We start from the raw sequence: 57,671 nt of genomic DNA, 5'->3' as shown, positions 1-57,671 counted from the left end.
GGGCCGACGCCCTCGCCGCCGAGTTCGGTGCCGTCCTGGCCCGCCTCGCCGACGGCCTCGACGTCCGCCCCCCGCAGCTGCCCGGCACGCCCGCGGTCGGGGCGGACGGCACCGAACTGCACGGCCCCCGCCCCGAAGCCACCCCCGACGCCCCGCTGACCCACCTGCTGCGGGCCGCGCGGGAGCACCCCGACGCCGTCGCGGTCCGGTTCCGCGACCGCCGGGTGGGCACCGCGGAGTTCTGCCGGCTCGCCGGGGGTTTCCAGCGGGCGCTGGAGGACGCCGGCGCGGGACCGGAACGGGTCGTGGCGATCGCCGCACCGCGCGGGGTGGAGTTCGTCGCCGCGATCACCGGCTGCCTGGCGGCCGGGGCGGCGTACCTGCCGATCGACCCCGACGCCCCGGCCGAACGGGTGCGGACGCTGCTGGCCGACGCCGGCGCGTCCGTCGTCGTCGCCGGTCCCGGACCGCTCGCGCGGCCGGCCGCCGACACCGGGTGCCCCGTCCTGGACCCCGCGACGGTGGAACCCGGGGAAGCCCTGCGGCCGCGCCCGGTGCCGCCGTCGGCGGCGGCCTACGTCATCTACACCTCGGGTTCCACGGGCCGGCCCAAGGGGGTCGTCCTGACCCGCGGCGCGCTCGCCACCCACTTCGAGGGGCTGCGCACCGGGCGGCACGCCGAACTGGTGGACCGGTTGCGGCGCACCGAAGGCCGTGACCGCGTGGTGGCCGTGCACAGCGCCGCGTTCTCCTTCGACACCTCCCTGATCCAGCTGCACTGGCTGTTCGCCGGGCACGAGCTCGTCGTCCTCGACGAGGAGGAGCGCCGCGACCCGGCGCTGTTCACCCGCCGGGCGCGGGGGGCCGACGTTGTGGACGTCGCCCCGGTGCTGGCCGAGCAGCTCCTCGGCGAGGGGTTGTTCGACGGCGACCGGCCGCTGCCGGAGGTGTTCCTCGGCGGGGAGGCCGTCGCACCCGCGCTGTGGGACGCGCTGCGCGAGCGCGCGGAGCGGACCCGGACGCTGAACCTGTACGGCCCCACCGAGGCGACGGTCGACGCGCTCGGCGCGTTCGTCACCGACGCCGACCACCCGGTCGTGGGGGTCCCCGTCGCGGGCACCACCGCGACGGTGCTCGACCCGTGGCTGCGACCGGTGCCGCAGGGGGTCCCCGGGGAACTGCACCTGTCCGGTGGGCAGCTGGCCCGCGGGTACCTGGGCCGGCCCGGCCTGACCGCGGCGAGCTTCGTCGCCGGACCGGGCGGCACCCGCCGCTACCGCACCGGGGACCGGGTGCGGGTGGACGCGGCCGGCCGCGTCGAGTACCTGGGCCGCCTGGACGACCAGCTGAAGATCTCCGGGTACCGCATCGAACCCGGTGAGGTGGAGGCCGCGTTGCGCGCGGTCGCGGGCGTCGCGCAGGCCGCCGCGTTCGCCGACGTCGCCGGACCCGTCGCGAACCGGTTGTCCGCCGCGGTCACCGGCCCGGGGCTGGACGGGCGCGCGGTCCGCGAGGCCGTCGCCGCCGTCCTGCCGCAGCACCTCGTGCCGTCCCGGGTGCTCGTGCTGCCGGAACTGCCGGTCACCACCAGCGGGAAGGTGGACCGCCGCGCGCTGCGGGAACTGGCCGGCGCGCAGGAACCGGACGAGCGGGAACCCCGGGTCCCCGCCACCGAGGCCGAGGAGGCCCTCGTGCGGGCCGTCGCCACGGTGCTGGGCCGGGAACGGGTGTCGGCCGACGAGGACTTCTTCACCCTCGGCGGGCACTCCCTGTCGGCGCTGCGGGTGCTCGGCGCGCTGCGCGGGGAGGGCTGGTCGCTGGCCGTCCGGGACGTCTTCGCCGAACGCGTCCTGCACCGGGTCGCGGCACGGATGACGCGCTCGCCGGGTGGTCCGCTGGACGTCGCGCCGCGGCCGGCGGTGCCGCAGGACGGGCCGGTGCCCGTGTCGGCCGCGCAGCGGCGGCTGCTGTTCCTGGCCGAGCTCGAAGGGGCCGGCGCGGCGTACACCGTGCCGGTGTCGCTGGACCTGACCCCGGCGCCCGACGACGCCGGGGCCGCCGCCCTGGGACGGGCCTGGGAACGGGTGGTCGCCCACCACCCGGTGCTGCGCACCGTCTACCGGCGCGACACCGGCGAGGACACCGGCGGAGGGGCGGCCGGGTTCGGGGCGTGGGTGCTGGCCGCTCCGCCGTCCTCGTTCGCGGTGCTCGACGTCCCCGACGCGGCCGCGGTGGAATCCGCGGTGCGCGCGGAGGAGTCGCGGGCGTTCGACGTGTTCGCCGCCCCGCCGGTGCGCTGCACCCTGGTCCGCGGCCCGGGCCGGGCCGTGCTGGTCCTCGCCGCGCACCACGTCGCCGTCGACGAGACGTCGTTCGCGGTGCTGCTGGAGGACCTGACGGCGCTGCTCGCGGGCGGTGCCCCGGCCCCGGCGACCCCGTTCGCGGTGGCCGCCGCGCACGAGCCCGCCGGGAACCCCGCCGACCCCGGCGCGGTGGAGCGCTGGCGCGCCCGCCTCGCCGGGATCCCCGCCGAGCTGGACCTGTCGGCCGACCGGAACCGCCCGGCGACCCCGACGTACCGCGCGCACACCGTGACGCGGCCCGTGGCGCCGGACCTGGCGCGGCGGCTGGAACGGTTCGCCGCCGAGCGGGGCGCCACCCCGCTGATGGTCCTGCAGGGGCTCGTCGCGACGCTGTGGCAGGCCCTGGGCGCCGGGGACGACGTGGTGCTGGGGACCCCGGTCTCCACCCGCACCGACGACGACCTGGCCCGCACCGTCGGGTACCTCGTGAACACCCTGCCGGTGCGCGTCGACCTCGGCGGCCGGCCCGACCTGCCCGCCGTCGTGGACCGCGTGCGCCGCAGCGTCCTGGACGCCCTCGACGACGCCGCCGTGCCGTTCGAGACGATCGTCGAAGCCGTCGCCCCGCCGCGCTCGCTGTCCCGGCACCCGCTGTTCCAGACGATGGTCACCGTCGAGGAACCCGTGGCGGCGAACCTGCGGATCGCCGGCACCGAGGTCGCCGAACGAGCGGGCCTGATCGACTCCGCCCGGTTCGACCTCGCCGTGCGCTACCGCAGCGGGGAGTCGCTGACCCTCGTCGCGGCGGCCGACCTGTTCGACGCCGGCACCGCCGGTCTGCTCGCGCAGCGGCTGCTGGACTGGGCCGACCGGCTCCTGGACGCGCCGGGGCTCCCCGTCCGGGCCCACGACGCCCGCACGGCCGCCGAGCGGGACCGCCCCGCCGTCACCACGGGCGTCCTGGCCGCCGCCCGGCCCCTGACGGCCGGGTTCGCCGACCGGGTGGTCGCCGCTCCCGGCGACCTCGCCCTCGTCGCGGGGGACGTCCGCCTCGGCTACGCCGACCTGGCCGCCCGCGCGGCGGCGGTGGCGCACGCGCTGCGGGAGCGGGGGATCGGCGCCGAGGACCGGGTCGCCGTCGCCACCGGGCGCGGCGCCGCCCTGCCCGCCGCGCTGCTGGGCGTCCTGGCCGCCGGGGCCGCCTACGTCCCGCTGGACGTGGAGTACCCCGACGCGCGGCTGCGGATGATGCTCGACGACGCCGACCCGGCGCTCGTCCTGGTCGACGCCGGAACCCGCGGGGCCGGTCGCGGCCGCCCCGAGCTCGTCGTCGACGAGCTCCCCGCCGCCCCCGGCGACCCGGTGGAGGCGTTGCGGGGCAGTCACTCCGGGGACAGCGCGGCGTACGTCATCTACACCTCCGGGTCCACCGGGCGCCCCAAGGGCGTCGTCGTCCCGCGGGCCGCGCTCGACGCCTTCGTCGCCCACGAGCGCGCCGTCCTGGGTCTGGACCGCACCGACCGGCTGGTGTCCGTCACGACCGTGTCGTTCGACATCGCCGCCCTGGAGCTGTACGTCCCGCTCCTCAGCGGCGCCGCCGTCGTGCTCGCCGACCGCGACGAGGTGCGCGACCCCGACCGGCTGGCCGCGCTGGCCGCCCGCGAGGGCTGCACGGTCCTGCAGGCGACGCCGTCGCTGTGGCGGCCCCTGGTGGAGGCCCACCCGCGGGGCTGGGCGGGGGTGCGGGCCCTCGTGGGCGGGGAGGCGCTGCCGGGCGACCTGGCCGCGCAGCTGGTCGCGTCCTGCCGGGCCGTGCGCAACGTCTACGGCCCCACCGAGGTGACCGTGTGGGCCACCTCCACCGCCGTCACCGACGCCGAGGTGGCGCGGGCCGGGACCGGGGCGGTGCCCGTCGGGGTGCCGTTCACCGGCGTCGGCGCGCACGTCCTGGACGCCGGGCTGCGGGAGGTCCCCGACGGGGTCGCGGGGGAGCTGCACCTGTCCGGGGTGCAGGTCGCCCGCGGGTACCGGGGACGTCCGGACCTGACCGCGACCCGCTTCACCGCCGACCCGTTCGGCCCGCCGGGGTCGCGGCTGTACCGGACCGGCGACCTCGTGCGCCGCGACCCCGACGGGACCCTGCGGTTCCTGCGCCGCGCCGACGACCAGGTGAAGGTCGACGGGCACCGCGTCGAGCTCGGGGAGGTCGAGGCGGCGCTGCGCGCGGTCCCGGGGGTCCACCGGGCCGCCGCCGTCGTGCGGCCCGGCCCGGCCGGCCGCGACCGGCTGCTGGGGTACGTCAGCGCCCTCGACGAGGGCACCGACCAGGGCGCCGGTGAACGGGCCCTGGACGGCGCGGCGGTCCGGGAGGCGCTGGCGGCGGCGCTGCCCGCAGCCTACGTGCCGAAGGTCGTGACCGTCCTGCCGGTGATCCCGCTGACCCTCAACGGCAAGGTCGACCGGAACGCGCTGCCCGAACCCGCCGCGGCCGAGGCCGTCGCGGGCCGGGAACCGGCCACCGCCGCCGAGCGCGCCGTCGTCGAGGCCGTCGTGCAGGTCCTGGGCCTGCCCGGCGCGAGCGTCGACGACGCGTTCTTCGAACTCGGCGGGGACAGCATCTCCTCGATCCGGTTCGTCGCGCTCGTCCGCGCCCGGGGTCTCGTCCTGACCCCCGGGCAGGTGTTCACCCACGAACGGCTGGCCGACCTGGCCGCCGCCGCGGTGCCCGTCCCCGGGACCGATTCCGGGGCGCTTCCGGCCCGGCCCGCGCGCCGGACCCGCACCCGCATCAGCAGCCGTGACCTCGGCAGCATCGAACGACTGCTCACCAGCGCCCCGGAGGAGAACCGGTGACCACCACCACCCAGAACACCGTCGCGGACGTCTGGCCGCTGACCCCGCTGCAGCGGGGGCTGCTGTTCCACGCGACGTGGGAGCGCGAGACGGGCGCCGCACCCACCTACCTGCTGCAGTTCGCGGTGGAGGTGACGGGGGAGTTCACCGACGCGGCGGTCCGGGCGGCGGCCGCGCAGGTCCTCGCCGACCACGACAACCTGCGCGTCGGGTTCTTCGCCGAAGGGGACTCCGAACCCGTGCAGTTCGTGGTCGACGACCTCGCCCCCGACGTGGAGGTCGTGCGCACCACCCCCGATGCCGTGCGGGACGTGGCGCAGGCCGAGTGGGACCGGGGTTTCGACCCGCGGCGGCCGCCGCTGCTGCGGGTCCGCTGGCTGCGCACCGGGCCCGCGCGGCAGGTCCTGCTGGTCACCGTGCACCACCTCGTGCTCGACGGCTGGTCCGGTCCGCTGCTGCTGGGCGAACTCCTCGACCGGGCCGCGGGGGCCGACGTCGAGCCGTCGCCGGCGCACTACCTGGACTACCTCGACGCGGTGGTCCCCGAGGACGACCCCGACCACGGGCCGGCCGCGACCCGGGCCGTCGTCGCGACCCTGGACGGGCTCGCGGGCCCGACGCTGGTCCGGCCGGGGAACCCCGGTGAAACCCCCGGCCAAACCCCCGGCGAACCCCTCGTGGGAACTCCCGCGGGAACCCCCGGGGCCGCCGAGCGGTTCGTCCTGACCAGCGACCGCGGCGCGGAACTGCGCCGCCGGGCCCGCGACCTCGGCACCACCCCGGCGGCGTTCGTGTCCGCGGCGTGGGGGGTCGTGCTGGGCCGGCTGACCGACTCCACCGACGTCGTGTTCGGCCTCACCGTCTCGGGCCGCTCCCTGGACGTGCCCGGCGTCGAACGGCTCGTCGGCCTGCTCGGCACCACGCTGCCGTTCCGCGTCCGGGCCCGCCCGGGAACCCCCTTCGCCGACGTCGCGCGCGGCGCGCACCGCCACCACGCGGTCCTGGCCGACGCCGGGGCCGCCGACCTGGGCGCGGTCCAGCAGCAGCTCGGGCACGGCCCGCTGTTCGACACCCTGCTCGTCGTGGAGAACTACCCCGGGGACGTGTCGGGCTGGCGCCACGGCGACGCGCACGTCACCGGGACGTGGGCGCGCGACGCGGTCCACTACCCGCTGGCCCTGCTCACCGAACTCGGCGAGGACCGGGTGCGGTTCGAGATCACCGCCCGCGGCGTGGACGGCGCGGCGGTCGAGTCGTTGCTGCGCAACGTGTTCGACGCCGTGCTGGACGACCCGTCGGTGCTCGTCGCGCGCCTGGCGACCGCCCCGGCACCCGGCCCCGCCGCCCCCGCCGCCGTCCTGGACGGCGGCCCGGCGGCCCGGCTCGACCTGCTCGCCGCCCTCGACGCGGTCCGCGCGGACCGGGCGGGGCAGATCGCCGTCGTCGACGGCGGCACCCGCCTGACCACGGCTGCGCTGCACGACCTCGCCGACGGGCTGCGGGCCTGCCTGCGCGGGACGGGGACGGTGGGGGTGCTGGCCCCGCGCTCGGCCACGCTCGTCGCCGGGGTCCTGGCCGCCCTGCGCAGCGGCCGCCCGTTCCTGGCCCTCGACCCCGACGTGCCGCCCGCCCGGCTGGCCGGGCTGGTCGCCGACGGCGGCGTCGACGAGCTCGTGGTGCACCCCACCACGCGGGGCCTGGCGCACGCCCTGGGGTTCACCGGCGCCGCGGACGCCGGCGTGCTGGGCCGCGAGGCCGGTCCCGGAGCCGGTCCCGGCGGGGCGTACGTCGTGTTCACCTCCGGCACCACCGGCCGACCCAAGGGCTGCGTGAACACCCTGCGCGGTCTGGAGACCCGGCTGGCCTGGATGCGCGACCGGTACGGCGTCACGGCCGACGACGTCGTCCTGCACAAGACGCCGGTGGGTTTCGACGTGTCCGTGTGGGAACTCGTGCTGCCGCTGGTCACCGGCGCGCGGCTGGTGCTGGCCCCGCCGGGGGCGCACGGCGACCCCGAGACCCTCGACGCGCTCATCGCCGCCGAGCGGGTCACGACGCTGCACTTCGTGCCCTCGATGCTCGCCGCGTACCTGGACCTCGTCCCGGCCCCGCGCTGGGAGTCGGTGCGGCACGTCCTGTGCAGCGGGGAGCAGTTGCCGACCGCGCTGGCCCGCGCCGCGGCCCGGGCCGCGGGGGCGCCGGTGCACAACCTGTACGGCCCGGCCGAGGCCGCCGTCGACGTCACCGCCGGGGACGACGCCCACGAGGCCGCCGGGGTGTCCGCACCGATCGGGTCCGCGGTGCCGGGGACGGGCCTGCGGGTGCTCGACGCGGCGCTGCGGCCCGTCGGCGTGGGCGGGGTCGGGGAACTGCACCTGGCCGGTGAGCAGCTCGCACTGGGGTACGCCGGCCGGGCCGCGCTGACCGCCGAACGCTTCGTCGCCGACCCCTGGGGGGCGGGGACCCGGCTGTACCGCACCGGCGACCTCGTGGAGGTCACCGGGCGCGGGCTGATCCACCGGGGCCGGCGCGACGACCAGGTGAAGGTCCGCGGGGTGCGGGTGGAACCGGGGGAGACCCGCGCCGCGCTGGAGGGCCTGGACGGCGTGCAGCGGGCCGCGGTGCTCGTCGACCCCGACGGTCCCCGGCTCGTCGCCCTCGTGCGCACCGCCGGACCGCAGCCGGACGCGCCGGTGGACGTGACGGCGCAGTTCGCCGCCGACCTCGCGCGGCTGCTGCCGGCGGCGCAGCGACCGGCCCGGGTGGTGGCGGTCGGGGAGGTCCCGGTCACGGGCAACGGCAAGCTCGACGGCCGCCGGGCGCTGGACCTCGTGCGCTCGGCCCCGCAGGCCGGGGGGAACCCCGCAGAACCCGCGGGACCCGGAGAACCTGCGGAACCCGCCGACCCGGGGGTGCGCCGGCTGGCCGAGATCGCCCGCGCCGTCCTGGGCGCCGACGTCGCTCCCGGGACCGACCTGTTCGCCGCCGGCCTCGACAGCATCACCGCGATCCGGCTGGTGGCGCTGGCCCGCCGCTCCGGGCTGGACGTGGGCCTGACCGCCGTGTTCGCGCAGCGGACCGTCGCCGCGATCGCGGCCGCCGCGGGGGTGACCCCGGGGGGAACGTCCGGGGAGGTTGTCCCGCACGGGGTCACCGCGACCGGGGTCGAGCTCGACGACGCCGCCCGCGCCGTCCTGGACCGCCTCGCCCCGCACCGCGAGGCCGTCTGGGAACTCGGCCCGCTGCAGGAGGGGCTGTACGTCCACACCCTGCTCGCCGGGCCGGACGCCCTCGACGTGTACGTCGTGCAGCACCGGCTGACGATCCGCACCGAGGTCGACGTCGACGCCCTGCGCCGGGCCGGGGACGCGCTGCTGCGCCGCCACCCCAGCCTGCGCGCGGGTTTCGCCTCCGCGGGGCTGCCGCGTCCGCTGTCGTTCCTCACCCCGGCCGTCCCGATGCCCTTCGAGGAGCTGGACCTGTCGGCGCTGGACCCCGCCGCGCAGGACGCGGCGCTGGAACGGCTCACCGAACGCCAGGTCGAGGACGGTTTCGACCTCGCCGACCCGCCGCTGATCCGCCTCGTCGCGGCCCGGCTGGGCGCGGCGCACTGGCGGGTGAGCCTGGTGCACCACCACCTGCTCACCGACGGCTGGTCGCAGACGATCCTGCTGGAGGACCTGTTCGCGCTGTACGACCGCGCGCTGCAGAACCCCGGGCCCGTCTCCGACGCCGGCCTGCCGCCCACCGCCGACTACGCCGACTACCTGGCGTGGGTGGCGCGGCAGGACACCGCGGCCGGGATCGAGGTGTGGCGCGGCGCCCTCGCCGGGCTGCGCGGCCCGACGCTCGTCGAACCCCGCGCGGCCGGCACCGACCCCGTGCTGTCCGACGCGGTGACGCACCTGCTCGACGCGGACCTGACGAGCGCCCTGGGCGACCTGGCGCGCGAGACGGCGGTGACGCTGTCGACGGTCCTGTCGTACGCGTGGGCGCACGTCCTGCGCGGGATCTGCGGCACCGACGACGTCGTGTTCGGCACCACCGTCTCCGGCCGCCCCGCCGAGCTCGACGGCGTCGACCGCATGGTCGGCCTGCTCATGAACACCGTTCCGGTCCGCGTGCGGATCCGGCCCGGCGACGGCGTGGCGGAGCAGTTGCGCGCCCACCTGCGCGACCAGGCGCGCACGATGCCGGCCCACCACGTCGGGCTGGGACCGGTGCAGGAGGCCGCCGGGCACGGCGTCCTGTTCGACACCCTCTACGTGTTCCGGAACCTGCCGGTCGACGAGGAGGAGCAGTCGGCGACGTTCGCGCGGCACCGCATCAGCGAGGCCGAGGCGTACGACGGGACGCACTACACCCTGGCGATGACGGTGAACCCCGGGCGCCGGCTGGAACTGGCGCTGGCGTTTCGGCCCGACCTGCTCGACGCCGCCCGCGCCGGGCGGTACCTGGAGCGCTACCTCGCCACCCTGGCCGAACTGGTCCGGGCCGGGGCCGCCGGGGAACCGGTGGCGCGGCTGCGCACGGGCCTGGCGGCCGAGCAGGGCCTGGTGGACCGGGTGAACGCCGAGGCGACCGTCGTGGCCGCCGACCGGCGCCACGACGCGGGCGGGACCCGCACGGTGGCCGACCTGCTCGCCGACGTGGCCCGCCGCCACCCCGACCGCACGGCCCTGGTGGGCCGGGACGTGACCGGCGCCGACGTGCGCTGGACGTTCGCGCAGGTCGCCCGCCGCGTCGACGAGCTGGCCGGTCTCGTGGCCGCCCGCACGCGCGGGCCGGAGTCCGTCGTGGCGCTGGCGCTGCCGCGCACCGTGGAGCACGTCGTCGCGATCTTCGCGGTGCTGCGCGCCGGCCGCGCCTACCTGCCCCTGGACCTCGCGCTCCCGCCGGCCCGGCGGCAGGCGCTGGCCGGGCGCGCCGGCGCCGAGCTCGTCCTGGTCGCCCCCGGGACCGACCCGGTGCCGGGCGTTCCCGCGCTCGACGTGACGCACCCGGGCGAAGGGCCCCACCCCGCCCCGGCCGTCCGCCCGGACCAGCTGGCGTACACCCTCTTCACCTCCGGTTCCACGGGCGAGCCCAAGGCCGTCGCGGTCCCGCACCGCGGGCTGGTGACGATGTACGACAACCACCTGGAGGCGATCTTCCGGCCCGCGATCGAGGTCGCGGGCCGGTCCCCGCTGCGGGTCGCGCACACCGTCTCGTTCTCCTTCGACATGTCGTGGGAGGAGTTCTTCTGGCTCCTGGACGGCCACGAGGTCCACGTCGTCGACGAGGAGCAGCGGCTCGACGTCCCGGCGCTGGTCGCCCACTACCACCGCGTCGGGATCGACGTCGTGAACGTCACCCCGTCCTACGGCCGGGAACTGGTGCGCGCCGGGCTGCTGGAGGACCACCCGCCGTCGCTGGTGCTGCTCGGCGGCGAGGCCGTCCCGGAAGGTCTGTGGCGGACGCTGCGCTCGCGCGACGACCTCGTCGCGTACGACCTGTACGGCCCGACGGAGTTCACCATCAACGCCCTCGGCGTCGACCTGCGCGCCCACGACGCCCCGTGCCTGGGCCGGCCCATCCTCGGTGCCCGCGCGCACGTCCTGGACTCCGCCCTGCGCGAGGTCCCGCCCGGGGGGACGGGGGAACTGCACCTGGCCGGGGACGGGCTGGCCCGCGGGTACCTGGGCCGGGCGGCGCTGACCGCCGAGCGCTTCGTGGCGAACCCGTTCGGCGGCGCCGGGGAACGCCTCTACCGCACCGGTGACCTCGTGCACCGCCGCCACGACGGCGGCCTGGAGTACCGCGGCCGCAGCGACGACCAGGTGAAGGTCCGCGGGTACCGCATCGAGCTCGCCGAGGTCGAGGCCGCCGCCGAGACCCACCCGGGCGTCGCGCAGGCCGCGGCGTCGGTGCAGCGCGGCGCCTCGGGTTCGGACGTGCTGTGCCTGCACGTCGTGCCCCACCCCGACGGGGCCGCCGACGGGGGGTTCCCCGACGCGCTGCGCGAGCACCTGCGGGCCGTCCTGCCCGCGTATGCGGTGCCCACGCACCTGGCGACGGTGCCCGTCGTGCCGCTCACCGCGAACGGCAAGACCGACCGGGCCGCGCTGCCCGCCCCGGCCGGCCCGGCCGGCGGGGAACCCCCGCGCGGGCGGGTCGAACGGGTCGTCGCCGCCGCGTTCGCCGCCGTCCTCGGCGTCGAACCCGCTGCGGTGCACCGCGACGCGGGGTTCTTCGACCTGGGGGGCCATTCCCTGCTGGCGATGCGCGTCGTCGCGCGGCTGGGGACCGAACTGGGCCTGCCCGTCGCCGTCGGCACCGTCATGACGAACCCGACCGTGCGGGCGCTCGCGGCGGCCCTGGCCGCACCGGCCCGCGACGCGGGCCTGGCCCGCGTCCTGGTCCTGCGCGAACCGGCGCGGGAGGCGCCGCTGTTCTGCGTCCACCCCGCCGGGGGTTTCGCCTGGCAGTTCGCCCCGCTCCTGCGGTGGCTGCCGCCGCGGGTCGGGGTCGTCGGCGTGCAGGCCCCCACCCTGTCCGGCGGGACCAGCCCGGCCGCGACCGTCGACGACCTCGCGGCCGAGTACCTCGACCTCGTCCGCGCCCTGCGCCCGCACGGCCCGTACCGCCTCGCCGGGTACTCCTTCGGAGGGAACGTCGCGCACGCCATGGCCGACCGGCTGCGCCGGGCCGGCGAGGACGTGGAGCTCCTCGTGCTGCTGGACCCGCTGCCGCTGCGGGCCGGGGCACCTCAGGTGACCGACGCCGACCGCCGCGCCCTCCGCTCCGACCAGTCCGAGTTCCTCGCCGCCCTCGCCGGGGACGACGACCTCGACCCCGACCTGGCCGAGGCGGTCCGTGCCTCCCGCGGTGTCCTCGGGCTGGACGACCGCGGGACCCTGGAGGCCATCGTCGCCAGCCACGCCTGGGCCTCGCGGCTCATGGCGGCCTCCACCTCGCCGGTCACCGACGTCCCCACGCTGCTGGCCGTCGCCGGCCGGGAGGACCCCGACCCCGGCAGCTGGGACGGTCTGCTCGGCCCGGACGTCGAACGGGTCGAGCTCGACGCCGACCACGCCGGGATCGTCGCCCCCGCCGCCTGGGAACTGCTCGGTCCCCGCCTGGCGGCCCGGTTCGGGGGGAGCGCGTGACCGGGCCGGGGGACGTCCTGCACGGGGCCGTCCGGCAGGTGCGCGGCCCGCTGGCCGCCGCCACCGCCGGCGCCGTGGTGCGCCAGGCCGGGTTCCTCGCCGCGCCCTACCTGCTGAGCTTCGCCGTCGACGACGGGGTCGCCGCCGGCGACGTGGGCGCCACCGCGCTGTGGTGCGCTGCGGTGGCCCTGGCCGCCGCGGTCCAGTTCGCCGGGGTCTGCACGTGGGACTGGTACGCCAACCTCGCCGACGCCCGCGCCGGGGCGTGGCTGCGCACCCGCGTCCGCGAGGGCGCGCTCGCGGGCCGGACCACGCTGGGGACCGGGGACCTCGTGGTCCGCGCCGGCCGCGACGTCGGGCTGGTCCGCACCTGGGTGCACGGCCTGCCGACGTGGGCGGTCATCGCCGTCACCGTCGCCGTGCTCGTGCCCGGCCTGGCCGCGCTCGACCCGTGGCTGCTGCTGGTGGCCGCGGCGACCGCCCCGGCCCTGGCCGTGCTGTCCGTGGTGTACCCGCGGCGGTTCGAGGCGGCCTCCGCGCACGCCGCGCAGGCCCACGGCGCCCGCGCCGACGTCGTCGACCAGGTCGTGCGGGCCGCGGTGACGCTGCGCGGGGTGGGCGCCGAGGAGACCCTCGTGCGGCGGCACCGGGAGGTGTCGGCCGACCTGGCCCGCCGGACCGTGCGGGCCAGCGGGGTCCTGGCCCGCTGGACGTCGCTGGGGGAGGGCGTGCCCGCGGTCGCGGCCGCGGCCGGTGTCCTCGTCGGCGCGGCCGCCGTCCTGGACGGCCGGCTGAGCGTCGGCGGGCTCGTGACGTTCACCGGGTGGATGGCGACCGTCGGGGTGGCCGTGCAGGTGGGGCTGACCCGCTGGACGCACGCCGTGGACGCGCGGGTCGGGGCGGTCCGGCTGCTCCCCCTGCTGACCGCGGCGCCCGCACCGGGCCCCGCCGGGGCCCCCGCCGTGCGGGAGCTGCGGGCGCGCGACCTCGTCGTCGTGCCCGGCGCCGCCGCGCTCGACCTCGACCTGGAGCCGGGGCGGCTGGTCGCCGTCCACGGCGCGGTCGCCAGCGGCAAGTCGACCCTGCTGGCCGTGCTCGCCGGGCAGGCGGCCCCCGCCACCGGGGAACTGCTGGCCGACGGCGCGCCCGTCACCGGCCCGCTGCCGGGGGTGCAGCTCGTCGCGCAGCGACCGCTGGTGCTGTCCGGCACCGTCCGGGAGAACCTGGCCCTGGGCGCGGCCTCGGCCGACCCCGCCGCGGACGACGACCGGTACCGGCGGGCCCTGGCCGACGTCGGCCTGGACGCCGAGCTCGACGGCCGCGCCGGCGACGTCCTGGACCTGGACGTGGGGGAGGGCGGGGCGGAGCTGTCCGGCGGGCAGCGGCAGCGGCTCGCGCTGGCCCGCGCGCTGGTCGCCGACCCGGGCGTCCTGCTGCTCGACGACGTCACCTCGGCCGTCGACCCCCGCACGGCGCGGCGGCTCGTCGCGGCCGCGCGCCGCGCCGCCGCGGGCCGCGTCGTGGTCGCCGTCGGGCACGAGCCGCTGCTGCTGGCGGCCGCCGACCGGGTGGTGGCCCTGCGCGACCGGGCGGCGGTGACGGCGTGAGCGCGCCCACCCTCAGCCCGAACCCGTCGCGGGACGCGGTGCGCCGCACCGTGTCCCGCTTCGCCCGCCCGCACGCCGCGGCCCTGCTGGGGGCCGTCGCGCTGGGGGTCCTGGCGAGTCTGGCGACCGCGGTGTTCCCGGTCGTCGTCGGTCGCGTCACCGACGCCCTGCTGGCCGGGGACCGCGACGCCGTCCTGGCCCTGGGCCTGGTGGGCGTGGGGCTCGCGGTGGCCCAGACGGTGCTCGCGACGCTCAGCCGCGCCCGCCTCGCACGGGCCGGGGAGCACCTGGTGCGCGACGTGCGCGACGAGGTCGCCCACGGCCTGGCGACGACGCCGCTGCGGTTCCTCGACGCCCACCCCAGCGGGGAACTCCTGCAGCGGTCCACCGCGGAGGTCGCCGAGCTGTCGGGTTTCGTGCGGGAGTCGCTGACCGAGCTCCTCGTGCGGGCCAGCACCGTGGTCCTGTTCGTCGTGGTGCTCGCCGCCCAGTCGTGGGAACTGACCGCCGTCCTGCTGGTGGTGTTCGCCCCGCCGGCGTTGCTCGTCACGGCCCGGTTCCGGTCCCGCGCGGCGGACCGCTTCGGCGCCGAGGCGCAGGCCGAGGCCGACGTCGCGGCCGGGGTCGCCGAGACGATCCGGGTGCGGGCCCTGCTGCGGACCGCGCCTGCCGCCACCCGCGCGCGGACCGCGGCCCGGGACGCGCAGCGCGACGCGGCGGCCGTGACCGCGCAGATGCGCACCGCGGCGCTGTCCCGGTGGGTGAACGCGATGTCGCTGGTCGAGGGCCTGACCCTGGTGGTCCTCATCGTCGCGGGGGCGTGGCTGGCCGGGCTCGACCGGGTCTCGGTCGGGGTCGTCGTCACGTTCGTGCTCGCCAGCGTCACCCTGTTCTCCAGCACCTCCGACCTGGTGGCCCTGGTGGGTCCGGTCGAGGAGACGCTGACCGGGGTGGCCCGCGTCGGGGAACTGCTGGAGGCCACCGGGCGCCGAACCCCGATGCCGGCCCCGGCGCCGGTCCCGGTGCCCGCGCAGGCGGCGCGGGGGCCGGTCACCTGCCCCGCGGTGGAACTGACCGGGGTCACCTTCGGGTACGGGGACGAACCGGTGCTGACGGGGGTTGACCTGCGCCTGGAACGCGGTGCCCGCTGCGGCATCGCCGGCCCGTCGGGGGCGGGGAAGTCGACCCTGGCGGCGCTGCTGGCCGGGTTGCGGACCCCCGCGTCGGGGACCGTGCGCTGCGCCGGGTCCGACCCGGCCGCGCTCGGCCCCGCCGAGCGCGCGGCCCGCGTCGCGTTCGTCCCGCAGGAGGTCGTGCTCGGGTCCGGCACCCTGGCCGACGAACTGCGGCTGGTGCTGCCCGGCGCGGACGGGGCGACGCTGCGGGAGGCGTTCGCCCGCCTGGGGGTGGGGCGCTGGCTGGACGGCCTGCCCGAGGGGCTGGACACCCCGCTGGGGGAGGGGTCGACCCTGACCGCCGGGGAACGCCAGCTCGTGGGGCTGGCCCGGGTCGCGTTGCGCGACAGCGAGGTCCTGGTGCTGGACGAGGCGACCTCGGACGTCGACCCGGCGACGGCCGAACTCCTCGAACGGGCCATCGACTCCCTGACCGCCGGGCGGACCGTCGTCGTCGTCGCCCACCGCGAGGCGACGCTGGCGCGGCTCGGGGAGGTCCACGACCTCACCGGTGGGCGACTGGTGCGCAGGGCCCGGTGAACGTCGCGCGCCGCGTCCTGGAACTACCGGCCCCCGGCGGGACGGGACCGGTGGAGGTGACGGTCCTCACCGCCGGGGAACTCCTGGGCCCCGGCCCCCCGGCGTGGCTGCCGCTGGTGGCCGACGACCGGGAACGGATCGGGCGGCTGCGCCGCGTCGGGGACGTCCGGCGCTTCCTCACCGGCCGGGCCCTGGTCGCGCGGTACGCCCGCGAGGAACTCGGCGGCGCGGTGGACGGGGTGCGGTTCGTCCGCCGGACCACCGCGGCGGGGGAGGCGAAACCCCGGTTCGAGGGGTGGCCGGGGGAGACGGTCCCCGACGTCTCGATCTCGCACAGCGGCCGGCACGTCGTCGCCGCGTTCTGCCGCACGGCCGACGTCGGGGTCGACGTGGAGGAACTGACCGCCTTCGGCGGTCCGGACGACCCGGCCGCCGAGGTGTTCCTGACCCCCGCCGAACGCGACCGGGCCACCGGCCGGGACCAGGTGGCGGAGACCTTCACGGGGAAGGAGGCGGTCCTGAAGGCGGTGGGCTGGGGTTTCGCGGTGGACCCGCAGCGGCTGGAACTGGCCGGGTGCGCGGTGCGGCGCTTCGACGCCCCGCAGGCGCGGCCGGTGCACCTGGCCCGGCTCGCGGTGCCCGCGGGGCTGGCCGGGGCGGTGGCCGTCGCCGCCCGCGTCCCGGCGTTCCCGCGTGCGGGGTGGGCACCGCGGGTCTAACGTCTGCGGCGCGCCCCGGTTCCCCGGGGACCGCAGGCACCACCACCGCAGGAAGAGGGTTGATCACCATGCTCGGAACCATCGTCGGACTGCTCGTCATCGGCCTCGTCGCCGGTTTCATCGCGCGGGCCCTGGTGCCCGGCCGGCAGCACATGGGGATCGGGGCGACCATCCTGCTGGGTCTGGTCGGGTCCTTCATCGGGGGTTTCCTCGGGAAGCTGATCTTCGGGGCCGACTCCGGCTCGGGTTTCGTCCAGCCGTCGGGGTGGATCGGCTCGATCATCGGCGCGATCATCGCGCTGCTGATCTGGATCTCCGTCCGCCGCCGCAGCCACGCCTGACCGCGAGCGGACCGCTCGACGTCCCCTCAGGGCCGCCGGTTCGCGACCACGCGGTCGCGACCGGCGGCCTTGGCCGCGTAGAGGGCCTCGTCGGCCCGCGCGAGCAGGTCGTCCAGGGGCCGCGTCCCCTCGGTGAGCGCCGTCCCGATCGACACGGTCGGGCGGACCCGCGCCCCCGAGGGCAGTTCCACCGCCAGGGCCGCGCACGCGGCCCGCAACCGCTCCGCGCGCCCCGCCGCGTCCGGTGACCGCACCCCGGGCAGCACGAGGGCGAACTCCTCCCCGCCGGTGCGCGCGAGCAGGTCCCCCTCCCTCGTCCCGGCGGCCAGGGTCCGCGCGACGGCGACCAGCACCTCGTCCCCGGCGGCGTGGCCGTGGGTGTCGTTGACCGCCTTGAAGTGGTCGACGTCGACGACGAGCACGGCGACGGGGTCGACGGCCGAGGCCCGGCCCACGAGGTCCCGCGCGGCCGGGGTGAAGTGGCGCCGGTTGTGCAGCCCGGTCAGGGGGTCGCGCACCGCCTCCTCGGCCAGTCGCGCGCGCAGCCGCTCGACCTCGGCGACCTCCTCCTCCAGCCGCTCCCGGGCCCGCACCAGCGCGGTGATGTCGCGGCCGACGACGACGCGCCCCAGGGGCCGGCCGCGCCGGTCGGTCAGGGCGGTGACCCGCACGTCGAGGTGCAGGCCGGGTGTGTGCTCCACGACGTACTCGGCCCGCCCGCCCGGCAGGTCGCCCAGGGCGCGGGCGCTGAGGAACTCCGCCGCGCGCACCCCCACGGGGTCGGCGGGCAGGTCCGGCCGCCGGTCGCGCAGGTAGGCGCGCCCGGCGGGGTTCACGTCCACCACCACCCCACCGGCGTCGATGACGACGACGTGGTCGCCGATGGTCTCCAGGACGGCCTCACGGGCCACCGGCACGGTGCGCAGCAGGCCGCCGCGCAGCACCGCCCAGGCGTCGAGGACGGCCGTGGCGGTGAAGAACAACGGGGTGAGGTCCTGACCGCCCAGCCGGTCCTCGCCCACCAGCACGGCCACGTTCCCGACCAGCGGGAACGCGCCGGCCAGCAGCAGGACCCCCGCCTGGGAACGCAGCAGCGGCGAGCCCGCGAGCCACGCCCGGCCCAGCCGTAGCCCGGCGTCGGCCAGCAGCAGGTAGCACCAGGCCGTGTGGGCCCAGAACACCGGGCCGAAGTCGTCGGCGTACCAGGGTGCGGCGTCCAGCGGCGTGATGCTGCTGAACACCAGGTGGTGCAGCGGGTCGGTGGCGGTCAGCGCGAGGATCAGCGCGGGGACGGCGACCAGGTGCGCCACGTGCCGCCGGGAGGGCCGGCCGTGCGGGTCGGCCACGAAGCGGGCCAGCAGGTGCAGGCTGACGACCGCCCCCAGGACGCCCACCAGCGACCCGTACAGGAGCACGTCGTGCACCGCCCGGGGCAGCGGCAGGTTCTGCGGCGCGGCGAGCACCGACCACGCGCTGAGGCTGAGGCCCCCGCCGGCCAGGGCCCGGGCCGCGGGGGTCCGTCCCCGGTAGCGCCAGGCCAGGGCGGCGGTGGCGGCGTTGAGCAGCGCCGCGACCGCGAAGGCGGTCGTGAGGGCGGCACCCGCGGACGGGGTCACCGGGCCCGCGCGGGCAGCGCGGGCACCTCGGGGTGCCCGTCGGGGAGCGCGGCGGGCCGCCCGGCGCGGCGGACCAGTTCCTCGGCCGGCGCCGGGCGGGAGAACAGGTACCCCTGGGTGAGGGGGCAGCCCGCGCGCGCCAGCAGGTCGGCCTGCTCGGGGGTCTCCACGCCCTCGGCGATCACCGTCAGGCCCAGCGTCCCGGACAGCGAGAGCAGGGCCGTGAGCAGCGCGGCGCGGCGCTGGGAGGTCGCGATCTGGGCGGTGAAGCCGTGGTCGAGCTTGAGGTAGTCGGCGGGCAGGGTGTCCAGGCGGCTGAACGCGGAGTAGCCGGTGCCGAAGTCGTCGATGGCGACGGCCGCGCCCGCCGCGCGCAGCCGTTCCAGCGTGCGCAGGGCCGGGCCGGAGGACCCGTCGAGCAGGCTCTCGGTGACCTCCACGACGAGCTGGGCGACGGGCCAGCCGGCGGCGGCCACGAGGCCGAGGGCGCGGTCGGCGTAGTCGGGGCACACCAGTTCCCGGCCGGAGACGTTGACCGTCAGCAGCAGGTCGTCGCCGTGGACGGCGGTGAGGGCCCTGGCCCCGCGGCAGGCGTCGGCCAGGACGGCGGCGCCGAGCTCGGCGACCAGGCCGGTCGTCTCGGCCACGGCGACGAACTCGTCGGGCCGCACCGGGCCGCGGGTGGGATGCGTCCACCGGGCCAGGGCCTCCACGCCGACGACCCGGCCGGTGGCCGGTTCCACGATCGGCTGGAACCAGGCCCGCACGTCCCCGGCGGCGAGGGCGTCGGCGAGGTCGCGGGCCAGGTCGGCGCTGTCGCGGTCGTCGAGGCGGCAGCGGCCGCGGCCGGCGGTCTTGGCCGCGTACAGGGCGGTGTCGGCGCGGCGCAGCAGGTCGGCGCCGGTCTCGCCGGGCAGGTGGCCGGCGACGCCGGCGGAGAAGCCCGCGAGGGTCAGGGACTCCCGCAGCCCGCTGAGGAGGTCGAGGGCCTGCCCGCCGGTGGTGCCGGGCAGCAGGACGGCGAACTCGTCGCCGCCGTAGCGGGCCAGGACGGCGGCGGCGGGCAGGCCGCGGGTGAGCTCGTGGGCCAGCGACTGCAGGAGCCGGTCGCCGCCGGCGTGGCCCTGGGCGTCGTTGACGGTCTTGAAGTGGTCGACGTCGAGCAGGACCGCGGCCAGCGGGGTGCCCGTCCTCGCCCGCAGGAGGGCCGCGTCCAGGGCGGCGTCGAAACCGCGGCGGTTGCGCAGGCCGGTGAGGCTGTCGTGGTGGGCGTCGGAGGCGACCCGCACGAGGACCCCGACGACGGCGGTGACGACCACGAGCACGGTGGCCAGCGCGAACGCGACGCCGACGGTGACCCCGGGCCGGTCGTGCAGGGCCCAGGCCGCGCCGAGGAAGATCGCGGTCAGGTGGGCGGTGGCGGGGGCCCAGCGGAAGAAGAACATGACGTCGATGGCGACGAACGCGTACACGGTCGAGATGGCCAGGGCGGTCGCGGTCGTGGGGCACAGCGGGACCGACAGGGTGATGAGGAGCGTCCCGCCGCCGACGACGCCGTGGAAGGCGTCGCGGGGCAGGTGCTGGCCGCGGGTCAGGAGCCCGACGCCGCCCAGCAGGGCGACGGTGGCGAGGGCGAGCAGGACGTGGCGCGGGCCGGGGGAGGGGAACGTGGCGCTGAGGATCACCGCGAGCGAGGCCGCCCCGCCGGCGGTGTAGAAGGCTCCCGCGGTCAGCGCCATGATGCGGGGGGTGGCGATGACGGAGGGGGAGGGCGTTCGGACCACGCTGGTTCCGTCGGAGTCCCGGCGGGTCTTCTAGAGGCCGGCCACCCGCTCGGAGCAACCGCCGGCCGCTCCGCCGTCGTACTCCCCGCCGCCAGGGGATTGTCAAGACATATGCACGTGGCTCTATCCTCTCGGAGGCAAGGTCGCCCCTTGCCGGCAGTGCAGTCCACGCGCGACACGGAGGCCTCCAGGCATGGTGAAGATCGCTCTCGACCCGACCCCGTTCCACCCCGACCACGACCTGCTGGAACTTCCGGACCTGGTGGCCCGCGCCGGGTACGAGTACCTGCAGCTGGCCCCGCACCCCGACGTGGCCCCCTTCTTCCGCCACCCCAAGGCCGACGACGCCCTGGTCGCCGCGTTCCGCAAGCGCGCGGCCGACGCGGGGGTGGGGATCAGCTCGCTGCTGCCCGTGCAGCGCATCTCCTGGCCCGAGGAGACGCAGCGGGTCGCGGCGGTGCGCAACTTCCGGCGCGTCCTGCAGATCGCCGTCGACCTCGAGGTGCCGGTGCTGAACACCGAGTTCTCCGGCCGCCCCGAGCGCAGCGAGGACTCCGAGGACGCCTTCCACCGCTCGATGGAGGAGATCGTCCCGATCCTCGAGCGCGAGGGCCTGACGCTGAACTTCGACCCGCACCCCGACGACTTCGTCGAGGACGCGCTCGAGGCGTGGCGCGTGGTCCGCGGCCTGAACACCGACCGCGTGGGCGTCGTGTACGTCGCCTCGCACACGTTCCACTACGGCGACCGGGCCACCTCCTTCCTGCCGCAGGTCGCGGGCCGCCTGGGCGCGGTCTACGCCGCCGACACGTTCGACCACCGCCGCTCGCACGGCCTGCGGTACATCTCCAACCCGCCCGGGAACGCCGCGCGCATCCACCAGCACCTCAAGATCGGCGACGGCGACGTGAACTGGACGGAACTGTTCGCCACGCTCCGCGGCACCGGGTTCCTCGACCGCGAGGACGCGATCGTCGTCTCCAACGTGTTCGCCGAGGACGAGACCGCGCACGAGACGTCGCAGTACCAGCTGCGGACGCTGCGGGACCTGATCGCCGGGGCGTGATCCCACCGGTCGCGGCGCCGCCCGGCGGCGGCCGCCGCGACCACCGGGTGCTGACGGGGGACGGATCGGGAGGTACGGTCGAGCGACCAGCTCGAGCACAGGGCGGGCCGACAGTCGATCGACATCACGCCGACAGGATCCAGTCACCGCAGCGGTGACGGGAAGGACAAGCGTGGCGACGCCGTTCCCCGACCCCGTGCCGAACCCCGTGCCGAACCCCTCGCCGGGCCTCGTGACCGACCCCGTGCCCGGGGCCACCGGGCGGGTGGGGGTGCACGACGAACCCGGCCGCGTCGTGGTCCACCTCGCCGGGGAGGTCGACGACGAGCTGCGCCCGCACCTCGACGACGCCGTCGACGACCTCACGGCCCGGCTGCGCGAGCGCACCCGCCCCGTGGCCGTCGACGCCGGGGACGTCACCTTCATGGACTCGGCCGGCGCGGCCTTCCTGGCCCGCCTCGCCGTGACCGTGCGCCCGGCGCGGCTGACGGTCCACCCCAGCCGGCCGGTGGCCTTCCTGCTGGACGTGACGCGCCTGTCCGACGTCGTCGACGTCGTCGACGCGCCCGCGCCGGACGCCGCCGACCGGTCCTGACGCGCGCGGACCCCGATCGTCGGCGACGATCGGGAGCCATGTGCGAGTGGTTCCCGAGTGCCGAGGTCGCCGTCGTGGGGGACCGCTCCGCGGCCCGTCACGCACGGCGCTTCCTGGACGACCACTGGTGCGTCGAGCACGCGGCCCTGCTGCGCGGTCACGCCGACCTCGTCGTCAGCGAGCTCGTCACCGAGGCCGTCGCCCACGGCGCCCCGCCGGTGGTCCTCAGCGTGGACTGCGAGGGGGCCGACGGCGTGGTCGTCGCCGTCAGCGACCGCGACCCCAACGGGCCGCACTTCCAGACCGTCGGCCCCGAGGGCGCCCCCGGCACCAACCTCGTCGCGGTGCTCAGCGACGAGTGGGGGGTGCGCACCCGCCCCGGCGGCAAGACCGTCTGGAGCCGCCTGGTGGTCTGACGTGCCGACCGCGCCGGGGACCGCTAGCGTGCGCCGGACACTTCCGTGCAGACCGACGCGGACCCGCCGACGTCGCAGGAGGTGCCGTGGCCGTCACGGCTGCGCCCCGGACCGCCCACCGCCCGCCCCCCCACGGGGCCCTGGACAGCGGGGCTCGGCACCGCAAAGATGTGGCGGTGGCACGTCACGTCTCGCGCACCGGTCCGCCGTCGGACCGGACCGGGGGGACGACCGGCGCCCCGGCCGCGGGATCCCCCGCCCGCGTCGAGGAGCGCGTGCCGTGAGGATCTGCGTCGTCGTCCCCGCCCGGGACGAGGAGGAGACGATCGGCGACTGCCTGACCTCCCTGGACCGGGCCGCCCGCCAGTGCCCCGTGCCGGTCGAGGTGGTCGTCGTCGCCGACCGGTGCGTGGACGGGACCGCCGACCTCGCCCGCGCCGCGGGCGTCCGCGTCGTCACGACGCGCGCCGGGTGCGTCGGGTCGGCCCGGCGGGCCGGGGTGACCGCCGCGCTCGCCGGGGTGCCGCTGTCCCAGCAGTGGATCGCCAGCACCGACGCCGACTCCCGCGTCCCGCCGCAGTGGCTCCACCACCACGCCGCCGCCGCCGACTCCGGTGTCGACCTGCTGCTGGGGGTCGTCCGGCTGGACGGGGTGGTGACCGCGCACAGCCGCTGGCGCGAGCGCTACGCGGCGGGGGAGTGGACCAGCGGGCACCGGCACGTGCACGGGGCGAACCTCGGCGTCCGCGCCTCGGTGTACCGCGCCGCGGGCGGGTTCCCCCCGCTGCCGGCGCACGAGGACCGGGTCCTGGCCGAGCGGGTGCGGGAACTGCCCGGGGCGCGGGTGCTCACCTCCACCGAGTTCCCGGTCCTCGCCAGCAGCCGGTTGCTGGGCCGTGCGCCCGCGGAGCTGGCGCACGACCTCAGCGCGTGACCGGTTCCGGGCAGGCCCCGGAGACCGGTGGCCGGGTCAGTGGTTGTCGCCGGTGAGGGCGTCCTTGACCTTGGTGACGACGTTCTGGGCGCCCTGCAGGTGCGCTCCGGCACCGGTGCCCGGCTTCGCCGGTCCGGCGTTGCCGTCGTAGGTGACGTACTGCAGGGGGTCGGGGGCGGGCAGCGTCCCGTCGTCGTCGGTGAGCGGACGCAGTTCCTCGGTGCGGAACGGCTCGCCGTCGACGAGGCTGTTCCCGGTGGCCCACAGCCCCTCACCCGCGGCGCTGCCGTTGGTCGAGGTGTAGAAGACGTGGGCGGCGTCCTTGTTCTCCCAGTCACCGTTCGACTGCTCGATCTGGGTCTCGACGTACCCGTCCTCGATGAGCATCTGGATGCCGAGCAGCCACTGCTGCTGGTGGTAGGTGTCGCGGGCCAGGTTGAAGGCCAGCATGTCCTTGACCCCGCGGTCGTCGGTCATGTTCGCGATGCGGCTGGTCATCAGCCGGCTCTGCGCCTCGGCGGAGACGTTGGAGCGGAAGTCGCTCAGCAGGTTGCCGCTGGCGACGATGTACCCCGCGTTCCACGGGTTCCCCAGGGAGTCCGTGGGGCGGGCCCCGCCGCCGGAGACGATGGCGTGCTGCGGGTTCTGCCCGCCCAGGACGGCGGCCAGCACCGGGTTCGCCGCGGCGGCCTTCTCGGTGGCCTCGCCGGGCGCGCCCTCGAGCAGCCGGGCGAGCATGACGGTGAGCATCTCGACGTGCGAGATCTCCTCCGTCCCGATGTCCATGATCATGTCCTTGTACTTGCCGGGGACACGGCAGTTCCACCCCTGGAACAGGTACTGCATCATCACGGTCATCTCGCCGAACTGCCCGCCCAGGATCTCCTGGAACTTGGCGGCGAACAGCGCGTCGGGTTTCTCGGGCTTGGCGGTGAACTGGAGTTCTCGGGTGTGGCGGTACACGAGGTGTCCTCTCGTCGTCATCGTCTTCGTCGCAGTCGCAGCGAGCGTCGTGTGAAGACCTGCGACCACCTCCTACCCGGGGGCCGGGACCGCAAACGGCCACCGGGCAGATCGGGGTCCGGCCGGGTCCACGGCGTCGGGACGACGGCCTCGGGGTCGGTCAGCTCGGGGTCGGCCCGCACCGTGTCGGCCGCCAGGGCGCCCAGGGACCGGCGCAGCGCCGTGACGACGGCCCCGGCGGTCTGCCGGTCCCGGTCGGTGCCGGACCGCCGCGCCGCCTCCACCGCGGTCAGGTCCCGCAGCCGCTCCCGGACCCGCTCCAGGCCCCGCGCCCGCCGGTCGGCGTCCTCGTCGGCGCGCAGCACGTCGGCCAGCGCGGACAGGACCGCGGCCACCGGGCGCCGCAGCGCGGCGTCCAGGGCGACGTCGCGGCCGGCGGTGGCCTGCGCCTCCAGCAGCAGCTCGGTGAGTTCCTCGACGCGGGTGGCGGCGTTCTCCAGGGCCACCCCGGCGACGTGCTGGTACCGCACGCGGTCGACGTGGGCGCGGGCGCGCACGTTGCCCCGCAACGACTCCTCGGTCTCCCAGCGGGACCGGCGCAGGGAGTCGCGGACGGGCGCGACCGACCGCAGGCGCCGCTGCCAGTCCTCCAGGTCCGGGGGGACGTCGGCGCGCAGGCCGTCGGCGACGTCGTCGAGCTGGTCGGCCAGGGTCGTGGCGAGCTCGTGCAGGGCGCGGGCCGAACGGGCCAGCGGCACCGAGGGCAGGGCCGCGTTCAGCGCGACCGCCACGCACCCCCCGAGCAGGGTCAGCGTCGTGTAGGCCACGGCGTACCGGACGGGGTGGTCCGCTCCGGCCACCAGCACGAAGAGCGCCACCGTCAGCACCCAGCTGCCCTGGCTCTGGAAGACCCGCCAGCCGGCCAGCAGCGTCGCGCAGAACACCACGGCCGGGACGACGAGCAGGTCCCGGCCGAAGACCTCGGCCAGGGTCAGCGACAGCAGCGCCCCGCACAGGATGGCCACGACGGCCCGCACCGAGTTGCGCAGGGAGCTGCGCACGGTCGAGTAGGAACCGACCACGGCCCCCAGCGGGGCGAAGTACGGGTAGGTGTCGGGAACGTCCCCGGGCAGGTTCAGCGCGATGAGCCAGGCGACCAGCGCGGCCAGCGCGGTGCGCGCGGCCAGGCCCAGGCGCGGGAACCGGACGAGCAGTTCCCGCACCCCGCCGAACCGGGGGCCCTCCCGCCGGACCACGAGCCGAACCCCCGGGGCGGCGTCACTGCGGCGGGCCGTCGACGCGGGCCAGGACCCGGCCGTCGCGGACCTGCGTCCGCACCGTCGGCTGCGGCGCCGTCGCGGGCCCCCCGACCACCGCGCCGTCGCGGAAGCGGAACTCGCTGGCGTGCCACGGGCAGGTGATGGTCGTCGCCGCCCCCGAACCGGACACCTTGCCCTCGTGCAGGGGGGCGCCCAGGTGGGTGCAGGTGTCGGTCAGGGCCAGGACGTCGTCGCCGCGGCGCAGCACGCACAGCGGGGCGTCCCCGATCCACCGCTGCTGCGGGCGGTCCTGCGGCAGGTCCGCCAGCGGCCCCAGGTCGGTGAACCCCTCCCCGTCACCGGCCAGGTGCGGCAGGTGCTCGGCGTGGTTGGCGCCCGCCGCCCACCGGTAGGCCAGGTGACCGCCGAGCGCGCCCGCGGCCCCGGCCACCACCGTCCCCGCGGTGCGCAGCGCCCGGCCGTGCCGGCGCGAGAGCAGCGACGCCGCCCACAGCGTCGCGGCGACGGCGTTCCCGCTGGCGTGCACGATCGCGGTCCGCTGCTGGTCGCGGTGCAGGTCCACGTAGTCGGCCCACCCGGCCAGCGCGGTGGGGGCCACCGAGGCGACGGACACCGCGGCCAGCACCCGCGCGGGCACCTCCAGCGGCCCGGCCCCGGGCAGCACGGTCGCGGCCACGTCCAGGACCAGCGCGGACACCGACGTCCCGATGGGCACCTGGGCCATCGCCGGGTGGGCGGGGTGCCCGGCCGGGCGCCCGTGCAGCAGACCGCGCACCGACCCGCCGGGCAGCACGCGGTCCGCGACGGCCGCCGCCTTGGCGGCCAGCGGGTCCAGCGCGGTCCACCGCGAGGGGGCGTCGAAGAGGGAAGTGAGCAGGGCCATGGCTCCGTGCTACGCCCTCGCCGACGGGCCCGCGCGGTGAAACAGCGGTTTCGGCGGCCCGGGCACGGGTAGGTGCACCGCAGGGTGGGCGCTGCTCACCCGATCCGCGGACGAAGGAGCGCACGCGCATGAAGGTCGCGATCACGGGGGCCTCGGGGAACGTCGGGACGGCGCTGCTGCGCCGCCTGGCCGGGACGGGGACCGAGGTCGTCGGGATCTGCCGGCGCCTGCCGGACGGCCCCGGGCCCGAGGGGGCCTACGAGGGCGTCCGGTGGGAGTCGCTCGACATCGCCGGCCCCGGCGCCGTGCCCCGGCTCACCGAGGTGCTGCGCGGCGTCGACGCCGTCGTGCACGCGGCCTGGCTCATCCAGCCCGCCCGCGACCCGCAGGAGCTGACGCGCGTCAACGTCGGCGGCAGCCGCAACGTCGTCCAGGCCGCGCTCGCCGCGGGCGTCCCGCACCTGGTGCACCTGTCCTCCATCGGCGCCTACGCCACCCACCCCGTCGGCGACGGCCGCGTGGACGAGTCGTGGCCGGCGACCGGCATCCGCAGCTCGCAGTACTCGCGGGAGAAGGTCGCCGTCGAGGAGCACCTGGACGCGGTGCTGGCCGACCACCCCGAGCTCACCGTCACGCGCGTGCGCCCGGCCCTGGTGTTCCAGCGCGACGCCGGCAGCGAGATCTCCCGGTACTTCCTCGGCGCGCTCGTCCCCACCCGCCTGCTGCGCCGCGTGCCGCTGCCCGTGCTGCCGCTGCCCACCAAGGTGCGGTTCCAGGTCGTGCACGCCGACGACCTCGCCGACGCCCTGGCGCGCATCCTCGAACGGGCCCCCGGCGGGGCGTTCAACGTCGCCGACGAACCCGTCCTCGGCAACCGCGACCTCGCGCTGGCGCTGAACTCCCCCCGGTACGTCGACGTCGACCGCCGCGTCGTGCGGGCGGCCGCGGACCTGACGTACCGGGCGCACGTGCACCCCGTGCAGCCCGGGTGGGTCGACCTCGGCTTCGGGGTCCCCGTGATGGACACCGGCCGGGCCCGCGAGGAGCTCGGCTGGCGCCCGGCTCACGCCGCGCGCGACGTGCTGGTCGAACTGCTCGACGGCATCCGCGACCACGCGGGGACGCCCTCGGGGGCCATGCGGCGGCGCACCGGCCTGGCGACCTCGCGGACCGGCACCTGAACCCCCAGGTGCTCGCGCAGCCGGTGCAGGATCCCGGCCAGCAACCGGGACACCTGCATCTGGCTGATGCCCAGGTCCTGCGCGATGCGGGTCTGGGTGGCGTCGTCGTAGAAGCGCAGGCGCAGGATGCGCCGTTCCCGCTCGCTGAGCGTGGTGACCGCGCCCTGGAGGGACACCAGGTCGTCCACCCGCGCCGTCGCGTCCTCCTCGCCGGCCACGTCGTGCCGGGGCACGTCCAGGGACAGGGCGGAGTAGGCGTGGGTGGCCTGCCGCACCTCGTGCAGCTCCTCGACGGTGGCGTCGAGGCGGGCGGCCAGCTCCTCGTCGGTCAGGCCCGTGGCGTCCTCGTGGATCAGGCGCGCCCGCAGTTCCTGCAGCCGTCGCGGCGGGCGGACGCACCAGCCGTGGTCGCGGAAGAACCGGCGGATCTCCCCGTTGATGGTGGGGGTCGCGAAGGCGCCGAACTCGCAGCCGTGCTCGGGCCGGAACCGTTCGGCGGCCTTCACCAGCCCGAGGTAGGCGATCTGCTCCAGGTCCTCGTTCGGGATGCCGCGGTGGCGGTAGCGCGAGGCCAGCCCCCGGGCCAGCCCCAGGTGGTCGTTGACGAGTTCATCACGGTCATCGCGCATGCAGATCTCCTCGGATCGTGCTGACGGAGCTGCCCGGGCAACGCTGCTGCACCCCGACGGGTGTCACTCCAACACCGACCGCAGGGGGCGGCAACCGGGAACGTCAGCGGCTGTAGTCGCGCGATCGGGACCGGCGCTGGGAGTCCTCCAGGGCCGTGAACCGCGCCTCGGCGTGCGGGGGCAGGACGCGCCGTTCCCGCAGCACCCACGGCAGCCCCGCCACGGCGTCCAGCACCCCCAGCGCGCTCGTGCGGTCCGCCGGCAGCGACCGCACCACGTCCCGGGTCCGGCGCGCCGCCGCCGGTAGTGGACGGCGCAACCACGTGAACCACAGGGTGTTGCGGATGCCGTCGCGCCGCCGCCGCGTCGACTCGCGCAGCACCGAGGCCTGGTGGTGGATCTGCAGGTCCTCCAGGTAGCACAGCTCCCACCCGGCGGCGGCGAGGTCGGCGGCCAGCAGTTCCTCCTCCCCGCCCAGCCACAACCGGCGGGAGAACCCCCCGACGGCCAGGAACGCGCTGCGGCGCACCACCGACGCCCCCGCGAGGAAACTGCCCAGCGCCGGACCGGGCAGACCGGGCGCCCCCCGCACCGGGGACTCGCGCAGCTCGGTGACGATCCCGTCCTCCACCCCGCCGGGCTCGACGACGATCCGCGCCGTCAGCACCGCCACCCGGGGGTCGGCGTCGAGCACGTCGGCCGCGCGCGCCAGGGAACCGGGGTCCCACCAGGTGTCGTCGTCGCAGAACGCCACGTACGGGGTCCGGGCCGTGGCGACCCCGGTGTTGCGGGCCACCGCCCCCTGGTTCTCCGGCAGGACCACGACGTCGAGCCGGTCGCCGTCGGCGGTCCCGCGCGGGTGCGCGGCCCGCAGCGCGTCGGCGGTGCCGTCGGTGGAGGCGTTGTCCAGGACGATGACGCGGGGACGCTCGGGCAGGGCCAGCAACCGCTCGACGGCCAGCAGGGCCTCCTCGCGCCGCTGCCAGGTGATCATCACGACGCTCACGCGCGGGTCCTCGGTGAGGTCCTCGACGGGGTGCTGAGCGGGTTCAGCCACGGACGCTCAACCTCTCCTCCACCAGCCGGGACGTCCCGCGCCGCTCGCGCAGGGCCGCCGGGACCCGCGGCACCGCGGCCAGCGCGCCGTGCCGCGGTTCCCCGCCGGCCACCAGCGCCCGCACCGTGCGCACCGCCGCGACCCGCACCGGCCGGCGCATCCAGGCCGTCAGCAACGCGTTGCGCTGCAACAGCTGGCGCCGGGACTGCGCGGTCCCCCGGCTGGGGGAGGGGTGGTGGTGGGCGACCACGTCGTCCACGTACGCCAGCCCCCACCCGGCGGCCAGCAGGTCGTAGGTGACGCGTTCCTCCTCGCCCCCGAAGTGCACCACGCGGTCGAAACCCCCCGTGGCCAGGAACGCCTCCCGGCGCACCACCGTCGCGCACGCGACGAAACCCATCACGTGCGGTCCCGGCAGGTCCGGGTCGCGCCCCCACGGCGCCGAAGCCATGTCGGTGCACACCGGGTCCAGCTCCTCGGCCGGCCCCACCAGGGTGCGGGCCGCCAGCAGCGCCAGCCGCGGGTGCTGCTCGAACACCCGCGCGGCCCGGGCCAGCGCGCCCGGCGCCCACCAGGAGTCGTCGTCGGCGAACGCGACGAGCGGGGTGCGCGCGGCCCGCACCCCCAGGTTCCGCGCCGTCGCGCCCAGGTTCCGGCCCGGCCGCACCGACCGCAGTTCCGGGGCCCCCGCCGCGCGGCGGCGCGCGGCCTCCTCGCCGACCACGGTCGCGGTGCCGTCGGTCGAGCCGTTGTCCACCACCACCACCTCCGCCTCGTGCCGCGGCAGGGTGCGGCGCAGGTCCGCCGCGCGGTCCCGGGTGGCGACGACGACCGTGACCGGGGGAGGGGCGTGCTGGGCGGCGTGCGGCGCGGCGGGCATGGTCGCGAACGTACCGACGAGCGCAGGGCCGCGCGCGGTGGTTGCATCGGCACCATGCCCGAGAACCGCCTGCCGTTCCGCCGCGCCGTCGTCACCGGCGGTGCCGGTTTCCTCGGCTCCCACCTGTGCGAGGCGCTCCTGGACGCCGGGGTCGAGGTCGTCTGCCTGGACAACTTCCTCACCGGCGCCCCCGCGAACGTCGCGCACCTCATGGAGCACCCCGGCTTCCACCTGCGCCGGTGCGACATCACCGAGTACGTCCACGTCCCCGGCCCGGTCGACCTCGTCCTGCACTTCGCCTCGCCCGCCTCGCCCGTGGACTACCTGAAACTGCCGCTGGAGACCCTCAAGGTCGGGGCCACCGGCACCTGGCACGCGCTCGGGCTGGCCAAGGAGAAGGGCGCCCGGTTCCTGCTGGCCTCGACCTCGGAGACCTACGGCGACCCGCAGGTCCACCCGCAGCCGGAGACCTACTGGGGGCACGTGAACCCCGTCGGCCCGCGCGGCGTCTACGACGAGTCCAAGCGGTACGCCGAGGCCCTCACCACCGCCTACCGCACCACCCACGCCGTCGACACCGCGATCGTCCGCATCTTCAACACCTACGGTCCGCGGATGCGCGCCGCCGACGGCCGGGCCATCCCCACCTTCATCCGGCAGGCCCTCGCCGCCGAACCCGTCACCGTCGCCGGGGACGGGCAGCAGACCCGCTCCATCTGCTACGTCGACGACCTCGTCGCCGGGATCCTCGCCCTGGCCGCCAGCGGGCACCCGGGCCCGATGAACATCGGCAACCCCACCGAGATGACCGTCCGCGCCATCGCCGAGGACGTCATCGCGGCCGCCGGGTCCAGGTCCCCCCTGGAGTTCGTCGGCCGGCCCGTCGACGACCCGCAGGTCCGCCGGCCCGACACCACCCTGGCCCGCACCGTCCTGGGCTGGGAACCCCGCGTGGACTGGGCCGACGGCCTGGCCCGCACCGTGCAGTGGTTCCGGGACCAGCGCGCGGCCGCCGACCAGGAGGAGGCGCACGCCCGCCGCGTCGTGGACCTGCGGGAGGCCGAGGGAGCGCTGCCCCCCGTCGTGTGATCGGGGCTACTGTGGCGGGGAACCGAGGTCGAGACGCGGCCGACGTCCCGAAGGAGCCCGGACCATGACCGAGTCGACGCTGCCCCCCGTGTCCACCGGCGACGGGGCCGAGCCCGTCGCGGCGGCGCTGGCCGCCCTGGCCCGGGACCTGCAGCGGGAGAAGGCCCCCGTCGGCGTCATGCAGCAGGTGCTGGACGCGGCGGTCGCGATGGTCGACGGGGCCGGGGGCGGTTCCATCAGCCTGGTGCGGGGCCGGCGCCGGATCTGGTCGGCCGCCGTCACCGACGACGTCGCCCGCCGGGTCGACGCCGCGCAGGAGGACGCCGGGCAGGGCCCGTGCCTGGACGCGATGACCGCCGAACCGGTCGTGCGGACCGACGACCTGGGCGCCGACCCGCGGTGGCCGGCCCTGGCCGCCCCGGCCCGGCAGCTGGGTGTGCGCAGCGTCCTCTGCTTCCACCTGTTCGTGCACGGCAACACCCTCGGCGGGCTCAACCTGCTGTCCCGGGAACCCGCCGCGTTCGACGCCGAGTCCGAGGCCGTCGGGTCGATGATCGCCGCGCACGCGGCCGTGGCCCTGGCCGACGCCCAGCAGTTCGACGACCTGCGCACGGCGCTGGGCAACCGCGACCTCATCGGCCAGGCCAAGGGGATCCTCATGGAGCGGTTCAAGGTCGACGCCGACCAGGCGTTCGCCGTCCTGACCCGCATCAGCCAGGACCGCAACGTCAAGCTCCACCACCTCGCCGAGCGGCTGGCCCGGACCGGCTCCTTCGAGGGCTGACCCCGCGATCGAGGACACCCGCTCCGCGATCAAGGACACCTGTGCCCCGAGCCTGCTCGCTGTCCTCGATCGCGGGGCGGGTGTCCTCGATCGCGGAGGGGCGGGGAGGGGCGGAGGATCTCGGGGAGCGGGGTGGCGTCCCAGCCCCTAGCGTCGACCGCGGAACACCGGTCCGGGGAGCACGTCCGGGCCAGCCGGTCGAGCGAGCGAGGAGAGGAACGTCGTGATGACGCAGCCGTCGCAGGAACCCGGGTCCGAGGAAGCCGCCGAGAGCCCCACCCAGCCGGGGTACGGCAACGACACCGGCTTCGCCGAGGAGGCCGAGCAGGACGACGAGCAGGACGGCCCGCAGGCCGAGAACGCGCAGTGAGCGCCCGGTGACCGCCGTGGTGTAGCTTCACCAGCGGTTGAACCCCCAGCCCCACAGCACGACCGCTTCGACTCCTGGCACGCCCCGGGCGACGGTGGCTGTCAGGAGGTGGTTCACCGCCCCCCGACCGCTCTCCCTGCCCGACGCCACGCGTCGGGCAGGGAAGGACGTCCGATGCCGTTGCCCCTCGAGGCCGCGCTCCTGGAACTGGGGCGCCTGCTGGCCGACCAGCCCCTCACCGGGCTGCTGCGCCGGGTCGCCGACCTCGCCGTCGAGTGCGTACCCGGCGCCGACGACGTGTCGATCACGCTGCTGCGCAACGGGAAGCCGTTCACCGCGGCATTCCACGGCGACCTCGCGGTGGAACTCGACGAACGGCAGTACTCCCTGGGGTTCGGTCCCTGCGTGGCCGCGGCGCAGTCGGGTGGGACGGTGCGCATCGACGACACCGCGCACGACCCCGACTTCACCGACTTCAGCGTGCTCGCCCACCGGCGGGGGGTGCGGTCCGTCGTGGCCGTCGGGCTGCCGGACCCCGACCGCTGCCAGGGCGCCGTCAACGTCTACTGCTTCGGGAACCCGCCGCACCCGGTCGTCACCGAGCGGGCGCAGCGCGACCTGGGGCTGTTCGCCCGGTACGCGGCCGTCGCGCTCGGCAACGCGGCCGCGCTCGCGGCCGCGGGGGAGAAGGCCGAGCACCTGCAGATCGCGATGCGCTCCCGCGCGGTCATCGAGCAGGCCAAGGGCGTCCTCGTCGCCGAGCACGGCATCGGGCCGGACGAGGCGTTCGAGCTGCTGTCGCGCCGGTCCCAGGACGAGAACCGCAAGCTGCGGATCGTCGCCGACGAGATCGTGCGCGAGGCGGCCGCCGGCCGGTCCCGCGTGACGCGCTGACCGCGCTCAGGCCGCCGCGCCCGGGGACGCGATCAGCGGCCGGGTCGCCGCCAGCACCTCCGGGACGGTGATCCGCGCCAGCGTCGGGTCGACCTCGGCCCCGTGCGGGTCCCCGACGTAGTCGCGGGCGTCCGGGTCGCCGTGCCACAGGACGGTGTGCCGGTCGAGGTCGACCGCCGGGCCCCACCACGCGGGGGGCGTGGGCCCGAACAGCAGCACCGACGGCGTCGCGCACGCCGTGGCCAGGTGCGCGGTCCCGGTGTCGCCGGACAGCACCAGCCGCGCCGAGCCCACCAGGTCGGCGAGCTCGTCCAGCGTGGACGCGCCGCAGCGGTCGCGGGCACCGGCGCGGGCCAGGTCCGCGCCCAGGTCCGCCTCGTCCGCGGTGCCGGTGACGACGACGTCGTGACCGGCCCGCACGAGGTGGCCCACGACCTCCCGCCACCGCTCCAGCGGCCACCGGCGGGAGGCGTACGCGGCCCCGGGGTGCACGACGACGGGCCCCTCGGGCACCGGGCCGCGGGGCCGCAGCCGCAGGTCCTCCGGGCCGCCGTGCGCGTCCCGGGCCGCCACGAGCCGGCACCAGCGGGCCACCTCGTGCTCGTGCCGGTACCAGGTGGGCCCGTCGTACCCGTCGGTGCCGAAACCCAGGAGGTCGCCCGGTCCGGTCGCGGCGAGCAGGTCCCGGCTCGCGGGGCCGTTGCCGTGCAGGTCGACCGCGAGGTGGCCGGAACCGGTGACGCGCAACGGTTCCAGACCGCGCGTCACGAGGACCTCGTCGACGACCCCGTGCCGGTGCAGGAAACCCCCGACGGCCTGCGGGGCGGCCAGGACGAGCCGGTGGCCGGGGAAGCGGCGGCGCAGGCCCCGCAGCGCGGGGACGCCGGTGAGCAGGTCGCCGAGCCCCAGGGCCCGCAGCACCAGCAGGTCCCGCGGGCCGAGCTCCACCGGGGGCGGCAGGGTCACCGGGCGCGGCCCAGGATGCTCGTCGTGGACCGGCCGTCCAGGTAGGGCAGCAGCTCCACGCGCCCGCCCCAGCTGCGCACCAGGTCGCCCTCGGGCAGCTCGGTGTAGTCGCCGCCCTTGGCCCACACGTCGGGGCGCAGCTCGGCCAGCGCGGCCCGCGGGTCGTCCTCGTCGAACACGAGGACGGCGTCGACGCTGGCCAGGCCCCGCAGGACCCGCTCCCGGTCGTCCTGCCCGCACACGGGGCGGTCGGGGCCCTTGAGCCGGCGCACGGACTCGTCGGAGTTCAGCAGCACGACCAGCGCGTCCCCGAGGTCGCGCGCGGCCTCCAGGCAGCCGACGTGCCCGGCGTGCAGGACGTCGAAGCAGCCGCCGGTGGCGACGAGGGTCCCGCCGGCGGCGCGGACGCGGTCGGCGACCTCGCGGGCGCTCTCCAGCCCCGGGCGGCGGACCCGGCGCGGCGGGGCGGCCGCGGTCGCGAAGAAGCCCGAGGTGCCGCCGGCGGCCACCCACGCGGAGGCGTCCTGCACGGCGCGGTCCAGGGCGGGCGTCAGCGACCCGGCGCGGGCGATCTCGACGGCGCAGGTCGCGGCGAACCGGTCCCCGGCCCCGCACGGGTCGCCGGTGGCGGGCTGCGCCGGCAGGTGCAGGACCTCGTCGCCGGCGGCGCAGTAGGCGCCCGCCGCGCCGACGGTGACGACCACGGCGCGGGCCCGCCAGCGCCCGCGCAGCGCGGTCGCGACGGCCCCCGGCTCCCCGGCGGCGGACCCGGACGACGAGGGGCCGAGGGCGGCGCGGGCCTCGGCGAGGTTCGGCGTCACCAGCGCGCACCCGGGCACCGGGTCGCCCCCGCGCGGGTGCGGGTCCCACACGACGGGCACCCGGCCGGCCGCCTCCGTCAGCGCGGCCCGCACCCGCGGGTCGCGGGTCGTGCCGGCGCCGTAGTCGGACACCAGCACCACGTCCGCCCCGTCCAGGACACCGGCCGGCACGTCGACCCCGGACGTGGGCGTCCCGGGACCGCCCTCGTCGAGCCGGGTCAGCACCTGGCCGTTCGCGCGGACGCGGGACTTCGTGCGGGTGGGGCCCTCGTGCCCCAGGGCGTGCACCCGCACCCCCGGCAGCAGCTGCCGCAGCCGGTGCCCGGCGGCGTCGTCGGCCAGCGGGGCCACCAGGTGCACGGTGACCGAGGGGTCGGCGGCGGCCAGCAGGGCGGTCAGCGCGGCGCCGCCGGGGGACTCCCGGGTCTGCTCCACGTCGACCACGGGCACCGGCGCGTCCGGGGCCAGCCGCGTCGAGGACCCGACGACCTCCCGGTCCAGCAGGGCGTCACCCACCACCACGACCGTGCGCGAACCCCTCACGCCAGCACCTCGTCCTCGACGGCCGTCAGGTCCACGACCCGCCGCGCCGGCAGGTGCGCCTCCACGGCCACGCACAGCGCGTGCACCGCCATCAGGTGCCCCTCCTGGATCGCCGACGTGCTCGGTCCCGGGAACCCCAGGGTGTCGTCGGCCAGCTCCCGCAACGGGTTGCGCGAGGTCGACGTCAGCGCCCACACCGTCAGGCCGTGCTCGCGGGCCCGCTCGGCGGCCCGCAGCAGGTTCGGGGACCGGCCGCTGGTGGACACCAGCAGCAGCACGTCACCGGGACGGCCGTGCGCCTCGACCTGGCGGGCGAACACCTCCTCCACGCCGTAGTCGTTGGCGATCGCGGTGACCGCGGAGCTCTCCGCGTGCAGCGCGATCGCCGACAGCGGCCGGCGCTCGCCGACGAAGCGGCCCACGAGCTCGGCGGTGAGGTGCTGCGCCTCGGCGGCGCTGCCGCCGTTGCCGGCGACCAGCAGCCGCCCGCCGCGGTCGACGACGCCGACGAGCTCACGGCCCCAGCGGTCGATGCGGTCGGCCTCGGACTCCAGCGCGCGCACCACCCCGGCCAGCTCCCCGACGTGCCCGCGCAGGTACTCGCGGGTGCTGGGGACGACCGGCGCGGTGCGCAGCAGCTGCTCGTAGGCGGCCTCGGTGGCGGCGGCCACCCGCGCCCAGTCGTACCGCTCCCGGGCGCGACGGCGCCCGGCCGCACCCATCCGGTGCGCCACGTCCGGGTCGGTCACGACGGAGGCCACCGCCGCGGCGAGGTGCTCGGGGGCGACCCGGCCCTGCGCGTCGACGGGGACGAGGCGGCCGCTGACGCCGTCGCGCACCGTGTCGAGCATCCCGCCGACGGCGGTGGCCACGACGGGCAGCCCGGCGGCCATGGCCTCCAGGACGGCGATCCCGAACGGCTCGTACCAGGGCGTGGCGAGCAGCGCGTCCGCGGAGCGCAGCAGCGCGGGCAGGTCGTCGGGGCTGACCCGGCCGACGAGGTGGACCCGGTCGGACAGGCCCAGCTCCACGGCCACCTTCTGCAGCCGAACGGCCTCGTGGTCGCCGTCGAGGTCGTGCGCGGCGGGCCCGCCGGCGACGACGAGCTCGGCGTCGGGCAGGAACTCCAGGGCCCGGATCGCGGCCTCGATCCCCTTGCGCGGCACCAGCCGCCCCACGGTGAGCAGCCGCGTCCGGCAACCCGGGCCCAGCGGCCCGGCCACGCCGGTGCGGGCGTCGGGGCCGGCCGGGTCGGCGGCGAAGCGCTCCACGTCCACCCCGCACGGCACGACCTGCACCCGGTGCGGGGGGGAGCCGGCCGCGCGCAGCTCGGACACCTCGTCGCGGCAGGTCGCGACGACCAGGTCGACCTCCCGCGCGAGCCGGCGCTCGGTGTCCTCGCGCTCGGGCGGGGAGGTGTCCTCGGTGCCCTGGTAGCGCTTCTTGACGCTGCCCAGGGCGTGGAAGGTCTGCACGACGGGGATGCGCAGGGCGCGCGCGGCGGGCAGCGCGGCCAGGCCGGACATCCAGAAGTGGGCGTGCACGACGTCGGGCCGGTCCCGCTGCCACGTCTCGCGCAGGACCTGCGAGAACCGCTCCATGAACGGCGGCAGGTCGTCCTTGGCGACGGGTTCGGCCGGGCCGGCCTCGACGTGCACGACCTCCACGCCGGGGCGCAGCCAGACGCGCTCGGGCACGTCCGGGTCGTCGCGGCGGGTGTGCACGACGACGTCGTGGCCGCGGTCGGCGAGGGCACCGGCCAGGGCCGCGACGTGGACGTTCTGACCGCCGGCGTCGACCCCGCCCAGCACGGCGAGGGGGCTGGCGTGCTCGCTGACCATCGCGATGCGCATCAGGCCACCACCTCCGCCAGCAGGGCGTCGACGTCGGTGAGGAAGCGCTCGATCCCGAAGGCGCGCAGCGCGTGCTCGCGGGCGGCGAGCCCGCGCAGGCGGGCCTCCTCGGGGTCGGCCAGCCAGCGGCGGGCGGTGGCGCGCAGCACGTCCGGGTCGCTGGACAGCACCCCGGCCGCGGCGGGCACGGCCTCGGGGGCGGCGGTGGCGGGCAGCCCCAGGACGGGCATCCCGATCATCATCGCCTCGATGAGGGACAGGCCCAGGCTCGTCCACCGGTACGGGTGCAGGTAGACGCGGTGCGTCCCCAGCAGCTCGTGCATCCGCGCCTGCGGCAGGTCCTCGTACACGCTGAGGTTCTTCACCCCGGCCAGCTCCGTGACGCCCATGCCGTACAGGGCGACGGGCAGCTCGTCGGCGAGGTCCAGCACCAGGTCGGTCCCGGCCACCCGGCGCCGGCGCACGGGCTCGTTGACGACGACGGCCAGCGACTCCGAGCTGCCGGTGTACCGGTAGCCGGGGTCGACGACCCCGTGGTCCAGGACGCGGGTGCGGGCGCGGCCGTTGTCCCAGTAGGTGCGGTTGAACTGCGTGACGTGCACGAGGGGCACGGCGTCCTGGTCGGCGAGCGGGTGGACGCTGTCGGCGGCCCCGCCGCGGGGTGCGTCGTGCTCGACGTACACGGCGGGCACGTCGCGGCCGGGGCGGCGCCCGGTCCAGCGCTCGACGAGCTCGAGCTCGTGGGGGCGCTGGAGCAGGACGACGTCGAACTCGGCCTCCCGCAGGTCGGCCACCGGGACCTCCTGCGCCCCGGCCGGCCAGTCCCAGGTCCGGGCCCGGCCGCGGCCGTCGGGGCCGCGCTCGTCGTCGACGGGCAGCAGGTACGTGTGACGACCCTGGACGAACGCGGTCGTCCACGAGCCGTGCACGTGCCAGACGAGGATCCTCACGGCGTGACCTCCAGCAGTTCTCTAGTGAGGGCGTCGACGGCCGCGACGACGCGGTCGGGCCCGACGGACGCCAGGCAGGGGTGGCCGGGGACGGGGCAGTCCCGGGCCCGGGACCCGGCGCAGACGACGTCCTGGTCCCCCAGCAGGACGTGCGGCACGCCGTACGGCGCCCACCGGGCGGCCGGGACGACGGGGGAGAACAGCGACACCACCGGGGTCCCGACGGCCGCGGCCAGGTGCGCCGGGCCGGTGTTGCCGACGACGACGGCGTCGGCGGCGGCCAGGACCGCGGCCAGCCCGGCGAGGTCGGTGCGCCCGCCGAGGTCCAGCGCGCCGTCGCCGGCCACGGCGGCGGTGAGGTCGCGCTCGGCGGGACCGCCGGTCACGACGACGTGCCTGCCGCTGCGCCGCAACGCCTCCACGAACCCGGCGGCCTGCCCGGGCAGCGGCGCGCGGGCGGGGACGGAGGCGCCGGGGTGGACGACGACGAACCGCTCGGGCAGGTCGACCCCCGCGCTCGCCGGGGCCTGCACCCGCAGGCGGCCGTCGTCCCCGGCGGGCAGGTCGTGCCCGGCGGCGCGGACGAGGTCCAGCGCCGCCTCCACCTCGTGCCGCTCGGGGCCCTCCTCGCGGCGGTGCCGCACGTCGAGCAGGGACCCGGGGTAGTCGACGCTGGAGGCCGCGGTCCGCGGCACCCCCGCCATCCGCAGCAGCAGCGCCAGCGGCAGCGGGCTCTGGTGGAAGGAGGTGAACACCACGGCCTCGTCGTAGCCGCCGGCGTGGACCTGCGCCACGAGGCGGCCCACGGCCGCGGGGTCGACGGGGGCGGGGGAGAACCCCGACCAGGGCGGGTCGAAGACGAGGACGTCGCCGACGCCGGGCAGCAGCCGCGCGGCCGCCGCCCCGGCGGGGGAGGCCAGCACGTCGACGGTGCCGGAGGCGGCCAGCGCGCGGACGGCCGGGCCGGTGACCAGCACGTCGCCGTCGTTGTCGAGGCGGCAGGCGAGGATCCTCACGACGGCGCCACCCCCGTGAGCCGGTCCCAGAACGCGGCGTCGAGGTCGGTCAGCGCCTCGACGACCACGGGGGCCGCCTCGACCTCCTCGGCGCGGGTGACCTCGGTGGGCACCAGCACGGCGCGGGCCCCGGCGGACAGCGCCGCCTCCACGTCGGCGCCGATGTCGCCGACGACGAGGCACTGCGCGGGCGCCAGGCCGAGGTCGGCGGCGGCGTCGAGCACCATCCCGGGTTCGGGTTTGCGGGTGCGCGAGACCGCGTCGGGCCCGTCGACGCTGACCTGCACGGTGTCGAACGGGCCGAGCAGGTCGGCGACGCGGGCGTTGACGGCGTCGACGTCGGCGCGGGTCAGCAGACCGCGCGCCACGCCGGACTGGTTGGTGACCAGCCCGACCCGCACCCCCCGGGCGCGCAGCGCGTCCAGCAGTTCCCGGGCGCCGTCGACGGGTTTCACCAGCTCCGGGTCGCCGTTGTAGGGGACGTCGTGCACGAGGGTCCCGTCGCGGTCGAACAGCACCGCGCGCACCGGGGTCGGCCACGGTGCGGGTGGGGCGGTGCGGACCGCCAGTTCCCCGCGCAGCCGGTGGAGCACCGCGGCGGGCGGGATGGCCAGGCTCGTGAGGAGCATCCGCCGCACCTCGGCGCGGTCGCGCGGTCCGGGCGCGATGCGCCGCCACGCGAACTCCGCGGTCAGCCCCGCCCAGCCCAGCGCGGCCAGCCCGGCGACCCGGCGCCGCCCGGTGAGCAGGGCGCCGAGGGCCACGGCCGCCGCGGCGGTGGTCGCCACGTGCGTGCCGATCCGGCCCACCGTCGAGTTCGAGCGCTCGTACCAGTCCGGCCCGTGCAGGGCGGTCATGAGGACGTCGTCGGCGTTGCCGCGCTGCTGCTTCAGGCTGGCGAGGTCGGCGGCGGGACGCACGGGGTGGACGGCGCGGTGGTCCCCGCGCACGATGCGCCACCCGGCGCCGACGACGCGCAGGGCCAGGTCGGCGTCCTCGCGGAAGGCGCGGGGGAACCGCTCGTCGAAACCGGCGACCTGCTCCAGCGCGGCGCGCCGGTAGGCCATGTCGGCGGTGATCCACTGCGCGTCGGCCAGGCCGGCGGTGCCGCGTTCCCAGTCGGTGGGGCGGCGGTCGGTGGGCAGCGGGACGTGGATGCGGCCCTGGACGGCGCCGACGGCGGTGGTGGTCGCGGTCAGGTCGGCCAGCAGCCGCGTCGACCAGTCGGCGGGCAGTTCCACGTCGTCGTCGACGAACGCGACCCACTCGCTGCGGACGCGCCGCCACCCGGCGTTGCGGGCCGCCGCGGGGCCGCGCCCGCCCGAGCGCACCAGCCGCACGTCCAGGCCCGCGGCGCGGGCGTCGGCGCAGGCCCGCTCGCACGGGTCCTGCCCGGTGTCCCGCCCCGGCCGGTCGTCGACCACCACGACCAGGTCGGGGGCCGGGCCGTCCTGGGCGGCGAGGTTCCCCAGCAGGACGCCCAGGCTGGGGCGCCCGACCGACGGGATGACGACCGAGAAACCCGTCACGGCTTCGTGAAGTCGCTGCGGCGCACCAGGTGCGGGCCGAGGACGAGGACGTCGACCGGGGCCGACCCGAACAGTTCCATGGCGTCGCGCGGGTCGTCCACCATGGGGCGGCCGGCGGTGTTCAGGCTGGTGTTGACCACCACGGGCAGCCCGGTGCGCTCCTCGAACGCGCGCAGCAGCGCCGCGACGTGCGGGGTGCGGTCGTCGTGGATCGTCTGGATGCGGGCGGTCCCGTCGACGTGGACGACGGCGGGGATGCGGTCCTTCCACTCCTCGGCGACGTCGTGCACGAACAGCATGTACTCGCTGGGGATCGGCCCGCCGGAGAAGATCCCCTCGGCGCGCTCGGCGAGCACCATGGGTGCGACCGGGCGGAACTGCTCGCGGCCCTTGACGTCGTTGAGGCGCTCGAGGTTCTCCTTCTTCCCCGGGTGCGCCATGAGGGAGCGGTGCCCCAGCGCCCGCGGCCCGAACTCGGCGCGGCCGTCGAACCAGGCCACGACGCCGTCGGCGGCCAGGACGTCGGCGACCTCCCCGGCCAGGTCGTCGGGGGTGGTGAAGTTCAGCCGCGCGGTGGTGAGCCACTGCGCGAGCTCCTCGTCGGTCCAGGACCGGCCCAGGGCGGCGGACTCCATGGGGGCGACGATCTCACCGGCGTCCGCGGACAGCTGCAGCGCCGCGCCGAGCGCGGTGCCGGAGTCGCCGGCCGCGGGCTGGACGTAGACCTCCTCGAAGGGGGACTCGCGCCAGATGCGGGAGTTCGCGACGCAGTTCAGCGCCGTGCCGCCGGCCATCGCCAGCACGCGGTCGCCGGTCCGGCCGTGCAGCCAGGTGGCGACGTCGACGAGGGTGCGTTCCAGGACCTCCTGGACGCTGGCGGCGAGGTCGGCCTGGCCGGAGTCCTGGCGCGGGTCCCAGCTCTCGCCGTCGGCCAGCGGCGGCGCCCAGCGGGAGAAGTCGGGGACCTTCGCGACGAACCCGCCGTCGCCGGTGGCGTGCACGAACTCGGCGATCTCGTCGGCGAACCGGGGTTTGCCGTACGAGGCCAGCGCCATGACCTTGTACTCGTCGGAGGAGTGGGTGAAACCCAGGTGCCGGGTCAGGTCCTCGTAGACGAAGCCGAGGGACTGCGGCAGGCCCGTCTCGTGCAGCACCTCGAGCCGCCCGCCGCGGTAGCGGCCGGCGAGGGAGGAGATCCGCTCACCCCGGCCGTCGACGGTCAGGACGCTGCACCCGCCGTCGCGGGCCGCCTGCGGGGAGGCCAGCGCCGCGGAGGCGGCGTGCGCGACGTGGTGGGGGACGAACCGGACCTTGGCCGGGTCCAGGCCGGGCAGCGCGGTGGCGATGGCCTCGGGGGCGCGCTCGGCGTACCGCGTGCGGATCGCGTCGTCGGGGTCGCCGAGGTCGAGCTCGGAGCTCGGCAGCACCAGGCGGGGGTCGTAGGAGTACCCCACGAGGTCGAGGTCGGCGGGGGTGAGGCCGGCCGCCGCCAGCGCGTGCTTGATCGCCAGGTCGGGCAGTTCCCACGTGGCGTACGGGACGGGGCGCTTGCCGTGCTTGCGACGGCTGAAGCGCTCCTCCTCGGCGGCGAAGACGATCTCCCCGTCGACGACCAGCGCGGCGGCGGTGTCGTGGAAGACGGCGTTGATCCCCAGGATGCGCATGCGCTGGCGACCTCTCTGTGTCCGCGCCCAGTGCTCGAGCGTGCTCTGCGGCCCGTGATCTTCGGGCCTGCGTGAACCCTGCCAGAGGGGACGGGCAGTCGCCTCCCGAGACGGGCGCGGCCCGGCACCGCAGGGGTGCCGGGCCGCGTTCAGGGGCGGAGGGTCACTTCGGCGGGGTGACGTCCCCGCGCCAGGCGCCGGTCTCGCCGCCGCGCGACTCGATGAAGGTCTTGAAGCGCTCGAGGTCCTTCTTGATCTGGCGGTCGTCGGCGCCGATCGCGGCGCCGACCTTCTCCACCAGGCCCTCGGTGTCCCAGTCGAGCTGGACCGTCACGCGGGTCTCGTCGTCGGACAGGCGGTGGAAGGTCACGACCCCGGCGTGGGACTTGCCGTCCACGCTCTTCCAGGCCACCCGCTCGTCGGGGTGCTGCTCGGTGATCTCGGCGTCGAACTCGCGCTCGACCCCGGCGATCTTCGTCTTCCAGTGGTTGTGGGTCTCGTCGATCTGGGTGATCGACTCCACGCCGCCCATGAACTCGGGGAACGACTCGAACTGCGTCCACTGGTTGTACGCGGTGCGGACGGGGACCGAGACGTCGATGCTCTCCGTGACATTGCTCATGCCGGGATCCTTCCCCCCACCGGTGATCTGAAACGTCGGTGATCCGGGACGTCGGTGATCCGGGACGTCGTCGACCGCCCGGTTCCTCAGGCGGGCTTGAGGGGGTCGTTGCCCCAGTTCATCAGGGAGTACCGCCAGCGGGTGTCGGTGACGTCGCCGGAGGGGCGCTGCGCGGAATGCCGGGCCACGTACCCGGCCACCTTCGCCATGTGCTCGACGTCGTCGTCGGTGAGGTCCGCCTCCTTCGTGCGCAGGACCTCGACGATGCGCCGGCCCGAGCGGTGCCCCACCGACTCGCCGTCCCCGTCGCCGGCTCCCACGGACTGCGACTCCTCGGTCCCCAGCCAGTCCTCCAGTTCCTTCGGGGTCATGTTGACCGCCTCGTGGAAGCGCTTCACGACGTCCTCGCGGTCGTGCTGGTCGTGGCTCACGTCACTCCTCCCGGTCGTGCGTGCAGGGTGCTCGATGGTCGTGCCGGTGCCCTACCCGGTCCCCCGGGGTGCGAACCGCGCGGGTCGCTGGTCTCGTCGGGGGACCACCCCCGACCCTGGAGCCCCGCGTGCCGCACGACCCCGACGACCCCGGCCACCCCGACACCGCCCGCCGCGACCGCGACGGCTACGTCGACCTGCGCTCCTACGCCGCGATCGGGGACGGCCGCACCGTCGCCCTCGTCGCGCAGGACGGCGGGATCGACTGGCTCCCGCTGCCGGACCTGGACTCCCTGCCGGTGTTCGCGCGGCTGCTCGACGGCGACGACGGCGGGCACCTCGCGCTCGCCCCGGCCGGGCCGTGGACCGTGCGGCGCGCCTACGTGGAGGGCACCAACGTCCTGCGCAGCACCTACACCACCCCCACCGGGACGGTGCGGGTCACCGACTCGATGAACATGGGCACCACCGGGCGGCTGCCGTGGGGGGAGCTGTGCCGGCTCGTGGAGGGCCTGTCCGGCGAGGTCGAGATGGCCTGGTGCGTGGCCCCCGGGTCGGGGCTGGGCGCGTACTCGCCGTGGGCCGAGGACACCGGCAACGGGGCCGTGCTGCGGCTGGGCGCGGTCACGATGGCCGTCCGCACCGTCGACGTGGGCGACACGACGTTCCAGGACCGGGAGGTGTCCGGCCGCTTCCGGACCCGCGAGGGCTCCGAGCACCTGCTGGCGCTGCTGTCCAGCGAGGGCGAACCCCTGCGGATGCCGGGCACCCGCTGGATCCGCCGCAACGTCGACCACACCGTCCGGCAGTGGCGCGCCTGGAGCGAGCAGTTCAAGCACACCGGCCGCTGGGGCGAGCACGCCCTGCGCAGCGCCCTCCTGCTGAAGCTGCTGGCCCACGAACCCTCCGGCGCGGTCGCCGCGGCAGCGACCACGTCGCTGCCGGAGAGCCCCGGCGGCGGGAAGAACTGGGACTACCGGATGGCGTGGCTGCGCGACGCCACGTACAGCCTGCACTGCTTCATCGCGCTCGGGGAGTTCGAGGACGTGCACGCCAACGTGTCCTGGCTGCTGCGGGTGGCCCGCCGCTCCCAGCCGGACCTGCCGGTGCTGTCCCGGCTCGACGGGCACCAGCCCGACGGCCTCGCCCGGCACGACGTCCCCGGCTGGCGCGGGCAGGGGCCGGTGGTGTCGGGGAACGAGGCGGCCGGGCAGCTGCAGCTCGGCGTCTACGGCGACATCTTCGACCTCGTCCACCAGTACGTCGCCGACGGCAACGTCCTCGACGTCGAGACCGCCCGTTTCCTCGCCGGCGTCGCCGACCGCACCTGCGACCTGTGGCGGCGGCGGGACGCCGGCATGTGGGAACTGCACGAACCGCAGCACTACACCAGTTCCAAGATGGCCTGCTGGCAGGCGCTGGAGTGCGCCGTCCAGCTCGCCGAGGGCGGCCACATCCCCGGTTCGGTCGACCGCTGGCGCCGCGAGGCCGGGCGGGTCCGGGAGTGGGTCGAGGAGAACTGCTGGTCGGACGAGCGCGGCGCCTACGTCTGGTACCCCGGGACGCGGGACCTCGACACGTCGGTCCTGCTGCACGCCTCCTCCGGTTTCGACTCCGGGCCGCGGATGTCCGCCACGATCGACGCGATCCGCGCCGAACTGTCCGACGGCCCGTTCGTCCACCGCTACTCCGGCGCCGCGGCCGAGGAGAAGGCGTTCGTCGCGTGCTCATTCTGGCTCGCCACGGCCCTGGGCGCGGTGGGGCGCCGCGAGGAGGGGGTGGAACTCCTGGAGCAGGCGCTCGCGCTGGGCAACGACGTGGGGGTGCTGTCCGAGATGGTCGACCCCGCCGACGGTTCGTCCTGGGGGAACCTGCCGCAGGCCCTGAGCCACCTGGCGCTCCTGACGGCCGTGCTGACGCTCGGGGAGGGGTGACCGCGCGGGACCGGTGGGTTTCGTGTGGCGGGGTGCGTGCTGCGGGGGCAAGCTTCGGAGCGGAACGGCCCTCACCGCGGGATCCACGAGATTCCCGAGGACCGAGTGCTCCCCCTGCCCACGGGGCAGGGGGATGACGGGGCCAGCAGGTCGAAGGTGAACTGCCGACACCGTCCAGCAGCGGGGGTGGGAGCGGTTCGGAACTCCGCACGACGGCTCGACCAGCACGTGGACCGACGCGAAGTGGTGCAGCCCAGCGCCCCGTACGACCCCCGTCGTCCGGGGCGCCCTGCGTGGGCCCACCGGACACCCGACCGCAGCGCAGCACGGCACACCAGGAGAGCAGCGATGAGCACATCCAGCGGAGACGGCGCCCACGCCGCCGGTGACCGGCCCCACGCCGAGGGCCGGAGCGGTGCCGCGGCGGCCGGCCAGCAGGTCGGTGACGACAAGCCGCGGATCCTGCACCGCCACCGCCCCGACCACGAGACCCCGAAGCGCGACACCGTCCACGACTCGATGGACCGCGCCTCGGTCGTGAACCGGGAGAAGAACGCCCACGGCGGGGTGAAGGTCGGCTCCGCCTTCTTCGGCTGGCTGACCGCCACCGGGACCGCCGTGCTGCTGACCGCGCTGCTCGCCGCGACCGGCACCGCCATCGGCGTCGCCGGCTCGGGCAGCGTGGGCGAGGCCATCGCCGGCGCCCAGGACAGCGTGAGCGGGAACGCGGGGACCATCGGCGTCGCCGGGGCGATCGGGGTGCTCGTGGTGCTCCTGGTCGCCTACTTCTGCGGCGGCTACGTCGCCGGTCGCATGGCGCGGTTCAACGGGGTCAAGCAGGGTGTGGCCGTCTGGGTGTGGGCCGTCGTCATCGCCGTGGTCGTGGCCGTCCTCGCCGCCGTGGCGGGCAGCAGGTACGACGTGCTGGGGCAGCTGAACAGCTTCCCGCGCATCCCGGTCGACTCCGGGACCCTCACCACGGGCTCGATCGTCGCGCTGGTCGCGGCCGTCGTCGTCGCCCTCGTCGGGGCCGTCCTGGGCGGGCTCGCCGGGATGCGGTTCCACCGGCGCGTCGACAAGGCCGGCCTGGGGCGCTGAGCCCCGGCGGCTCCACCAGCCGCACCCCCCTCGGGCGTGAGCCCGTCCGATCGTCCTGTCCAGCACCTGCCGTCGACACCTCGACGGCACCGTCGAGAAGGAGAGACATGACCCAGCAACCAGGGAACGCCGTGCCGGGCCGCGAGCCCGCCGCCTCCGAGATCGCCTACGAGGCGCTGATCGGTGGCCAGTCGGGACCCTCCGCGACGACCACCGGAGCGACCGCCGCCGGCACCGGGACCCCGTCGGGCGGTCAGCAGTCCTCGCCGGGGCAGGCGACCAGCGCCTCCGAGCGCGCGGGCGCGGCCAAGCAGGAGGCGCAGCAGCAGGCCGCCGACGTCGCGGGCAACGCCAAGGAGCAGGCGTCCGCCGTGGCCGGGACCGCCAAGGAGCAGGCGTCCGCGGTCGCCGGGACCGCCAAGGAGCAGGCGTCGGCCGTGGCCGGGACCGCCAAGGAGCAGGCCGGCAACGTCCTGGGCGAGGCCAAGGCGCAGGCCGGCGACCTCCTGGAGGACCTGCGCCGGCAGCTGGCCGAGCAGTCCGACGGCATCCGCGACCGGCTCGCCGAGTTCTTCACCACCGCCGGGTCGGAACTGTCCGACATGGCCAGCGCGGGTGGCGGCTCGGGCTACGCGACGAACGTCGTGCGCCAGGTGGGGGACCGCGCCTCCAGCTGGGGCGCGCACCTGAGCGACCACGACGCCTCCGACCTGCTCGAGCAGGGCCGGTACTTCGCCCGGCGCAAGCCCGGGACCTTCCTGCTCGGAGCGGTCCTGGCGGGCGTGGTCGCCGGGCGGCTGACCCGCGGGGCCAAGGCCCACCACGACGAGACCAGCGCCTCGACCGGCTCCGCGACCGCGTCGCTCGGCGGCCGGCACGCGACCGGGCCCGTGACGGAGGAGGTCCTGCCGTACTCGGAGTCCGAGGCCATCCTGGCCCGGACCGCCCCGAGCACCCTGCCGGTGCCGGAGGCCGACCCGTTCGCCTCCCCGGATCCCCGGCCGTGAGCGGCGCGACAGCGGCCACGCCGCCGGGAGGAGCCGACCCGCACGGCCCGCAGGACGAGCGGTCCCTGGGCGACATCGTCGGCAGCATCACCGGGGAGTTCTCCACCCTGGTCCGTCAGGAGATCGCCCTGGCCAAGGCCGAGGCGACCCAGGACGCCAAGACCGCCGGCAAGGGGGTCGGCATGCTGGCCGGCGCCGGGGTCGCCGGGCACCTGTTCCTCATCGCGCTCTCGGCCCTCGTCGTCATCGCCCTCGGCGGGCTCATCGGCTACGGCTGGTCGGCGCTCATCGTGACCGTGGTGTGGGCCGTCATCGCCGCGGTGCTGGCCAGCGCCGGCCGCAAGGAGCTCCGCCAGATCCCCCCGCCCCTGGAAAAGACCCAGCAGAGCCTGAAGGAGGACGCGCAGTGGCTGAAGAATCGGAACAGCTGAAGCAGGACATCGAGGGCACGCGCAGCCAGCTGAGCAACGACCTGGACGCGCTGACCGACCGCCTCAACCCCTCCAACGTGGCCCAGCGCCAGGTCGAGAAGGCCAAGGCGAACGTGGCCACCGGCATCGCCGGGGTCAAGGACCGGATCATGGGGTCCGCGGACGACGTCCGCGGCGCGGTGGGCGACGTCCGCGGCGCGGTGGGCCAGGCCCGCGGTTCGCTCGGTGACACGGCGGCCTCCGGGCGCGCCGGCGTCGCCGACGGCGTGGCCGGCGGCAAGGCCGCGGTCAAGGGCCGCACGCGGGGCAACCCCGTGGCGGCCGGCCTGATCGCCTTCGGGGCCGGGTGGCTCATCTCCTCCCTCATCCCCGCCTCCGAGAAGGAGACCACCGCCGCCGGCGCGCTGGTGGAGAAGGCGAAGACCGACGGCGCCCCGCTGCTGGACCAGGTGAAGGCCACCGCGTCCGACGTGGGCTCGTCGCTGGGGGAGAAGGCCAAGGAAGCGGCCGCCTCGGTGAAGGAGACCGCGCAGGAGGGGGCCGGTGCCGTCAAGGAGCACGGGACCAGCGCGGCGCAGGAGGTCAAGGAGCACGGCACCAGCGCGGCGCAGGAGGTCAAGGACCACGGGACCAGCGCGGCGCAGGACGTCAAGGAGCACGGCACCAGCGCGGCGCAGGACGTCAAGGACAGCGCCCGCGGCTGAGGACGACCGACCGGCGGCACCCCCGCCGGGCACCGGGCACGGACGGGTGGCGCACCCGTCCGTGCCCGGTGCCACGTCGGACGCGGTCCTGGGCCCCTGGGCCCCCCCGCCGGCCCGGTCAGGCGGCGCTGGTGCCCAGACCCCCACCGGTGGAGGCCAGCAGCTCCCGCACGTCGGCGGCGTCGCGGGGCTCGGAGAACAGGTACCCCTGGGCGTTGCGGACCCCCAGCCGGGCCAGGGCCCGCGCCTGCTCGTGCTCCTCGACACCCTCGGCCACGACGTCGCAGCCCAGCTGCAGCCCGAGGTCGACCAGGGACCGGGCCAGCAGGTCGTCGAGGGCCGAGCGGCCCAGGGCGCCGACGAAGCAGCGGTCGATCTTGACGATGTCGGGGTGGAAGCGCTGCAGGTACCGGAAGCTGGCGTAGCCGGTGCCGAAGTCGTCCAGGGCCAGGGCGACGCCGAGGGCGCGGACGCGCTGCAGGGTCGCGTCCACCTCCGGCCCCGAGCCGGCCAGGGCGGTCTCGGTGAGTTCCAGGACCAGGGCGTCGGCCGGCAGCCCGCCGGCGGCCAGCGCCCCGGCGACGACGTCGACGATGCCGGGTTCGCCCAGCTGGCGCCCCGAGACGTTGACGGCGACGTGCAGGTCCGCGGCGGCGGGGAACTCCCGGCGCCAGGCCGCCACCTGCGCGCACGCCCGCGTGAGCACCTGCCGGCCGAGGGGGACGACGAGGCCGCTGCCCTCGGCCAGGGGCAGGAACGCGCCGGGCGGCAGCAGACCGCGCTCGGGGTGGTCCCAGCGCACCAGCGCCTCCAGACCCAGCCACCGGCCCGAGGGCAGGTCCACCACCGGCTGGTAGTGCACCGTCAGCTGCCCGGCGTCCAGGCCGGCGCGCAGGTCCCGGCTCTCGGCCAGCACCCGGTGGGCGCCGAGCCCGGCCGCGGCGTCGCCGCGGCGCAGCTCCAGCAGTTCGGCGACGGCGTCGGCCAGGCCCAGCAGCAGCGCGAGCCCGTCGTCGCGCAGCCTGCGGGGCCGGCGGTCCAGGACGCAGAGGCTGCCCAGGGGCAGACCGTCGCGGCCGATCACCGGGACCCCGGCGTAGGCGCGCAGGTGCTCGGGCCCGGTCACCAGGGCGCTGTCGGCGAACCGGGCGTCGGCGCTGGCGTCGGCGACCACCACGGGACGCTCCCCGGCGACGACGTGGGCGCACAGGGAGGAGTCGCGGTCGCTGTCCCGCAGCGGGTGACCGGCGACCTCCCGCACCCCGGCGGTGGAGATCAGCCACTGCCGCTCGTGGTCGACCACGCTGATCCACGCGGCGGGGAACCCCGTCGCCGCGGCGGCCGCGGCGGTCAGGGCGTCCAGGGCGGCGTCGGGTCCCGGGGCGGACTGCCCGGGCAGGACCCGGTAGCTGCGCAGGGACGCCAGGCGTTCCCGCTCCCGAGGGTGCGGGGGGGCCGCGGGCATGCCGTCTCCCTAGCGCTCGGAGGTCCGTGATCGAGGCGGCCGCTGCTGCCCGTGCGTTCCGCTGGGCCGGCCGACGATCGCTGTCGTGTTCTAGAACGGCTCACCGGAGCCCGTCCTCGATCCCCCGATCGAGTGGCCGTGCCCGGCCCGGCCACGGGGTCCGCCGCGGGGTCCGCCGCGGGGTCCGCCGCGGGGTCCGCCGCGGGGTCCGCCGCGGGGTCCGCCGCGGGGTCCGCCGCGGGGTCCGCCGCGGGGTCCGCCAGGGGGTCAGAAGGCGTAGCGGACCGGCAGGTACGGCGCGCGCCGCTCGATGAGCTCCAGCAGTTCCCGCACGTAGCGGCCCTTGTCACCCGTCCGGTACCGCACGTTCGTCCCGCCGGACTGCGACCGCTTCGACTCCTGCATCGCCGGCCGCCACAGCAGGTCCTCGGCCCTGGGGTGCCAGCCGAGGTTCACCCGGTGCAGGTTCTCCTCGTGGGTCAGGAAGATCACCTCGGTGGCCAGCTGCGCCTTCGTCGCGGCGTTCGTGGCGTCGCCGAGCTGGTCGAGCAGTTCGGCCCACCGCGCGAGCCAGTCGTCGTGGACGACGACGGGGGAAAAGTTGAGGTGCACCTCGTACCCGGCGGCCACGAAGTCGTCGAGGGCGGCGAGCCGTTCGGGCACGGGGGAGGTGCGGATGTCCAGGAGCCGGGCGACCCGGGCGGGCATGAGGGAGAACCGGACCCGGGTGCGGCCCCGGGGGTCCAGCGTCAGCAGCCGCCGGTTCACGTGCTTGGTCGCGAACGACGCCTTGGCCGTGGGCAGGTCACGGAACAGGGTGATGAGGTCGTCGACGTTGTCGGAGATCTCCGCGTCCACCGAGCAGTCGCTGTTCTCCCCGAGGTCGTACACCCAGCTGACCGGGTCGCACTGGTTCGGCTCGGGTTTCGCACCCTGCCGCTGCACGTGCCGGCGCAGGTACCCGGTGATCTGCTCGATGTTGGCGAACACCGTGATCGGGTTGCTGTACCCCTTGCGCCGGGGCACGTAGCAGTACGCGCAGGCCATGGCGCAGCCGTTCGCGGTGGACGGGGCGATGAAGTCGGCCGAGCGGCCGTTCGGCCTGGCCTGCAACGACTTCTTGATCCCCAGGACGAGGGCCTCGCGCTTGATGCGCACCCAGCGGTCCACGTTCGCCTCGTCGCCGTGCAGTTCCGGGATGCGCCAGTGGCTCTCGACGGGCACCAGGGTGGCCCCCGGCCAGCGGTCCAGGACCTGCCGGCCGCGGGGGAGTTCCGCCGCGGCCGGCTCGTAGTAGATCCGGGTGACGTCGACGAGGTTCAGGCGCCCCGCCCGGTCTGCTGCTGGAGCTCGTCGATGAGCTCGGAGGCGGCGGCCTTCGTGAGGCCCTCGGGGACCTCCCGGCCCGCCTCGCGGGCCAGGGTCTGCAGGTAGCTCAGCTGCGGGCCGGTCACGGGCTCGTCGCCGGTGGTCCAGTCCGCGGGGTCCTTCTCGGCGTTCTGCGGGGTGCTCTGGGCGTTGTCGTCGGTCACGCCCCCAGTCGACCCCCGCTCCCGGCTGCGCGCCACCCGAGGTCTGCCTACGGTGAAGCGGTGACCGACCAGTACACCTTCAGCAACCCGGTGACCCTCTACCACCAGGGCGGTTTCGACCCGCAGCCGCAGGACGGCCCGGGCCTGGCCTCGCGCCAGACGCCGAAACCCGACCACGGCGAGTCGACCTACCGCGGCACCGGCCGCCTCACCGGCCGCAAGGCCCTGGTCACCGGCGCCGACTCCGGCATCGGCCGGGCGGTCGCGATCGCGTTCGCCCGCGAGGGCGCCGACGTCGTCCTGAACCACCTGCCGGAGGAGGAGAGCGACGCCCGCGAGGTGGCGGCGCTGGTCGAGGAGGCCGGGCGCAAGGCGGTCCTGGCCCCCGGGGACCTGACCGACGAGCGGTTCGCTCGCAGCCTGGTCACCACGACGGTCCGCGAACTCGGCGGGATCGACCTCATCGCGAACGTGGCCGGCAAGCAGCAGCACGTCGAGGACATCGCCGACCTCACGTCGGCGCAGTTCGACGAGACCCTGCGCACCAACGTCCACTCGCTGTTCTGGATCGTGCAGGAGGCCGTGCCCCACCTGCCCCCGGGGTCGACGATCGTCAACACCTCCTCGGTGCAGGGGTACCAGCCCTCGCCGAACCTCGTGGACTACGCCACGACGAAGTCGGCCATCACCACGATGTCCCAGGCGCTGGCTCAGCAGCTCGCGCCCAAGGGGATCCGCGTCAACGTGGTCGCCCCCGGCCCCGTCTGGACGCCGCTGCAGGTCGCCGGCGGCCAGCCCGACGACGCGATGCCGGAGTTCGGGCAGTCGACCCCGCTGGGTCGCGCCGGGCAGCCCGCCGAACTCGCCCCCGCCTACGTGTTCCTGGCCTCCCCGGAGTCCAGCTACGTCGTGGGCGAGGTCCTCAACGTCAACGGCGGCACGCCCACCCCGTGACCGGCCGGGGGACGGCGCGCGACCTGCTGCGGGTGGCGCGGGACGCGTTCGGGTTCGAGGCGCTGCGCCCGGGGCAGGAGGAGGCCATGCGGGCCGTCCTGGCCGGGCGCGACGTCCTGACGGTGATGCCCACGGGTGCGGGCAAGTCCGCCGTCTACCAGGTGCCGGCGATGCTGCTCGACGGCCCCGTCGTCGTGGTGTCCCCGCTCATCGCGTTGCAGCGCGACCAGGTGGACGGCCTGCTGGAGGACGTGGGCGGGGCGGTGATGCTGAACTCGACGCTGTCGGCGCAGGCGTGGCGGCAGGCCCGCGCCGACCTGCGCGGCGGGCGGGCGCGGTTCGTGTTCCTGGCCCCCGAGCAGCTGGGCCGCGAGGACGTCGCGGCGGAACTGGCCGCGGCCGGTCCCCGGCTCCTGGTGGTCGACGAGGCGCACTGCGTCAGTTCCTGGGGGCACGACTTCCGCCCCCAGTACCTGCGGCTGGGCGCGGCGCGGGCCCGGCTGGGGAACCCGCCGGTCATCGCGCTGACCGCCACCGCCAGCCCGCAGGTGCGGGCCGAGATCGTCGAGCACCTGCGGATGGACGACCCCCTCGTGCTCGTCGAGGGTTTCGACCGCCCCGAGATCGACCTGCGCGTCGTGCGCTGCACCGACGCCGGCACCCAGCGGCAGGGCGTCCTGGACGCGGTCGCCGCGCAGGACGGCGCGGTGCTGGTGTACGTGGCGACGCGGGCCGACGCGGAGGAGTTCGCCGGGCTCATCCCCGGCGCCGACCACTACCACGCCGGTCGCCGGCGCGCCGACCGCGACGACGTGCAACGGCGGTTCCTCGACGGTGACCTGCGCGTCGTCGTCGCGACCAGCGCCTTCGGCATGGGCATCGACAAACCCGACGTGCGGGCCGTCGTGCACGCCGCCGTCCCCGACTCCCCGGACAGCTACTACCAGGAGGTCGGGCGGGCCGGCCGGGACGGTTCCCCGGCCGTCGCGACCCTGTTCTACCGGCCCGAGGACCTGGGGTTGCGGACGTTCTTCTCGGCCGCGGTCGCCAAGGAGGAACCGCTGCGCCGGACGGCCGCCGCGGTGCGGGCGCACGACGGGCCGGTGGATCCGGCCGACCTGCGGCGCAAACTCGACGTGTCCGCGACCCGGCTGGCCGGGTCGGTGAACCTGCTCGCCGAGGTGGGCGCGCTGACCGAGGACGACCGCGGGCGCCTCGTCGTGCCCGACGACGCCCCCGCCCCGGCCCGCGCGGCGCAGGCCGGGGTCGAGGTCTCCCAGCGCCAGCGCACCGTGGAACGCTCCCGCCTGGAGATGGTGCGGTCGTTCTGCGAGACGACGGCCTGCCGCCGGCAGTTCCTCCTGGGGTACTTCGGCGAGACGCTCGCCGACCCGTGCGGGAACTGCGACACCTGCCGCGCGGGCACGGCGCAGGCCCGGTCCGGCGGGGAGGAACCCTTCGCCGTCGGGTCGGCCGTCGAGCACCCCGAGTGGGGGGCCGGTCAGGTCATGCACTACGAGGACGACCGGGTGACGGTGCTGTTCGAGCAGGCCGGGTACCGCACCCTCGCGCTGGACCTCGTGCGCGAGCAGGAGCTGCTGCGGGACGTGGGGACGGGGGAGCGGTGAGGGTCCTGATCGCGGGCTGGTCCAGCGTCCTGCACGGGGAGGCGACCGCCGGGGACGTGCTGGCCGTCGAGGCCGTCACCGCGCACCTCACCGCCGGCGGGCACGACGTCGTGCGCACCTGGAGCCCGGCGATGTCCCTGGCCCACCGCACCCGCGGGCCGGGCTGGGCCGACGCCCGCTACGACGACGTCGACCCCGCCGGGTTCGACGCCGCGCTGTGGGTGTGCGGGCCGCTGACGGGCGAGCCGGTGCGGGAGTTCCACGAGCGGTTCGCCCCGCTGCGCCGGATCGCCGTCGGCGTCTCGGTGCTCGACGCCGCCGACCCGGCCGTCACCGGTTTCCACGTCGTCGTCCCCCGCGACGCGCAGGGCGCCGCGCCGCAACCGGACCTGGCCGCGCGCCCGGCCGTCGGCGCCGTCGACGTCGTCGGGGTGTTCCTCACCCACGGGCAGGGCGAGTACGGGACCCGGCGCCGGCACGAGGCGGTCTCGGCGGCCGTGGGGGACTGGCTCGGGGGGCTCGACGTCGCCCGGCTCGACCTGGAGACGCGGCTGGACCCGCGGGACTGGCGGATGCCGGCGCGCGCCGGGCACGTCCTGGCCGTGGTCTCCCGCCTCGACGTCGTCGTGACGTCCCGGCTGCACGGCCTGGTGCTGGCGCTGCGGTGCGGGGTCCCGGCGCTGGCCGTGGACCCGGTGGACGGCGGGGGGAAGGTCAGCGCGCAGGCCGCGGCGTGGGGCTGGCCGGCGCTGCTGGCGGCCGAGGACGTGGACGGGGACCGGCTGGACGAGCGGTTCGCGTGGTGCCGGTCGGCGGACGGGCGGGCCGCGGCCGCAGCGGCGGCCCGGGCGGCGGCCACCGCAGGGGATGCCCAGCTCGCGGCGCTGACGGGGGCGTTGTGACGACGGGGGACACGCTGGCCGGCATCGGGACCCGCGCGCGCGGCCCGGTCGTGCAGCTGCTGCGGCGGCTCTCCCTGCTGGTGCTGGTGCTCGTGGTGGCCGCCGGGGCGGCCGGGCTGTTCGGCGTCCGCAGCGCCTCCGTCACCGAGCGCGGTGGCGGCTACGAGCTGACCGTCACCCACCCCCGGACCGCGCGGGCGGGCCTGGACGCGCCGTGGGTGGTCGAGCTGACGGCCCCGCCGGAGGGTTTCGGCGACACGGTCGAGCTGGCGGTCCGCTCGGGCTACTTCGAGTTCTGGGAGCAGCAGGGTTTCATCCCGACCCCGGCCGAGGAGACCGCCGACGGCGACTGGTACTACATGACGTTCACGCCGCCGCCGGGGCGGGAGTTCCGCCTGTCGTTCGACGCCTACGTCCAGCCCTCCAGCCAGCGCGGCGGCGACGGTGAGGTCGCCGTCGTGGTCGGCGGGCAGCGAGTCGTCGCGGCGCGGTTCTCGACGTGGCTCGCGCCCTGAGATCGGAGGTCGACGGTGGAGATCGTGGTCCGGGCCGTCCTGGTGTTCGTGTTCCTGTGGGCCATCACGCGGATCACGGGACGGTCGTCGCTGGGGGAGCTGAGCTCGTTCCAGCTCATCCTGTACACCGCGATGGGCGACCTGGTGCAGCAGGCGGTGACCCAGCAGGACTCCTCGCTGACCTCGGGGGTCCTGGCCATCGCGTCGTTCACGGTGCTGACGGTCCTGCTGTCGTGGCTGAACGTGCGGTTCCCCCGGTGGCGCGGGCTGGTCCACGGCAAGCCCGTCCTCGTCGTCCGCGACGGTGAACCCCTGATGGACGTGCTGCGGCGGGAACGGATGTCGATGGACGACCTGATGGCGACCGCCCGGCAGCAGGGGATCCGCCGCTTGAGCGAGGTGGACGTGGCGGTCCTGGAGACCGACGGGCGGGTGTCGTTCTTCCGGGTCGGCGACGGCCGCGGTGCGGTGGGCGGGGTACCGGCCTGAGCGGGGGCACCACTCGCCCGCCGCGCGGCTCCGGCGCACACTGCCCCGCGTGGAGAACCCCCGCACCGAGCACCGCGACCCCGCCACGCAGGACCTGGACACCGTCGGCACCGAGGGCGTCCTGCGGACGCTGCACACCGCCGACCGGGCCGTCCTGGACGCCGTGGAGCCGCTGCTGCCGGAACTGGCCCGGCTGGTCGACGCGGCCGTGGCGGCGCTGCGGGCCGGGGGGTCGGTGCACTACTTCGGGGCGGGCACCTCGGGGCGGCTCGCGGTGCTGGACGCGGCGGAGCTGCGGCCCACGTTCAGCCTCGAACCGGGCCGGGTCGTGGCGCACCTGGCCGGCGGGGCGCGGGCGGTCACCGAGGCCGTGGAGGGCGCCGAGGACGACGTCGCCGCCGGGGAGGCGGACGCCGCGGGGCTGGGCGCGGGGGACGTCGCGTTCGGGGTGAGCGCCTCGGGCCGCACGCCCTACGTGGGCGGGGCGCTGCGGGCGGCCCGGCGCGCGGGGGCGGTGACGGCGCTGCTGGCGAACTCCCCGGGCCCGGTGCTGGGCCCGCTGGCCGACCACCTGCTCGTCGCCGACACCGGCCCGGAGGTGCTGACGGGCTCGACGCGGCTGAAGGCGGGGACGTCGGCCAAGCTCGTCCTCAACGGGTTCTCGACGGCGGTGATGGTGGGGCTGGGCCGGACCTGGTCGAACCTGATGGTCTCGGTGAGCGCCACCAACGACAAGCTGCACGCCCGCGCCGGGCGCGTCCTGGCCGAGGTCACCGGGCTGGCGCCGGACGAGGCGTCCGCGGCGCTGCGGGCCGCCGGGGGCGACCTGCCGACGGCGCTGGTGGCGGCGCTGCGCGGGTGCGGCGCGGCCGAGGCCGCCGCCCTGCTCGCCGCGGCCGGCGGGTCGGTGCGGGCAGCCGTCCAGGGCTGAGCGGTCGGGGCTGAGCGGTCAGAGCCGGGCGGGGACCGCGGCCGTCCGCCGCTCCTGCAGCCAGCGCAGGAACTCCGGGGCCGGTACGGGCCGGCTGTGCAGGTACCCCTGCGTCTCGTCGCAGCCCAGTTCCCGCACCAGCGCCAGCGTCGCGTCGTCCTCGACGCCCTCGGCGACCACCCGCAGGCCCAGGTGGTGCGCCAGTTCCACGGTGCCGGCCACGATCGCGGCGATGCGGTCGTCGGCCAGGGCGCGGGAGGTGAACGTCCGGTCGATCTTCAGCTCCGTCGCGGGCAGGTTCGCCAGGTAGGCCAGCGAGGAGTACCCGGTCCCGAAGTCGTCGATGCTCAGGGAGAAACCCCGCGCGGTGATGTCCTGGCAGGTCGCCAGGGCGCGGTCGGGGTCGTTCATGAGGGACGTCTCGGTGACCTCCACCACGACGCTCGCGGGGTCGGCGCCGTGGGGGGGGGGGGGGGGGGGGGGGGGGGGGGGGGGGGGGGGGGGGGGGGGGGGGGGGGGGGGGGGGGGGGGGGGGGGGGGGGGGGGGGGGGGGGGGGGGGGGGCGGGGGGGGGGGGGGG

General features: G+C 76.5%; 47 protein-coding genes (1 of these 47 running past the window's edge). 26 read left to right on the top strand and 21 right to left on the bottom strand.

Features of this window, described 5'->3' with window-relative positions; all coding sequences use genetic code 11:
- The 6 genes from ACRYRX_RS08690 to ACRYRX_RS08665 form a co-directional block, all read left to right on the top strand.
- Positions 1-5,156, top strand: the end of a protein-coding gene (locus ACRYRX_RS08690) for an amino acid adenylation domain-containing protein (RefSeq protein ID WP_432511451.1). Its footprint begins 5,602 nt before the window's first position; 5,156 of the gene's 10,758 nt are visible here — the last part of the coding sequence; the start codon falls outside the window, past its left edge; the stop codon is at positions 5,154-5,156.
- Positions 5,153-12,304 carry an amino acid adenylation domain-containing protein gene (locus ACRYRX_RS08685; RefSeq protein WP_432511450.1) on the top strand — a complete coding sequence of 2,384 codons (7,152 nt, stop codon included), beginning with the start codon at positions 5,153-5,155 and terminating at the stop codon, positions 12,302-12,304. The genes ACRYRX_RS08690 and ACRYRX_RS08685 overlap by 4 nt, the downstream gene beginning before the upstream one ends.
- On the top strand, positions 12,301-13,911 hold the full coding sequence (locus ACRYRX_RS08680) for an ATP-binding cassette domain-containing protein (RefSeq protein ID WP_432511449.1): 1,611 nt from the start codon (positions 12,301-12,303) through the stop codon (positions 13,909-13,911). The genes ACRYRX_RS08685 and ACRYRX_RS08680 overlap by 4 nt, the downstream gene beginning before the upstream one ends.
- On the top strand, positions 13,908-15,626 hold the full coding sequence (locus ACRYRX_RS08675; protein ID WP_432511448.1) for an ABC transporter ATP-binding protein: 1,719 nt from the start codon (positions 13,908-13,910) through the stop codon (positions 15,624-15,626). Before ACRYRX_RS08680 ends, ACRYRX_RS08675 begins: the two co-directional genes overlap by 4 nt.
- Positions 15,623-16,345, top strand: coding sequence for a 4'-phosphopantetheinyl transferase family protein (locus ACRYRX_RS08670; protein ID WP_432511447.1), 723 nt, complete (start codon positions 15,623-15,625; stop codon positions 16,343-16,345). Before ACRYRX_RS08675 ends, ACRYRX_RS08670 begins: the two co-directional genes overlap by 4 nt.
- Positions 16,346-16,413: 68 nt before the next feature.
- Positions 16,414-16,686, top strand: coding sequence for a GlsB/YeaQ/YmgE family stress response membrane protein (locus tag ACRYRX_RS08665; RefSeq protein WP_432511446.1), 273 nt, complete (start codon positions 16,414-16,416; stop codon positions 16,684-16,686).
- A gap of 26 nt (positions 16,687-16,712) precedes the next feature.
- Here the strand turns inward: ACRYRX_RS08665 and ACRYRX_RS08660 are convergent, their stop codons facing one another.
- On the bottom strand, positions 16,713-18,302 hold the full coding sequence (locus ACRYRX_RS08660; protein ID WP_432511445.1) for a histidine kinase N-terminal 7TM domain-containing diguanylate cyclase: 1,590 nt from the start codon (positions 18,300-18,302) through the stop codon (positions 16,713-16,715).
- Positions 18,299-20,086, bottom strand: coding sequence for a putative bifunctional diguanylate cyclase/phosphodiesterase (locus tag ACRYRX_RS08655; protein ID WP_432511443.1), 1,788 nt, complete (start codon positions 20,084-20,086; stop codon positions 18,299-18,301). The genes ACRYRX_RS08660 and ACRYRX_RS08655 overlap by 4 nt, the downstream gene beginning before the upstream one ends.
- Before the next feature lie 193 nt (positions 20,087-20,279).
- On the opposite strand from ACRYRX_RS08655, the gene ACRYRX_RS08650 reads away from it, so the two are divergent.
- The 4 genes from ACRYRX_RS08650 to ACRYRX_RS08635 all read left to right on the top strand — a co-directional run bounded on the left by ACRYRX_RS08650 (position 20,280) and on the right by ACRYRX_RS08635 (position 23,097).
- Positions 20,280-21,152, top strand: a complete 873-nt coding sequence (locus ACRYRX_RS08650; RefSeq protein ID WP_432511442.1) for a sugar phosphate isomerase/epimerase family protein — start codon at positions 20,280-20,282, stop codon at positions 21,150-21,152.
- Between the two features lie 172 nt (positions 21,153-21,324).
- Complete coding sequence (locus tag ACRYRX_RS08645) at positions 21,325-21,747, top strand: STAS domain-containing protein (RefSeq protein WP_432511441.1); 423 nt, start codon at positions 21,325-21,327, stop codon at positions 21,745-21,747.
- A gap of 38 nt (positions 21,748-21,785) precedes the next feature.
- Positions 21,786-22,163 carry an ATP-binding protein gene (locus tag ACRYRX_RS08640; protein WP_432511440.1) on the top strand — a complete coding sequence of 126 codons (378 nt, stop codon included), beginning with the start codon at positions 21,786-21,788 and terminating at the stop codon, positions 22,161-22,163.
- Positions 22,164-22,443: 280 nt separating this feature from the next.
- Positions 22,444-23,097 (top strand): glycosyltransferase family 2 protein, encoded by a 654-nt coding sequence (locus ACRYRX_RS08635; RefSeq protein WP_432511439.1) that lies wholly within the window; start codon positions 22,444-22,446, stop codon positions 23,095-23,097.
- Between the two features lie 36 nt (positions 23,098-23,133).
- Here ACRYRX_RS08635 and ACRYRX_RS08630 read toward each other — a convergent pair whose 3' ends face one another.
- The 3 genes from ACRYRX_RS08630 to ACRYRX_RS08620 are packed head-to-tail and all read right to left on the bottom strand — an operon-like array spanning position 23,134 to position 26,223.
- Positions 23,134-24,060 carry a manganese catalase gene (locus ACRYRX_RS08630; RefSeq protein ID WP_432511438.1) on the bottom strand — a complete coding sequence of 309 codons (927 nt, stop codon included), beginning with the start codon at positions 24,058-24,060 and terminating at the stop codon, positions 23,134-23,136.
- A 17-nt stretch (positions 24,061-24,077) separates the two neighbouring features.
- Positions 24,078-25,316, bottom strand: a complete 1,239-nt coding sequence (locus ACRYRX_RS08625) for an FUSC family protein (protein ID WP_432511437.1) — start codon at positions 25,314-25,316, stop codon at positions 24,078-24,080.
- A gap of 22 nt (positions 25,317-25,338) precedes the next feature.
- Positions 25,339-26,223, bottom strand: a complete 885-nt coding sequence (locus ACRYRX_RS08620; RefSeq protein WP_432511436.1) for a Rieske (2Fe-2S) protein — start codon at positions 26,221-26,223, stop codon at positions 25,339-25,341.
- Positions 26,224-26,351: 128 nt separating this feature from the next.
- Between ACRYRX_RS08620 and ACRYRX_RS08615 the strand changes: the two genes are divergently transcribed.
- Complete coding sequence (locus tag ACRYRX_RS08615; protein WP_432511435.1) at positions 26,352-27,404, top strand: NAD-dependent epimerase/dehydratase family protein; 1,053 nt, start codon at positions 26,352-26,354, stop codon at positions 27,402-27,404.
- On the opposite strand, the gene ACRYRX_RS08610 is transcribed toward ACRYRX_RS08615, so the two are convergent.
- The 3 genes from ACRYRX_RS08610 to ACRYRX_RS08600 form a co-directional block, all read right to left on the bottom strand.
- Positions 27,287-28,033, bottom strand: coding sequence for a sigma-70 family RNA polymerase sigma factor (locus ACRYRX_RS08610; RefSeq protein WP_432511434.1), 747 nt, complete (start codon positions 28,031-28,033; stop codon positions 27,287-27,289). The two genes, ACRYRX_RS08615 and ACRYRX_RS08610, sit on opposite strands and share 118 nt — an antisense overlap.
- 103 nt (positions 28,034-28,136) lie before the next feature.
- Positions 28,137-29,027: a glycosyltransferase family 2 protein gene (locus tag ACRYRX_RS08605; RefSeq protein ID WP_432511537.1), complete on the bottom strand. Its 891-nt coding sequence runs from the start codon at positions 29,025-29,027 to the stop codon at positions 28,137-28,139.
- Between the two features lie 55 nt (positions 29,028-29,082).
- Entirely contained in the window at positions 29,083-29,970 is an 888-nt protein-coding gene (locus tag ACRYRX_RS08600; protein WP_432511433.1) for a glycosyltransferase family 2 protein, read from the bottom strand.
- Between the two features lie 54 nt (positions 29,971-30,024).
- Between ACRYRX_RS08600 and ACRYRX_RS08595 the strand changes: the two genes are divergently transcribed.
- The 4 genes from ACRYRX_RS08595 (at position 30,025) to ACRYRX_RS08580 (ending at position 33,107) form a co-directional block, all read left to right on the top strand.
- Positions 30,025-31,059, top strand: coding sequence for a UDP-glucuronic acid decarboxylase family protein (locus ACRYRX_RS08595; RefSeq protein WP_432511432.1), 1,035 nt, complete (start codon positions 30,025-30,027; stop codon positions 31,057-31,059).
- A 64-nt stretch (positions 31,060-31,123) separates the two neighbouring features.
- Positions 31,124-31,843, top strand: a complete 720-nt coding sequence (locus ACRYRX_RS08590; RefSeq protein ID WP_432511431.1) for a GAF and ANTAR domain-containing protein — start codon at positions 31,124-31,126, stop codon at positions 31,841-31,843.
- A gap of 226 nt (positions 31,844-32,069) precedes the next feature.
- A complete protein-coding gene (locus tag ACRYRX_RS08585; RefSeq protein WP_432511430.1) occupies positions 32,070-32,213 on the top strand; it encodes a hypothetical protein in 144 nt (47 codons plus the stop codon).
- Positions 32,214-32,387: 174 nt separating this feature from the next.
- Positions 32,388-33,107: a GAF and ANTAR domain-containing protein gene (locus ACRYRX_RS08580; protein ID WP_432511429.1), complete on the top strand. Its 720-nt coding sequence runs from the start codon at positions 32,388-32,390 to the stop codon at positions 33,105-33,107.
- Between the two features lie 6 nt (positions 33,108-33,113).
- On the opposite strand, the gene ACRYRX_RS08575 is transcribed toward ACRYRX_RS08580, so the two are convergent.
- The 9 genes from ACRYRX_RS08575 to ACRYRX_RS08535 all read right to left on the bottom strand — a co-directional run bounded on the left by ACRYRX_RS08575 (position 33,114) and on the right by ACRYRX_RS08535 (position 43,502).
- Positions 33,114-34,073 (bottom strand): glycosyltransferase family 9 protein, encoded by a 960-nt coding sequence (locus tag ACRYRX_RS08575; protein WP_432511428.1) that lies wholly within the window; start codon positions 34,071-34,073, stop codon positions 33,114-33,116.
- Positions 34,070-35,437: a PfkB family carbohydrate kinase gene (locus tag ACRYRX_RS08570; protein ID WP_432511426.1), complete on the bottom strand. Its 1,368-nt coding sequence runs from the start codon at positions 35,435-35,437 to the stop codon at positions 34,070-34,072. The genes ACRYRX_RS08575 and ACRYRX_RS08570 overlap by 4 nt, the downstream gene beginning before the upstream one ends.
- Positions 35,434-37,290: a glycosyltransferase gene (locus tag ACRYRX_RS08565; protein ID WP_432511425.1), complete on the bottom strand. Its 1,857-nt coding sequence runs from the start codon at positions 37,288-37,290 to the stop codon at positions 35,434-35,436. Before ACRYRX_RS08565 ends, ACRYRX_RS08570 begins: the two co-directional genes overlap by 4 nt.
- Positions 37,290-38,240, bottom strand: coding sequence for a glycosyltransferase (locus ACRYRX_RS08560; protein ID WP_432511424.1), 951 nt, complete (start codon positions 38,238-38,240; stop codon positions 37,290-37,292). The genes ACRYRX_RS08565 and ACRYRX_RS08560 overlap by 1 nt, the downstream gene beginning before the upstream one ends.
- Complete coding sequence (locus ACRYRX_RS08555) at positions 38,237-39,256, bottom strand: glycosyltransferase family 9 protein (protein WP_432511423.1); 1,020 nt, start codon at positions 39,254-39,256, stop codon at positions 38,237-38,239. The genes ACRYRX_RS08560 and ACRYRX_RS08555 overlap by 4 nt, the downstream gene beginning before the upstream one ends.
- A complete protein-coding gene (locus ACRYRX_RS08550) occupies positions 39,253-40,785 on the bottom strand; it encodes an HAD-IIIA family hydrolase (protein ID WP_432511422.1) in 1,533 nt (510 codons plus the stop codon). The genes ACRYRX_RS08555 and ACRYRX_RS08550 overlap by 4 nt, the downstream gene beginning before the upstream one ends.
- Positions 40,782-42,449: a carbamoyltransferase family protein gene (locus ACRYRX_RS08545; protein ID WP_432511421.1), complete on the bottom strand. Its 1,668-nt coding sequence runs from the start codon at positions 42,447-42,449 to the stop codon at positions 40,782-40,784. The genes ACRYRX_RS08550 and ACRYRX_RS08545 overlap by 4 nt, the downstream gene beginning before the upstream one ends.
- 163 nt (positions 42,450-42,612) lie before the next feature.
- Positions 42,613-43,071: an SRPBCC family protein gene (locus ACRYRX_RS08540; protein ID WP_432511420.1), complete on the bottom strand. Its 459-nt coding sequence runs from the start codon at positions 43,069-43,071 to the stop codon at positions 42,613-42,615.
- Positions 43,072-43,157: 86 nt separating this feature from the next.
- Complete coding sequence (locus tag ACRYRX_RS08535; protein WP_432511419.1) at positions 43,158-43,502, bottom strand: DUF3140 domain-containing protein; 345 nt, start codon at positions 43,500-43,502, stop codon at positions 43,158-43,160.
- A gap of 128 nt (positions 43,503-43,630) precedes the next feature.
- Here ACRYRX_RS08535 and ACRYRX_RS08530 point away from each other — a divergent pair, with 128 nt between their 5' ends.
- The 5 genes from ACRYRX_RS08530 to ACRYRX_RS08510 all read left to right on the top strand — a co-directional run bounded on the left by ACRYRX_RS08530 (position 43,631) and on the right by ACRYRX_RS08510 (position 48,676).
- A complete protein-coding gene (locus ACRYRX_RS08530) occupies positions 43,631-45,436 on the top strand; it encodes a glycoside hydrolase family 15 protein (protein WP_432511418.1) in 1,806 nt (601 codons plus the stop codon).
- 348 nt (positions 45,437-45,784) lie between these two features.
- Positions 45,785-46,534, top strand: a complete 750-nt coding sequence (locus ACRYRX_RS08525) for a hypothetical protein (protein ID WP_432511417.1) — start codon at positions 45,785-45,787, stop codon at positions 46,532-46,534.
- A 107-nt stretch (positions 46,535-46,641) separates the two neighbouring features.
- Complete coding sequence (locus tag ACRYRX_RS08520; protein ID WP_432511416.1) at positions 46,642-47,541, top strand: ATP synthase subunit B family protein; 900 nt, start codon at positions 46,642-46,644, stop codon at positions 47,539-47,541.
- Positions 47,538-47,972 (top strand): phage holin family protein, encoded by a 435-nt coding sequence (locus ACRYRX_RS08515; RefSeq protein ID WP_432511415.1) that lies wholly within the window; start codon positions 47,538-47,540, stop codon positions 47,970-47,972. Before ACRYRX_RS08520 ends, ACRYRX_RS08515 begins: the two co-directional genes overlap by 4 nt.
- On the top strand, positions 47,948-48,676 hold the full coding sequence (locus tag ACRYRX_RS08510) for a DUF3618 domain-containing protein (protein WP_432511414.1): 729 nt from the start codon (positions 47,948-47,950) through the stop codon (positions 48,674-48,676). The genes ACRYRX_RS08515 and ACRYRX_RS08510 overlap by 25 nt, the downstream gene beginning before the upstream one ends.
- A 118-nt stretch (positions 48,677-48,794) precedes the next feature.
- Here the strand turns inward: ACRYRX_RS08510 and ACRYRX_RS08505 are convergent, their stop codons facing one another.
- From ACRYRX_RS08505 to ACRYRX_RS08495, 3 genes are all read right to left on the bottom strand, one after another.
- A complete protein-coding gene (locus tag ACRYRX_RS08505; protein ID WP_432511413.1) occupies positions 48,795-50,141 on the bottom strand; it encodes a sensor domain-containing phosphodiesterase in 1,347 nt (448 codons plus the stop codon).
- Positions 50,142-50,408: 267 nt separating this feature from the next.
- A complete protein-coding gene (locus tag ACRYRX_RS08500) occupies positions 50,409-51,464 on the bottom strand; it encodes a spore photoproduct lyase family protein (RefSeq protein ID WP_432511536.1) in 1,056 nt (351 codons plus the stop codon).
- Positions 51,461-51,673, bottom strand: coding sequence for a DUF3072 domain-containing protein (locus ACRYRX_RS08495; RefSeq protein WP_432511412.1), 213 nt, complete (start codon positions 51,671-51,673; stop codon positions 51,461-51,463). The genes ACRYRX_RS08500 and ACRYRX_RS08495 overlap by 4 nt, the downstream gene beginning before the upstream one ends.
- Positions 51,674-51,733: 60 nt before the next feature.
- Between ACRYRX_RS08495 and ACRYRX_RS08490 the strand changes: the two genes are divergently transcribed.
- From ACRYRX_RS08490 to ACRYRX_RS08465, 6 genes are read left to right on the top strand one after another with little or no spacing between them, the layout of a single operon-like run.
- Positions 51,734-52,627 carry an SDR family oxidoreductase gene (locus tag ACRYRX_RS08490; protein ID WP_432511411.1) on the top strand — a complete coding sequence of 298 codons (894 nt, stop codon included), beginning with the start codon at positions 51,734-51,736 and terminating at the stop codon, positions 52,625-52,627.
- The gene (locus tag ACRYRX_RS08485) at positions 52,624-54,255 is read left to right on the top strand and encodes a RecQ family ATP-dependent DNA helicase (protein ID WP_432511410.1); all 1,632 of its coding nucleotides are present in this window, start codon (positions 52,624-52,626) and stop codon (positions 54,253-54,255) included. Before ACRYRX_RS08490 ends, ACRYRX_RS08485 begins: the two co-directional genes overlap by 4 nt.
- Entirely contained in the window at positions 54,252-55,157 is a 906-nt protein-coding gene (locus ACRYRX_RS08480; RefSeq protein WP_432511409.1) for a polysaccharide pyruvyl transferase family protein, read from the top strand. The genes ACRYRX_RS08485 and ACRYRX_RS08480 overlap by 4 nt, the downstream gene beginning before the upstream one ends.
- Entirely contained in the window at positions 55,154-55,672 is a 519-nt protein-coding gene (locus ACRYRX_RS08475) for a hypothetical protein (RefSeq protein ID WP_432511408.1), read from the top strand. The genes ACRYRX_RS08480 and ACRYRX_RS08475 overlap by 4 nt, the downstream gene beginning before the upstream one ends.
- A 15-nt stretch (positions 55,673-55,687) precedes the next feature.
- Positions 55,688-56,161 (top strand): DUF421 domain-containing protein, encoded by a 474-nt coding sequence (locus ACRYRX_RS08470; RefSeq protein ID WP_432511407.1) that lies wholly within the window; start codon positions 55,688-55,690, stop codon positions 56,159-56,161.
- A 49-nt stretch (positions 56,162-56,210) separates the two neighbouring features.
- Entirely contained in the window at positions 56,211-57,092 is an 882-nt protein-coding gene (locus tag ACRYRX_RS08465) for an N-acetylmuramic acid 6-phosphate etherase (protein ID WP_432511406.1), read from the top strand.
- Between the two features lie 18 nt (positions 57,093-57,110).
- Here the strand turns inward: ACRYRX_RS08465 and ACRYRX_RS08460 are convergent.
- Positions 57,111-57,671, bottom strand: a 561-nt coding sequence (locus tag ACRYRX_RS08460; protein ID WP_432511405.1) for an EAL domain-containing protein, incomplete at its 5' end; no start/stop codon positions are given.

It is taken from the genome of Kineococcus lubricus (genome assembly GCF_050871965.1).
Lineage (GTDB): Bacteria > Actinomycetota > Actinomycetes > Actinomycetales > Kineococcaceae > Kineococcus.
Note: the sequence above shows the minus strand (reverse complement) of the source record. Positions and strands in the feature narration are given on the sequence as shown.

Bases quoted from the DNA above. Each gene is read 5' to 3' on its own strand.
- ACRYRX_RS08665 (WP_432511446.1), top strand. From the start codon at position 16,414: ATGCTCGGAACCATCGTCGGACTGCTCGTCATCGGCCTCGTCGCCGGT.
- ACRYRX_RS08525 (WP_432511417.1), top strand. From the start codon at position 45,785: ATGAGCACATCCAGCGGAGACGGCGCCCACGCCGCCGGTGACCGGCCC.
- ACRYRX_RS08540 (WP_432511420.1), bottom strand. From the start codon at position 43,071: ATGAGCAATGTCACGGAGAGCATCGACGTCTCGGTCCCCGTCCGCACC.
- ACRYRX_RS08580 (WP_432511429.1), top strand. From the start codon at position 32,388: ATGCCGTTGCCCCTCGAGGCCGCGCTCCTGGAACTGGGGCGCCTGCTG.
- ACRYRX_RS08565 (WP_432511425.1), bottom strand. From the start codon at position 37,290: ATGCGCATCGCGATGGTCAGCGAGCACGCCAGCCCCCTCGCCGTGCTG.
- ACRYRX_RS08545 (WP_432511421.1), bottom strand. From the start codon at position 42,449: ATGCGCATCCTGGGGATCAACGCCGTCTTCCACGACACCGCCGCCGCG.
- ACRYRX_RS08605 (WP_432511537.1), bottom strand. From the start codon at position 29,027: ATGATCACCTGGCAGCGGCGCGAGGAGGCCCTGCTGGCCGTCGAGCGG.
- ACRYRX_RS08585 (WP_432511430.1), top strand. From the start codon at position 32,070: ATGACGCAGCCGTCGCAGGAACCCGGGTCCGAGGAAGCCGCCGAGAGC.
- ACRYRX_RS08620 (WP_432511436.1), bottom strand. From the start codon at position 26,223: ATGGCCCTGCTCACTTCCCTCTTCGACGCCCCCTCGCGGTGGACCGCG.
- ACRYRX_RS08590 (WP_432511431.1), top strand. From the start codon at position 31,124: ATGACCGAGTCGACGCTGCCCCCCGTGTCCACCGGCGACGGGGCCGAG.
- ACRYRX_RS08610 (WP_432511434.1), bottom strand. From the start codon at position 28,033: ATGCGCGATGACCGTGATGAACTCGTCAACGACCACCTGGGGCTGGCC.
- ACRYRX_RS08600 (WP_432511433.1), bottom strand. From the start codon at position 29,970: ATGCCCGCCGCGCCGCACGCCGCCCAGCACGCCCCTCCCCCGGTCACG.
- ACRYRX_RS08640 (WP_432511440.1), top strand. From the start codon at position 21,786: ATGTGCGAGTGGTTCCCGAGTGCCGAGGTCGCCGTCGTGGGGGACCGC.
- ACRYRX_RS08595 (WP_432511432.1), top strand. From the start codon at position 30,025: ATGCCCGAGAACCGCCTGCCGTTCCGCCGCGCCGTCGTCACCGGCGGT.
- ACRYRX_RS08520 (WP_432511416.1), top strand. From the start codon at position 46,642: ATGACCCAGCAACCAGGGAACGCCGTGCCGGGCCGCGAGCCCGCCGCC.
- ACRYRX_RS08615 (WP_432511435.1), top strand. From the start codon at position 26,352: ATGAAGGTCGCGATCACGGGGGCCTCGGGGAACGTCGGGACGGCGCTG.
- ACRYRX_RS08650 (WP_432511442.1), top strand. From the start codon at position 20,280: ATGGTGAAGATCGCTCTCGACCCGACCCCGTTCCACCCCGACCACGAC.
- ACRYRX_RS08505 (WP_432511413.1), bottom strand. From the start codon at position 50,141: ATGCCCGCGGCCCCCCCGCACCCTCGGGAGCGGGAACGCCTGGCGTCC.